Genomic DNA, 44,858 nt, shown 5'->3' with positions numbered 1-44,858 from the left:
GGCTGAATCGACTGATGTAGCCGTGAATGTAACGCGCCTCGCCGGTTGCCAATTCAATCTCGAGTGACGCCGGTTGGCCGATCAAGGTCTTGAGTTCCAGTCGCGCATCCTGACTGATCAGCGACAACTCGAAACTGAATAGTGTCGACAAGCCCTCGACGCCGGAAAAATGCTCGAGCAGCAGCTCCTGCGGGTTCGCAATCGGGGAGGTGAACCTGATCAGACGCCGGTTCTGTGGCGAGGATATTTTTGTCAGTTCCATTAACAAGCTTCCTGCGGCATAAGCAACCCGAGGTCGCCCCAGGACCTGCACGTCCATGCTCCTGGCGAAACCCAAAGGCGGCAATTAAGTCGCTTGTGAAATAGCTTGTATGTAGGACGCTTCCTTTTTTAGATGCGGATTTGTCGGCGCGATCGCGATCGACGCAGTGGCCCTGTACGTTTTTTTGTTTTGGGCGGCGGTAGATACGTGGGTACCGGGGGCTTGTCCTGAAGCAGGCGTGAACCTGTTTCAGGACTGGACATCACTGCTTGGGCGCTTCAGCCGGTTTGGCTGGTTCACCCGGTTTCGGCGCCGGATCATCGAACAGGTTCAACCGTTCGCGCAGTTCGTGAGCCGGCAACGGCTCCTTGTCCGCCGGCAACGCATTTGGATCGACCGGTGTGGCCGGCGCGCCGTCCGGAGCAGTCGAACCTTGCGGCGCATCGGGAGCTGGCTCCGCGCCTTGCGAACCTTCGATGGCCCGCTGGGCTTTCTTGGTCAGCACCACGATGTCGATACGGCGGTTGACCGGGTTGAACGGATGCTCGCGATCGAACAACGCCGACGAGGCATAACCGACCACGCGCGCCACCTGTGCATCCGGATAGCTGCCCGCCACCAGCGCACGCCGTGCGGCGTTGGCACGGTTGGCCGAGAGCTCCCAGTTACCGAAATCACCAGTGCCGGTGTATGGCTTGGCATCGGTGTGGCCGCTGATGCTGATCTTGTTCGGCACCGCCTTGATGGTGTCGGCCATGGCCAGCAGGATGTCTTCGAAATACGGTTTCAAGCGTGCTGAGCCCGAGTCGAACATCGGGCGATTTTCCGCGTCCATGATCTGGATGCGCAGGCCGTCCTGAGTGATCTCGAACAGGATCTGATCCTTGAACTTCTGCATCTGCGGGTTTTCTTCGACCTTGTTCTGCAGTTCCTGCAGCAGCAGCTCGAGGCGCTCCTTTTCGACCTGCTCGGCCATGCCTTCGACCTGGTCGGTATCGATGGTGATCTTGTCCGGCTGCGGCTGGGACTTGACCTCGGGGTTGAGGGTGTTTTCCGGCGCCATGGTCGGCGTGCCGCCCAGATCGATGATGTACGGCGTACCGCTTTCGGAAAAGCCGATCGGGTCCTTGAAGTAACCGGCGATGGCGATCTTCTGTTCCGGCGTGGCGGTGGACAGCAGCCACAACACCAGGAAGAACGCCATCATCGCCGTGGCGAAGTCCGCGAAGGCGATCTTCCAGGAGCCCCCGTGATGCCCGCCCCCGTACTTTTTGACGCGCTTGATGATTATCGGCTGGTTATTTTCCATAACTTAACGACCGCGAACCGCTTGTTCCAGCTCGGCGAAGCTTGGACGGTGAGCCGGGTACAGAACCTTGCGACCGAACTCCACAGCCAGCGATGGCGGCATGCCGGAGGCCGAGGCGACCAGCGAGGCTTTGATGGCTTCGTAGACGTTCAATTCTTCCTTGGCATCGTGACCCAGGGCATGCGCCAGGGGACCGAAGAAACCGTAGGCGGCGAGAATACCGAAGAAGGTACCGACCAGTGCCGCACCGACGTGCAGGCCGATGGACTTCTGGTCGCCATCACCCAGCGAAGCCATGGTGACCACGATACCCAGTACCGCCGCGACGATACCGAAGCCCGGCATGGCGTCAGCAACGCCGTTCACTGCGTGGGACGGGTGGTCCAGGTCTTCCTTGAGGCTGGCCAGTTCCATGTCGAACAGATTTTCAAGTTCGTGGGGAGCCATGTTGCCGGAGGACATGATGCGCAGGTAATCACAGACGAACGCGGTCATGCGCTCGTCCTTGAGTACCGTTGGATACTTGGCGAAGATCGGACTCGCGGCGGCGTCTTCGATATCACCTTCAATCGCCATCATGCCTTCGCGGCGACTCTTGTTGAGGATCTCGTAGATCAGCCCCAGCACTTCCAGATAAAACGCGTGGTTGAAACGCGAACTGAACATTCCCAAGGCTTTCTTGAGAACGTGCATCGTCATATGACCAGGGTTGGCCTGAAGGAATGCGCCGAGCGCCGCACCGCCGATGATCATCACCTCGAAAGGCTGGATCAGGGCGGCAATCTTGCCGTGGGAAAGCACGTATCCGCCAAGCACGCTCGCGAATACGACGATGATGCCGATAATTTTAGCCATAGGTTAGGAGAGCACTTACTGAGTCGGGTTCAAGGTCATATTCGGAAGTTAAAAAATCTCTTCTTCTACTTATCGGCAAAACTGCGCCAGACTATAGCCAGTTCAGGCGAAAAGCTAATTTGACCCCCTCCGGGCACAGGTATTGTTGACGATGATCGCCTCCCACCATGGTTAACGAAACGAACGTTCCAACACCAAAACCGACGACGCTCGAAGGCTGGGTCAAGCTGCTCGATGGCGTACGCCTGCCGGTTCCGCAAGCCAGCCACGACCGGGTCTGCAAGGCCATCCGCGACAATCGCAGCTCGCTGCGCGATATCGCCGACCTCATGCAAGGCAGCCCCGCCCTGGCCTTGAGCGTGATTCGCGAAGCCAACCGGCACACCCACGGCGGCATGACCGAGCCTGCGGAAAACCTTGAGGTTGCGATCAATCGCCTCGGCCTCAAACGCACCGAAGAACTGCTCGCGCGGCTGCCCGCCAAACCCCAGTCCGAGATCCCCAAAGCCTTGCGTCAGCTGCAGATGATCAGCCAGCACGCCACGCAACAGGCCAACGGTTTTTTTGCCAGTCGCCTGGCTCGCCTGTGGCAGGACATCCACTGGGGCAGCCTGCTGTTTCTTTCGCCCCTGTGGCCTTTGGCGCTGACCCATCCAGAACTGCTCGAAGACTGGGAACTGCGGGTCATCCATAAAGGTAAGTCGGCACGTAAAGTCGAAAAGCAATTGTTTGGCGTACGCCTGCTGGACATCGGCCAGGCGCTGGTGGAGGTCTGGCGCTTGCCGATCTGGGTGCAACAGGGCTATCGCCTGTTGCTCACCGAGCAGCGGGAGCTGGTGAAAGTCCTGCGCATCGCCCGTGACAGCGAGCACCCGTTGCGCCAGCAGAACCGTCTCGATGACGATCCGACCCTGCGCCGCTGGCTCAATCAACCGGCCAATACCGTGCTGCTGGCCAACGGGCTGGCGCTGTCGGCACAACACGCCTGGGACAGCCCGCACAGTGAACGCTGGCAGTACCTGACCAGCCTCTACCTGCAAATGCCGATGGATGAGGTGCAACAACAACTGCACCAGCAAGCCGCCAACAGCGCGCGCCATCATGCCATGCCCGACCTCTGGCACCCCGCCGAATCGCTGATCTGGCCGTGGGGCATGAATCGTGTCCACTCAGGTTTGCTACCGGCCGCGGCACCCACCGCCGAAGATCTGGCGAAATGGCGCAAGCAATGCGCCGAATTGCTGGCCGAGCCGAGTCGGTTCACCAACGCCATGCACCTGACCATTGCCGCCCGTGATGCTCTGGTGGCCTGCGGCATGCGTCGGGTGATGATCCTGATGGCCGACCGTACCCACGCCAACCTGCGTGTGCACCAGACGGCCGGCCTGGCGAAAGAAGCAGCCGGGCTGAACTACGTGGTGAGCCAGAGCAACGTATTGCAACGCCTGCTCGCGCAACAGGCCCAGGTCCGCCTGACGCCGGCCAACAACGCGCAATTCTCGGCCCTGCTGCCCAACAGCCTGCGCTCACAGTTCAGCGGCGAACACCTGCTGCTGCGCTCGCTGGCCAACAATGGCCGGGTGATCATGATCGTCGTGGCGGATCAGGGCGGCGGGCCGTTTTCGGAAATTTCCGTACAGGCCTTCGGCAAAACCGCGCAGTGCATCGAGAAAGCCCTGCACAGCTTTAGCCACCGTGGCCAATAAGGCTGCGCTACAATCCTCCCTTTTGTGCTCTGGAGACCTCACATGTCTGACTTCTCTGGCTTGCCGCTGGTGATCGAGCCGAGCGACTTGCTCCCTCGCCTCGACGCCCGCGAACTGATTCTGGTGGACTTGACCAGTCCCGCCCGCTACGCCGAGGGGCACATTCCCGGCGCGCGCTTTGTCGATCCGAAACGCACGCAGCTGGGGCAGGCACCCGCCCCGGGCCTGATGCCCCCGCAGGCAGCACTCGAAACACTGTTTGGCGAGCTGGGACACAATCCCGATGCGGTCTATGTCGTGTATGACGATGAAGGCGGCGGTTGGGCCGGGCGCTTTATCTGGCTGCTGGACGTCATCGGCCACAGCAAGTACCACTATGTCGACGGTGGTCTGACGGCCTGGCTGGCGGAAGGCTTGCCCATGTCGATCCAGATCCCGCCAGCCGTGGGCGCCCCAGTTTCTCTGACCTTGCACGACGAACCCACCGCCACCCGCGAGTACCTGCAAAGCCGCCTCGGCGCCGCCGACCTGGCGATCTGGGACGCACGCGGGCCACTGGAGTATTCCGGCGAGAAAGTCCTGGCAGCCAAGGGCGGGCACATTCCCGGTGCGGTCAATTTCGAATGGACCGCCGGCATGGATCAGTCGCGCCAGCTGCGCATCCGCACCGACATGCCGCAGATCCTCGAACAACTCGGGATCAGCAAAGACAAAGAAGTGATTACCCACTGCCAGACCCACCACCGCTCTGGCTTCACCTATCTGGTGGCCAAGGCTCTCGGTTATCCGCGGGTCAAGGGCTACGCCGGCTCCTGGGGCGAATGGGGCAACCATCCCGATACCCCGGTAGAAATTCAAGATTTTTAAGGACTGTTAATGAACAAGCGTCTGTTTCTCCTCGGCCAGTACCTGCTGCCCCACAACTTGCTCTCGCGACTGGCCGGCTGCATCGCCGAATGCCGCGTGCGCTGGTTCAAGAATGCCTTTACCGCCTGGTTCGCCAAGCGCTATCAGGTGGACATGTCCCAGGCGCTGGTCGAAGACCTGACTGCCTACGAGCACTTCAACGCGTTCTTCACCCGCGCACTGAAAGACGGTGCCCGTCCGCTGGACGAAACGCCGGGTGCGGTCCTCAGCCCGGCCGACGGCGCGATCAGCCAGCTCGGCCCGATCGAACACGGTCGTATTTTCCAGGCCAAGGGCCACAGCTTCAGCGTGCTGGAACTGTTGGGTGGCGATGCGGCGAATGCTGCGCCGTTCATGGGCGGTGACTTCGCGACCATCTACCTGTCGCCGAAGGACTACCACCGCGTGCACATGCCGCTGGCCGGCACCCTGCGCGAGATGGTCTACATCCCGGGTCGTCTGTTCTCGGTCAACCAGACCACCGCTGAAAACGTTCCGGAACTGTTCGCCCGCAACGAGCGCGTGGCGTGCATTTTCGACACCGAGCGCGGCCCGATGGCCGTGGTGCTGGTGGGCGCGATGATCGTGGCCTCGATTGAAACCGTCTGGGCCGGCCTGGTCACGCCGCCGAAACGCGAGCTGAAAACCTTCCGCTACAACGAAGCCGCTCGCGCGCCGATCCATCTGGAAAAAGGTGCGGAACTGGGCCGCTTCAAGCTGGGTTCGACCGCCGTCGTGCTGTTCGGGCCGGATCAGGTGAAGTGGGCTGAGGAGATGACTGCGGGCACAGCGGTGCAGATGGGCCAGGGCATGGGCTCACCAAAAGCCTGATAGACACCGCCATTCACTGTAGGAGCGAGCCTGCTCGCGATGGACGTTAACGATGACGCGGGCATTCTGAATGCCCGCGTCGCTCTCAGGTTCATCGCGAGCAGGCTCGCTCCTACAGTGGGTTTGCGTGTTACAGCTGGCCGTCGCGATCGCGGAAGCCCAGCAGGTACAGCACGCCATCCAGGCCCAGCGTCGAAATCGCCTGCTTAGCCGACTGTTTGACCAGCGGCTTGGCGCGGAACGCCACGCCCAACCCGGCAATCGCCAGCATCGGCAAGTCATTGGCACCGTCGCCGACCGCAATGGTCTGCTCCAGGCGCAAGCCTTCCTTGTGTGCCAGTTCCTTCAGCAAATCCGCCTTGCGCTGCGCATCGACAATCGGCTCGACCGCCACGCCGGTGACCTTGCCGTCGACCACTTCCAGTTCGTTGGCGAACACATAGTCGATTCCCAACTTGGCCTGCAGTTGCTTGGCGAAGTAGGTGAAGCCGCCCGACAGGATCGCAGTCTTGTAACCCAGGCGCTTGAGTTCGGCGAACAGGGTTTCCGCCCCTTCGGTCAGGCGCAACGAAGCACCGATGGAGTCCAGCACGCCAACGTCCAGACCTTTGAGCAGGGCCAGGCGCTCCTTGAAGCTGGCGCGGAAGTCCAGTTCGCCGGCCATTGCCCGCTCGGTGATTTCCGAAACCTTGTCACCCACGCCAGCCGCCTTGGCCAGTTCATCGATCACTTCGGCTTCGATCAGGGTCGAGTCCATGTCGAACACCGCCAGGCGACGATTGCGACGGAACAGCGAGTCTTCCTGGAAGGCGATGTCGACGTTCAGTTCCTGGGCGACGCTGAGGAATTCGGCCCGCAGCGCCTGCGGATCAGCCGCCTCGCCACGCACGGAAAACTCGATGCAGCCCTTGCCCTTGTCGGCCGGGGTGTCCAGCGGCATGCGCCCGGACAGACGATCGATGTGGTCGATGTTCAGGCCATATTTGGCAGTGATCGAACTCACGGCCTGCAACTGCCCGGCTGTCACCTTGCGGGTCAACAGGGTCACGATGTGGCGCTTTTTGCCCTGGTTGCCGACCCACTGCTGGTAATCCTGTTCGGACACCGGCGTGAAACGCACCTGTTGATCGAGCTCGTAGCCCTTGAACAGGATGTCCTTGAGCACGGACTTGCCTTGCTCGGTGTCGGGAATTTCAACCAGGATGCCGAACGACAAGGTGTCGTGGATCACCGCCTGACCGATGTCGAGAATGTTCACACCACCCTGGGCCAGAACGCCGGTAATGGCCGCAGTCAGACCCGGACGGTCGACTCCCGTGATGTTTATCAGGACGATTTCGCGCAAGGCGCACCCCCGCAGGTGGAAAAAAACCGCATTCTACCCACTTTCAGTGACCATCGGGCACCGTGAGCGCTTTGACGGTCTAGGGCCTGTCGCTATACTGCGCGTCAACTTCACGGACAAAAGAGCCGAGCTCAAGTGAACCGGCCCACGCCAGTAAAAACCGATAACTTCTTCCTGCTGATCTTCCGGGCACTGCGCCACCGCCGTGTACCGATTGCATTGCGCATCGCCAGCCATAACGTGATCCTGGTCGCCCTGGCCCTGGTCATCTATGCCGGTGTGATGGGCCTGCAGTTCAAGCAGGCCATGCACGAGCAGGCGGATGCGCTGGGCGAAAGCCTGACGACGCAGACGGCCACTTCGGCCACGGAGCTGTTGGTGTCCAACGACATCCTCAGCCTCAATGTGCTGCTCAATAACCTGACCAAGAACAAGCTGGTGGCCCACGCCGCCATCTACAGCCCGGACAACCGCATCCTTGCCGAATCCGGCCAGCGCCCCAAGCATGGCCTGCTGGGCGAGGCCGAAGGCATGTACCAGAGCAAGATCACCTTCCAGGACGTGACCGCCGGGCAGTTGCGCATCAGCCTGGACATGGATCAGTTCCAGCAGCCGATGACCATCAGCCTGCAAAGCATGGGCATCCTCAGCGCCATCCTGTTGGCCCTGTCCCTGGCCCTGAGCCTGCGCATGGGGCGTTATCTCTCGACGCCCCTGCTGCAATTGCGGGTGTGGCTGCGCAATATCGATGAATACACCCCGGCCACCGACCGCCAGGACGAAATCGGCGACCTGGCGCGTCAGCTGCACGCCAACTTCGCCCCGGAGCCCGCCCCTGTGCCGGAACCGAAGCCGGAATTCGACGACGCCGATGACGAGGCCGACCCGGCCTTCGAAGTCCGCAACCTGCGCGATCCGAGTTTCGACGAGAGCCGCCCGGTCGCGGCGCTCAAGCCAGCGCCACGGCAGATCGTCAGCACCGTCGAAGACGACGATGACGAGGACCCGTTCGCCGACCTGCGCGACGAGTCGCTGGACAGCACCCCGCAACCGGTGATTCGCAAGGCCACGCCGAGCGTGCCGCAACACAGCGCGGTACTGGCGGTGCAGCTGGGCTCCCAGGAGCAACTGCGACGCTTGCCGCGGGCGCGCCTTGAAGAACTGCTGGAGCGCTATCGCGATTGCCTCGACCAGGCCGCATCGCTGTATCAAGGCGAAGTGGAGACCTTGAACGATGGCAGCACGCTGATGTTGTTCCACACCGAAGACAGTGGCGACGATTACCTGACCAACGCCATTTGCTGTGGCGAGTTGCTACGGGCCTTGGGCCACCAGCTGCAGATCGAAGTCGCGGACAGCGGCATCACCCTGCAATTGCAGCTGGGCCTGACCCTGGGCGACGAACTGTTCGGCCTGAGCCAGATCGACCTGTTGCTGACCGACTCCGCCCAGGACGCCCTGGCCCTGTCGCAGCACAGCCGCAACCTGCTGCTGGTGGAGCGCAGGATCAGCGACGACGCCTTGATCCGCCAGCGCGCACGGATCCGCCCGATTGCCAGCCCTGAAGGTGCATGCTGCGTGGAGCGGTTGATGGAGCCGTATCCATCGATGCTGGAGCGGCAATTGGCGCGGATGCACGAGCGCCGGGCTTAAACCTTAGGCCCGGCCACAATGAAGCCCGCAGATGAGTGATCGTCTGCGGGCTTTTTTGTTGTCTGTACCTACGCCTTCGCGAGCAAGCCCGCTCCCACAGGTTCAGGGGTGTTCACATAATTTGTGTACGACACGGACACTGTGGGAGCGGGCTTGCCCGCGAAGAGGCCGGAACTGACGCCAGATATCCCCAGCCGGCAGAAACAATAAAGCCCGCACAAGGCGGGCTTTATTGGGGGAACAGCTTCAGTCCAGACTTAGAAGCGAAACACTTCCATATCCGTACGAATAGGCGCAGCCATCGGGATCTTCGGCTGCTTCTCCTGTTCTACCGCAGGTGCAGCCGCCTTGGCTGGCGCTTTACGCGGGGCTTCGGCGATCGGCGGCTGATTGGCCAGCGGCTTGAGCGCCACCGACAATTGCTCTGCCAGGCGTTGCAGCAACACGCCCTGCGCCTGAACCTGAGCCGCCGTACTACCGGCATGCTGTTCCTGCAAATGGATGATGCGATTATCACGGACCTGTCCGCGACGGTCGATCAGGCGCCATTGCGCATCGAGGATCGCCGGTTGCTTTGCACCCGAATCCAGGCGAGTGATGGTCAGCAGCACCTGAACGTCCGGGGTGAACCCCAATGTTGCCGGGGCCAACACTACGCGCTGGCTGTCCAGGTGACCTGCGACCTGACGCAGCAGCAACTGATCGATATCCGACGAAAGGCTGCCAGCCCAACGACCGTCGGTCGCTGCTTGCAAGCTGCCATCCGGCTGACGCTGCAACAGGGTTTCGCGCTGCAGGTAGTCGGCCACGGTGACCGGGCCCAACAATACCGCCATGCCCGCGTTCTGTGCAGGCTGAACCGGGTTTCCAGCGTCCAGCTGATACAGCGACACCGGTTGGTGAACGCTGCAACCCGCCAGGCCAAGAATGCCGGCGAGCATAAGAATAAAAGGAAGGCGCAGAGCAGTCATCGTCCCATCCAGGTGATCAATAAAAGGCTGATCACAGTGAAAATACTCAATAAATATGAAGAACGCGCGGCAGTGCCGGCGCTTGAAAGGCCATATCATCCGTGAATATGCGTTCCGACTCCAGCGCAAAGCGCCGAACTACGGGTTAAATCGTAGTTCGGCGCTTCTAAGTCGCCTAATTCAGGTTTTCGACGAGCAGCGCATCTACCCGCTGGAAGCCACGCGGCAACTTGTTGCCACGACGGCCACGTTCACCTTTGTAGTGTTCGAGGTCGTCCGTTTTCAGTGACAAGGTACGTTTCCCGGCCTGCAACACCAATGTTGCACCGTCCGGCAATACGGCGATGTCCGTCACATACTCTTCGCGACTGGCCACTCGCTCACCGGGAATCCCGATGATCTTGTTGCCTTTGCCTTTCCCTAATTGTGGCAGGTCGCTGATCTTGAAGATCAACAGGCGACCTTCGGTCGTCACCGACGCCAGCCAGTTCTGCTCACGATCGGCCACAGGGCGCGGCAGCATGACCTTGGCGTTGTTCGGCAGGCTCAACAGGGCCTTGCCCGCCTTGTTCTTGGCTTGCAGGTCCTCGCCCTTGACCACGAAACCGTAGCCGGCGTCGGAGGCAATCACGTACAACGCGTCATCTTCGGGCATCAGCACGCATTCGAAACTCGCACCTGGCGGCGGCGTCAGGCGACCGGTCAGCGGTTCGCCCTGGCCACGGGCCGACGGCAAGGTGTGGGCGGCCACCGAGTAACTGCGGCCGGTGGAGTCGATAAACACGGCAAACTGGTTGGAGCGCCCGGCGGCCAGCGCCTTGAAACCGTCTCCGGCCTTGTAGGAAAGCCCGGTGGCATCGATCTCGTGGCCTTTGGCGGAGCGAATCCAGCCTTTTTCCGACAGTACGACCGTCACTTTCTCGTTCGGCAGCAGATCGTGCTCGGTCAGGGCCTTGGCCTCGGCGCGCTCGACAATCGGCGAACGACGGTCGTCGCCGTAGGTTTCGGCGTCCTTGATCAGCTCGGTGCGCACCAGCTTTTTCAGCTTGGCTTCGCTGCTCAGCAGGGCTTGCAGCTTGGCTTGTTCCTTGAGCAGTTCATCCTGCTCGGCACGCAGCTTCATCTCTTCCAGTCGCGCCAACTGACGCAAACGGGTGTCGAGGATGTAGTCGGCCTGGATCTCGCTCAGGGCGAAGCGTTCGATCAGTTTGGCCCGTGGCTGTTCCTCGGTACGGATGATGTGGATCACTTCATCCAGATTGAGGTAGGCAATCAGCAAACCGTCCAACAGGTGCAGGCGACGCTCGACCTTGTCGAGGCGGAATTGCAGGCGACGACGCACGGTCTGCACCCGGAACTCCAGCCATTCGACCAGCAACGCGCGCAGGTTTTTCAGCTGCGGCTTGCCGTCCAGGCCGATGATGTTGATGTTGACCCGGTAGCTCGACTCCAGCTCGGTGCTGGCGAACAGGTGTTGCATCAAGGCATCGTGGTCGAAGTTCTTGCGCGCCCCCGGAATGATCACGATCCGGCACGGGTTTTCGTGGTCGGATTCGTCGCGCAGGTCGGCGATTTGCGGGGCCTTGGACGGCTTGGCCTGCATCATCGCGGCGATCTGTTCCAGCACCTTGGCGCCCGAGACCTGATGTGGCAACGCGGTGACGATGATGTCGCCGTCTTCGATGTGATACACGGCACGCATGCGCACCGAACCGCGACCGGTTTCGTAGATTTTCAGCAGGTCGGCGCGCGGGGTGATGATTTCAGCTTCGGTCGGGTAGTCCGGGCCCTGGATGTGTTCACAGAGCTGTTCGACCGTGGCCTTGGGCTCATCGAGCAAACGCACGCACGCCGTGGCGACTTCGCGCAGGTTGTGCGGCGGCACGTCGGTGGCCATGCCCACGGCGATGCCGGTGGTGCCGTTGAGCAGAATGTTCGGCAAACGGGCCGGCAGGACCAGCGGCTCGTCCAGCGTGCCGTCGAAGTTCGGCCCCCAGTCCGCCGTGCCTTGGCCCAGCTCGCTGAGCAGCACTTCGGAATAACGCGACAGCCGCGCTTCAGTGTAACGCATGGCGGCGAAGGATTTGGGATCATCCGGCGCACCCCAGTTGCCCTGGCCGTCGACCAGCGTGTAGCGATAGCTGAACGGCTGGGCCATCAGGACCATGGCTTCGTAGCAGGCCGAGTCGCCGTGGGGGTGGAATTTACCGAGCACGTCACCGACGGTACGCGCCGATTTCTTGTGCTTGGAATCGGCGTCCAGCCCCAGCTCGCTCATGGCGTAGACGATACGCCGCTGTACCGGTTTCAGACCGTCGCCGATATGCGGCAGGGCACGGTCCATGATCACGTACATGGAGTAGTTGAGGTAGGCATTTTCGGTGAAGTCAGCCAATGACCGGCGTTCTACACCGTCCAGGCTGAGATCAAGGGAGTCGCTCATGCGGGCCTCATCGGTTCGTTGTCTGGCGCAGCAGCATGGTGCCACCGCGCTGGGTAAATTCAAGTTTGTTCAGTGCGCTCATGCCGAGCAACACCTGATCGCCGTGCAGCCCCGGGGCCACCAGCGCGCGCACATCCCGCAGCACGATGTCGCCCAGTTGCAGGCGTTCAATACGGGTGCGGTAGCCCTGGCTCAGGCCATTGGCCGTACTCAGGGTCACGCCGAATCCTTCTTCGAGCTTCAAACGCTTGGCCAGGTCCGCCGGAATCGACACATCGGTCGCCCCGGTATCGAGCATGAAGTCCACCGGCTGGCCGTTGATCTGACCGCTGGCAACGAAATGCCCCTGCACATTGCTAACCAGTTTCACCTCGATGAAACCTTCGCCCTGCTCCGAGCTGACCACCACGTTCGGGTTTTGCTGCCGTGCTTCCCACTGGCCGAAAAACCGCGTGGCCAGAAACAGCGCTGCGCACCAGGCCAGCACCATGAACACCCGGCCGATGCGCTGCCCCGGCGTTTGTCGGCTCATGGCTTGGCACTCCAGCCACCTTCCGGCGCAGCGAAACGCCAGACCACCGGACGCACTTCGCCATCGACACGGGCGCCAAAATTGTTGTCAACGCCAATCCAGGCGCCATCGGCATCCACGACCAACGCTTCTTCCAGCCCGTAGTTCTGTGGATAACGCCGGTTTTCCTGCAATAACTCGGCGGCGTACGACCAGCAGCGCTCGACCCTGGCCGTCTGCGGATCCCGGCGACAAATCTGATAGGCGTTGCGTTCAAGGGTGAACAGCTTGCCGTTGAACAGCGACAGGTCAGAGAAATCCTGCGAGACAGCTTTGGCGTGGGGAAACTGCTCGGGTTGCATTTCCATGCCCGCCTCGCTCAGCAGCACGCAGCCACCGTCGCAATCCCACAACGTCTGTTTGCGCTTGACCATCAGCAGCCCGCGACCTTGGCGCTCGGCGGCGAGCCACATCTGATCGCCCGCCGGATTGACCGCCAGCCCTTCGAACAGCGCATTGAATTGCAGTAACAGACCTCTGGCCCGTGCCTCGCGAACCATCATCGGCGAAATTTTCAACCAGGTAGCAGGCCCCGTTGGCGGCACTTGCAAGACAGCGGCATGGCCTTCGCTGACGATGTAGCGATTGCCGGCGCGGTCGCAAGTGATGCCTTCGAAGTCCAGATCGCCGCCACGCACGAACGAAGCCCCCCAGACACTAGACTTCAACCCCCAGGGCAAGCCGCTGTCGGGCACCGGCGGCACGTCAATGTGCACCGCTTCGGCCTGCCAGGCAGGTCCGCGGGTATCGAGGCGATAGATCTGGTCATCGTCGCGGTCGGAAACTGCCCACAGGTCTTTGCCGCACTGCGCCAGCCCGGACAGGTTGCCGCCGCGCATGCTGTCGACGACATGCCCGGACAACAGACGCAGCTGTGGCGCCGGCTCGGCAGATACCGAAATCGACGTCAGCAGCAACGCACAGGTCAGGGCAAAGCCCAGACGCATCAGCCCAGTACCTCGGCCAGGTTGCCCTTGGACTCCAGCCAGGTCTTGCGATCACCGGCGCGTTTCTTCGCCAGCAGCATGTCCATCATTTCCGAGGTAGCCTCGAAATCTTCCAGGGTCAACTGCACCAGACGCCGAGTGTTCGGGTCCATAGTGGTCTCGCGAAGCTGCGGCGGGTTCATTTCACCCAGCCCTTTGAATCGGGTGACCTGCGGCTTGCCGCGCTTCTTCTCGGCCACCAGACGATCGAGGATGCCGTCGCGTTCGGCTTCATCCAGGGCGTAGTAGATTTCCTTGCCCAGGTCGATGCGGTACAGCGGCGGCATGGCCACGTAGACGTGACCGGCATCTACCAGCGGGCGGAAGTGCTGGACGAACAAGGCGCACAGCAAAGTCGCGATGTGCAGACCGTCGGAGTCGGCGTCGGCGAGGATGCAGATTTTGCCGTAACGCAGCTGGCTCATGTCGGCAGCGCCCGGATCGACACCGATCGCCACGGCGATATTGTGCACTTCCTGGCTGGCCAGCACTTCGCTGCCGTCGACTTCCCAGGTGTTGAGGATCTTGCCGCGCAGCGGCAGGATCGCCTGGAACTCTTTGTCCCGCGCCTGCTTGGCCGAGCCGCCGGCGGAATCACCTTCCACCAGGAACAGCTCGGAACGCATCGGGTCCTGCCCGGCACAGTCGGCCAGCTTGCCCGGCAGCGCAGGGCCCTGGGTAATGCGTTTGCGCTCGACCTTCTTGCTGGCCTTGAGGCGACGGCCGGCGTTGTTGATCGCCAGTTCCGCCAGCAGCATGCCGGTTTCCGGGTGAGCGTTGAGCCACAGGCTGAACGCATCCTTGACCACACCGGAGACGAACGCCGCCGCTTCACGGGACGACAGGCGCTCCTTGGTCTGGCCGGAGAATTGCGGCTCCTGCATCTTCATCGACAGTACGAAGGCAATGCGTTCCCAGACGTCTTCCGGCGCCAGCTTCACGCCGCGCGGCAACAGGCTGCGGAATTCGCAGAACTCGCGCATGGCGTCGAGCAGACCTTGGCGCAAGCCGTTGACGTGGGTACCGCCCTGGGCGGTCGGGATCAGGTTGACGTAGCTTTCCTGTACCGCGTCGCCACCTTCGGGCAGCCACAGCAGCGCCCAATCCACCGCTTCCTTATTACCGGCCAGGCTGCCGCAGAACGGCTCGTCCGGCAGGCGCTCGAATTCGCTGACCGCGTCTACCAGGTAGGAACGCAGGCCGTCTTCGTAATGCCATTCGACTTTTTCGCCGGTGGCCTTGTCTTCAAAGCTGACCAGCAACCCCGGGCACAACACGGCCTTGGCCTTGAGCACGTGCTTGAGGCGGCTGATGGAGAATTTCGGGGAGTCGAAGTATTTCGGATCCGGTGCGAAGAACACACTGGTGCCGGTGTTGCGTTTGCCGACAGTGCCGACGATCTCCAGTTCGGTAGCCTTGTAGCCATCCTTGAAGGTCATCTGGTACTCGTTGCCGTCACGCTTGACCCGCACCCGCACTTCGGTGGACAAGGCGTTGACCACGGAAATACCCACCCCGTGCAAACCGCCGGAGAACTGGTAGTTCTTGTTGGAGAACTTGCCACCGGCATGAAGCTTGGTGAGGATCAACTCGACGCCCGAAACACCTTCCTCGGGGTGAATGTCCACCGGCATGCCACGGCCGTCATCGCTGACTTCCAGGGAATGGTCAGCATGCAGGATCACCTGTACCGATGAGGCATGCCCGGCCAGGGCTTCGTCGACACTGTTGTCGATGACTTCCTGGGCAAGGTGGTTCGGCCGACTGGTGTCGGTGTACATGCCGGGGCGTTTGCGCACCGGGTCGAGGCCCGAGAGGACTTCGATGGCGTCGGCGTTATAAGAGCTAGCGCTGGGAGTGGCCATGGGGTCTCGTCGTCAGTGTTCGGTGAAAAAAGAATTCATGGGGCTATCGCTCACAATGCGCTGAAATCGATTGCCTGATACAAATCGGCGCCGATGCCGGCAAAACTCAACATGGCCGGCAGTCGCGTGGCAAAACCCTGGAAACTGTGGTCGCCACCGGCCTGGATACGCAAGGCGCATGCCCGGTAATACTGCTGGGCGAGACGATAGTCCAACGTTTCGTCAGCTGTCTGCAACCATACCTGATAACGCTGCGGATCCCGGGGTGCCGGCACTTCCAGCTCGGCCAGGGCCGTCACGTGGTCGTGGGTCAATTCCCAGGCCTCCTCGGTATACAGGTTTTTCTGCGTCCCCAGATAGCCGTCGAACATCCGGTGCGGGCTGACGGCAGGGTTGATCAACAGGGCTTTCAAGCCATGGCGCTCGGCCAGGTGAGTGGCATAGTAGCCGCCGAGGGAGCTGCCGACCAGCAGTGGCCGCCCCAGTTCGGCGATCGCCTGCTCCAGCTGCTCGATAGCCTGGCGCGGGTGGTGGTGCAATGCCGGAACGCGCAACTGTTCACTCAGGCCCAGACGTTCCATCACCTCGACCAACTGGCAGGCCTTCTTCGACAACGGCGAGCTGTTGAAGCCGTGGATATAAAGGATCGAACCGGACATTTGAGTTCCCTGTGCGTCGGCTAAAGAGGCGGAGTTTACAGGGACTCTGGGGAATCGGGGATATCCGCGAAATTCGAGGTATCTTTGAAGACGTCATCGCGAGCAAGCTCGCTCCCACAGGGGATTTGTGAATGACGCAGATCCAATGTGGGAGCGGGCTTGCTCGCGAAGGGCGCGCCCCGGTTTTCCAGAAAAATGAAAAATCAGTAGCCGTTGGAACCGTAATCTACGGTGAAATCGAACCCGGTGACCCGCTCCACACCGGTTTCCAGCCCCCCATCGGGCAGCAGTCGCAACCAGCGATACCCCGGCGCCTGTTCCCCGACCTTGAAATCCTCGCTGCCCGGCTCGAACTGGATGCAGGTCGAGGGCGAGGCAATCAATCGCACGCCATTGCGCCTCTGATCGATTTCCTGGTGCACATGCCCCCACAACACCGCGCGAACCTGTTCGAAACGGTCCAGCACGGCGAACAACGCCTCAGGATTGCGCAGGCCAATCGGTTCCATCCAGGCACAACCAATGGACACCGGGTGATGGTGGAAGCACACCAGATGATGGCGTTCCGGCGCTTCGCTCAGCGAGCGGGCGAGCAACTGCAGCTGTTCATCCTGCAAATATCCCGGCACCGAGCCCGGCACCGCCGAATCGAGCATCGTGACCCGCCAGTTGCCGATATCCACCACAGGTTCGAGCAAAGCGCTCTGCACCGCCGCCTCGGCCATGATCTGCGGCTCATCGTGATTGCCGGGAATCCAGCGTGCCGGCGCATCGAGCTGGCGCGTCATCTCGCGAAATTGCCGATAGGACGCCAGCGTCCCGTCCTGGGACAGATCACCGGTGGCCAGGATCAAATCGATCTGCGGCTGTTGCGCGCGCACCAGTTCGATGACCTTTTGCAGGCTGTCACGGGTGTTCATGCCCAGCAACGCAGCGTCCGCTTCGGCAAACAGATGGCTGTCGGAGAGTTGCACCAGCAACGCCGGATCGGCGGTGGTCAATGTGGATACGCTCGGCAAGGCGTTCTCCCAGGGCGTGATCACGGGGATGGGTAAGTGCCGCAATTATGCTGGGGGACGATCGAAAGGGGAAATCCGTGAACCTGACGCAGTTCACAACTGCGCTTCACGGTTAACGTACGACTTCGTACTCATGCCCCAGCGCCAGGCAATGGCTCAGCCATTCGCCCAGAAACATGTTCAGCTGGGCTTTTTCGTCCGGCTGGTGCATCGAGGCGTTCGGGTAAGGATAGATGCCGCGAAAGCGTCGTGCATGTTCGGCGCTGACCACTTCGGCCATGCGCGCGTCGTGATAGACCTGCACTTCCAGTTGCGGCACCGGCAGCCATGGCAGGCTGTGTTCCTGGCGCACTTGCAGAGTCGTGGTGTAAGGACAGGTCAGCAATACCTCCAGGGCCAGCACGCCGAGCATCTGGTCGCCATGGGTCACGGCGATGCGCCGCGCGGCAGGCTCGCTGCGCATGTCCGGCAGCAGTCGCATCAGGCGCGCGTAGTTCGCCTCGCAGGACGCTTGCAGCCCCACCAGGTCTACCCGATAGCGATCGCGCAGCTTGTTTACGACCATAACCCCCTCACTTCAACGCGGTTCAAAGCCAGCCATTGCAAGGCAATGATGCTCGCCGCGTTGGCAATACGCCCGTCGCGCACGGCTTGCAGGGCATCTTCGAAAGCCCAGACCGTGACGCGGATGTCTTCTGCCTCTTCCTCCAGCCCATGCAGGCCGCCAACCCCGGTAGTGTCACAACGCCCCAGGTACAAATGCACGAATTCGTTACTGCCGCCCGGCGATGGAAAATATTTGAGCATCGGCCAGAGCGCCCCGATTTCCAGCCCAGCTTCCTCCTGCGCTTCGCGGTGAGCAACTGCTTCCGGCACTTCATCCTTGTCGATCAGACCAGCGACCAGTTCGATCAGCCACGGGTTGTCGGCCTTGCCCATGGCGCCGACGCGAAACTGCTCGATCAGCACCACTTCATCGCGCTGCGGATCGTAAGGCAACATGCAGACCGCATCATGGCGAACGAACACTTCACGATTGATCTCACGGCTCATGCCACCGGCGAACAATTCGTGGCGCAAGTGCACGCGTTCGAGCTTGTAGAAACCCTCGTAGCATTTTTCGCGCCGCACGATATCAACGGCGGTCGGAATGGCGTTGGCAAAATCCGTCATGACAATCCTCGTGACTGCGAATCCTGAACGAGGCTCCTATCTTCCTGGGCCTCGACTTCGCGCCATCCTAACGCGCCCGCGATGTTTGATGCAGCCCCTTTCCCGTCAGCGGGATGGACGGTGAAGGCGAAACCCTCTCTAATTAGCTTAGTGGCGAACTGATTGCTTTGTTGAGAGTCGAAGCCGGTAACTTTTTGCCTTCCCCTGTTTCAGAAAGGACGCCCATGTCGCTTTTCAAAATCGCCTCCGTGGCCGCCATCGCCTTGACCCTGGGCGCTTGCGCGAGCCTGTTCCAGCCCACCTACCGGACGCCGCTGGAAACCACCCGCGACGCTTCCGAGCAACTCAAGCCCGGTTGCAGCAACCCGGAGTGCCCGCTGGTCAACATCGACACCCTGCACTTTCCGGACGAGCCTGCCCTGGACGGCATCATCGAAAAACGCCTGCTGCAAATGACCCGCACCTCGCCCGACGCGCCGGTCGCCCCGACCCTGGCAGCCTATCGCGAAGAGTTTTTGCGCACCGCCGGCCCGCGCAACAGCAGCTATCTGCAGGCAAAGGTACGTGAGCAGCATGACGGCTTGGTGATCATCGAATTGTCCAGCTACCTGGACACCGGCGGCGCCCATGGCACACCTGGGCGGGGTTTCATCAACTACTCGCGCCAGCAGCATAAAGTGCTGACGTTGTCTGACATGTTGGTGCCGGGACAGGAAGACGCGTTCTGGAAAGCCGCGCAAGTGGCGCACAACAGCTGGCTGATCAGCACCAAGCTCGATCAGGAACCGGAGTTCGTGAAGAGCTGGCCGTTCCAGAAAACCCAGAACGTGGCGCTGACCTACGGCGGGGTGATCCTCAAGTACGAAACCAGCACCATTGCGCCTTACGCGCTGGGCCATGTCGAACTGAAGATCCCCTACCCTCGCCTGAACGGCATCATCAAGCCCGAGCTGTTTCCCGGCCGTAACTGAAGGCCCGGCCCAGCACCAGCTGCAGCAACCCTGCCAGGACCAGCGCCGGCAGGGTCGCCCCCACGTCCGGATACAGGTTGGCGAGCAGATGGTAAGTGCTGATCCCACCCAGCCAGGCCAGCAGCGCCGGCCAGCGCAAAGCGGCTGAAGCCACCTGGCCACTGCGCTTGCGCAGGATGAAGTGGTCCACCAGCACCACGCCGAACAACGGCGCAAACACCGAACCGATCAGCAGCAGGAAGTTCTGGTACTGGGCCAATGGTGCCAGCAGGGCAATCAGCGTACAGATAACGCCGATGGCCAAGGCGAGATGCTCGACTTTGGCACGCAACAGAATCCCGCTGGACACCGCTGCCGAGTGAATATCGGCAAAGGCGTTTTCCGATTCATCCAGAAGAATCAGCAGCAGCGGAATCCCCAGGCCGGCACCGGCCAGCGCCAGCAGCAACGCATTGACTTCACCGCTCGGCGCGAATGCCAAGGTGTAGGCCACACCCAGGCTCATCAGCCAGAAGTTACCGATAAAGAATCCGATGGCCGTGCCACCGAAGACGTTTTTCGCCCGCTTGCCGAACCGCGAGTAGTCGGCGATCAGCGGCAGCCAGGACAGCGGCATGGCAATGGCGATGTCGAAACCCACGGCAAACGGCATCGAACCGTCACCGGCCTGGGCCCACAATGCAGCCAGGTCAGCCTTGGCGAACAGGTTCCAGGTCAGCCAGATGCACGCGGCCAGCAGCAGCCAGATACCCCACTTGCGCAGGATCTGCCGGACGAAAGTCAGCGGGCCACTGACCGCCAACAGGGTCGCCAGGGCGCCGAAGAACAGGGTCCAGAGCAGCGGATTGGACAGCAGGCTGCCTTCGCTGAAGGCCTTCGCGCCCAACAGGCTGGCGGCATCGCGCATGACAATGATTTCGAACGAACCCCAACCGATCAGTTGCAGCAGGTTCAGCACCGCCGGCAGGCTCGCCCCCTTGGCACCGAGGCTGAGCTTGAGCGCGGCCATCGACGACAAGCCGGTGTCACTGCCAATCACCCCGACCGCCGCCAGCAGCAGAACGCCGACCAGGGTGCCGAGGAAAATCGCCAGCAACGAACCGGACAGGCCCAGGCCCGGTGCGAGCAATGCGCCGGTCTGCAACACCATCAGGCCGATGCCGAGGGAGAACCACAGGGAAAACAGATCGCGACCGCCGAACACACGTTTGTCGGTTGGCACCGCGATGTCGGGGGAGTAAGTGCTGGGTTGAATGCTCAAAGGTGTTATCTCAGAGGGACATTTGTTGTTGTTAAGATCGCCATCGCGAGCAAGCTCGCTCCCACATTGGACCTGTGCCGTTCACAAATCCCCTGTGGGAGCGAGCTTGCTCGCGATGGCGGCAGTGCAAGCACCGCCGACCTCAGGTCAGATCAAACTTTCTTGTACAGCTGACTGCCTTCCTGCTTGAAGCGCTCGGCCTGTTCGGCCATGCCCTGGGCGACGTCCACGTCGACCGCTTCGATCCGTTGGTTGGCCGCATACTCGCGGACTTCCTGGGTGATTTTCATCGAGCAGAACTTCGGCCCGCACATCGAGCAGAAGTGCGCGACCTTGGCCGAATCCTTCGGCAGGGTTTCGTCGTGATACGAGCGCGCGGTGTCCGGATCGAGGCCCAGGTTGAACTGGTCTTCCCAGCGGAACTCGAAACGCGCCTTGCTCAAGGCATTGTCGCGGATCTGTGCGCCCGGGTGCCCCTTCGCCAGATCGGCGGCGTGCGCGGCGATCTTGTAGGTGATGATCCCGGTCTTCACGTCATCCTTGTTCGGCAGCCCCAAGTGCTCCTTCGGCGTCACGTAGCAGAGCATGGCGCAACCGAACCAGCCGATCATTGCCGCACCGATGCCCGAGGTGATGTGGTCGTAGCCCGGCGCGATGTCGGTGGTCAGCGGGCCGAGGGTGTAGAACGGCGCCTCGTCGCAGCACTCCAGCTGCTTGTCCATGTTCTCCTTGATCAACTGCATCGGCACGTGCCCCGGACCTTCGATCATGCACTGCACGTCGTGTTTCCAGGCAATCTTGGTCAGCTCGCCGAGGGTTTCCAGCTCGCCGAACTGCGCTTCGTCGTTGGCGTCGGCAATCGAGCCCGGACGCAGGCCGTCGCCCAGCGAGAAGCTGACGTCGTAGGCCTTCATGATTTCGCAGATTTCGTCGAAATGGGTGTAGAGGAAGTTCTCTTTGTGGTGCGCCAGGCACCATTTGGCCATGATCGAACCGCCACGGGACACGATGCCGGTCACACGCTTGGCGGTCATCGGTACGTAGCGCAGCAACACGCCGGCGTGGATGGTGAAGTAGTCGACGCCCTGCTCGGCCTGTTCGATCAGCGTGTCGCGGAACAGCTCCCAGGTCAGGTCTTCGGCCACACCGTTGACCTTCTCCAGCGCCTGGTAGATCGGCACTGTACCGATCGGCACCGGCGAGTTGCGGATGATCCACTCACGGGTTTCGTGAATGTGCTTGCCGGTGGACAGGTCCATGACCGTGTCCGAACCCCAGCGAATGCCCCAGGTCAGTTTCGCCACTTCTTCTTCGATGGACGAACCCAGGGCGCTGTTGCCGATGTTGCCGTTGATCTTCACCAGGAAGTTACGGCCGATGATCATCGGTTCCAGTTCGGTGTGGTTGATGTTGGCCGGGATGATCGCGCGGCCGCGGGCGATTTCTTCGCGGACGAATTCAGGGGTGATTTCTTTCGGGATGCTCGCGCCGAAGCTGTGGCCGGCGTGCTGTTGCTTCAACAGGCCGGCGGCGCGGGCCTCTTGCAGCTTCATGTTTTCGCGGATGGCGACGTATTCCATCTCGGCGGTGATGATGCCTTTGCGCGCGTAGTGCATCTGGCTGACGTTGGCCCCGGCCTTGGCGCGGCGCGGGTTGTTCACGTGGGCAAAGCGCAGTTTGGTCAGCTCTGGATCGGCAAGGCGCTCCTGACCGAAGTTCGAGCTCAGGCCACTCAGGCGTTCAGTGTCACCACGGTCGTCGATCCACGCCGAACGCACGTCGCCCAGGCCTTTACGCACGTCAATCACCACGTTGGGATCGGTGTAGGGACCCGAGGTATCGTAGACAGTCACCGGGGCGTTGATTTCGCCACCGAAGTCAGTCGGCGTCACGTCCAGGGTGATTTCGCGCATCGGCACGCGGATGTCCGGACGAGAGCCCTGGACGTAGACTTTTTGCGAACGGGTAAAAGGTTGAACCGACTGCTCATCGACCTTGGCCGATTCACTGAGGTTGATCGCGTTTTTTGCTTTTATGGTCATCACGGGCTCTCCAGACAGCATCCAGGCAGTGGATTGTCGGAGCAGAACCTGAAAGGCACGGACGCACCAGGACTGGTGCTGTGCGTCGTCACACAGGGAGCGTTCGATTGTCGAACAATTTCCCGGACGAAGCACAAGAGGACTCGCCGGGTGACGAGAAATCTTGTTCCCTACGCAGGCGCTAACCTGATCAGGTTCAACGGGATCCGAAATTATTCGATCTCAGCCTCATAGCAAGGCACCCCGACAAGAACCCGGCCAGTCTAGACACAACTGGCAAAGAACGCCAACCCCCCGGCAAATAGCATGATGAATGGCGTAATAACACGCAGTATCAGGATTGTTGCCCCCCCAATGCGCAACTACACTCGCTACGCTGAGCCGCGCATTGACGCTGTCGAAGCAGGGCCTTAGCCTTGGCGCTCAAATTACCTTTGTAATATCAATTCTAGGGATCGTCTATGCTGCGCAAACTCTCACTGGCCCTTGCCGTGTCTTGTGCGTCCAACGGATTGGCCTGGGCAGCAGATGCGCCCTTATCGAACAAGAACGACCTCGTCAGCGTTTATCAGGAAGCCGTCAACAACAACGCCGATCTGGCGGCGGCCATCGCCCAATACGGCGCGCAGAAGGAAGTCGTGCCCCAGGCCCGCGCCGGGCTGCTGCCGAACCTCTCGGGCGGTGCGAATGTTTCCGAGGTGCGTACGTCGCTCGATCAACCTTCGGGCACGTCCAACCGCGATGCTCATTCCTACCAGGCCACTTTGGCGCAGCCGCTGTTCCGGGCTGACCGCTGGTTCCAGTTCCAGGCCGCCAAGGAAGTCAATGAACAGGCCGCCCTGCAACTCTCGGCGACCGAGCAGAACCTGATCCTGCAAACCGCCGACAGCTATTTCAACGTGCTGCGCACCCAGGACAACCTGGCCTCGACCAAGGCCGAAGAAGCGGCGTTCAAGCGCCAGCTCGATCAATCCAACGAGCGTTTCGATGTCGGCCTCTCGGACAAGACCGACGTATTGAACTCACAGGCCAGCTACGATACCGCGCGCGCCAACCGCATCGTTGCGCAGCGCCAGGTGGACGACGCCTTTGAAGCATTGATCACCCTGACCAACCGTCAGTACAACTCGATCTGGGGCATCAGCCATAACCTGCCAATCCTGCCGCCGGTACCGAACGACGCCAAGGCCTGGGTCGAAACCGCGGGCAGGCAGAACCTCAATCTGCTGGCCAGCAACTATGCCGTCAGCGCCGCCGAGCAAACCCTCAAGCAACGCAAGTCCGGGCACTTGCCAACGGTTGATGCGATCGCCAAGTACGAGAAAGGCGACAACGATGCACTGGGCTTCAGCAACCCGAACAACCTTCCCCAGGCGTACGGCGGCGACGTCGATCAAACCACCGTCGGCCTGCAACTGAACATCCCGATCTACAGCGGAGGCCTGATCAACTCCCAGGTGCGTCAGTCGTATGCACAACTGGACCAGACCGAGCAGCAACGCGAAGCCCTGCGCCGCAGCATCGTGGAAAACACCCGCGACCTGCACCGCGCGGTGAACACCGATGTCGAGCAGGTACAGGCGCGCAAGCAATCGATCATCTCCAACCAGAGTGCGGTGGAAGCGACTGAAATCGGCTATCAGGTGGGTACGCGAAACATCGTCGACGTGCTGGATGCGCAGCGCTCGCTCTACAACTCGGTGCGCGACTACAACAACACCCGCTACGACTACATCCTCGACAACCTGCGCTTGAAGCAACAGGCCGGCACGTTGAATCCGGGGGACCTGCAAAACCTCGCACGCTGGCTCAATCCCAACTACAACCCGGACAAGGATTTCCTGCCACCGGATCTGGCCAAGGCGGCAGCAGAGCAGTTGAAAGCGCGGCCGGAGCAGTAAAAGCAAAAGCTTCGCGAGCAAGCCCGCTCCCACATTGAACTATTGTCGTACACAAAACCTGTGCTCACAGAAGATCCAATGTGGGAGCGGCGGTGCGACGATTCGACTTGCTCGCGAATGAAGGCAGCGCGGTCTACCGCTCGATCAACCGCCCCAATCCGTCCAGCAAGCGCTGCAACGCCCCCTGGTTGGCGCGCATCACCTTCAACCCGGCCACTGCCATGCGCTGTGCATCACGGGGCAGTTCGAACAGCCGCTGCACCGCAATCGCCAACCCTTCGGCATCGTCCACCTCCTGCAAAGCCCCGGCACTGCGCAACTGCGCAGCAATTTCGAGGAAGTTGAAAAGATGCGGCCCGCTCAGCACCGGTTTGGCCAGGGCCGCCGGCTCCAGCAGGTTATGCCCGCCGTTCGGCACCAGGCTGCCGCCGACGAAAGCACTGTCAGCCAGGGCGTAGAGAAACAGCAACTCGCCCATGGTGTCGCCCAGCAACACTGAAGTATCGGCACTGACCGCGTCGCCACTGGAGCGCCGGACGGTGGCAAACCCTTGTTGCTGGCACAGCCCGTACACCGAATTGAAGCGTTCCGGATGACGCGGTACCAGAATCAGCAACGCATCGGGGTGACTGGCCAGCAATTGACGATGAGCCGCCAGCACGACCTCGTCTTCGCCGTCATGGGTACTGGCCGCGATCCACACCGGTCGCTCCAGCGCCTGCCATTGCCCGCGCAACTGACTGGCGCGCTCGAGCAGTTGCGGGTCGATGGTCAGGTCGAACTTGATCGAACCGGTGACCTCGATGGTTTCCGGCCGCGCACCCAGATCACGCAAGCGTTGGGCTTCGGCCTCGGTCTGCACCGCGAACAGGCTCATCTCGGCCAGCATCGGTTGGGTCAATTTACGGAAGCGGCCATAGCCCCTGGCCGAACGCTCGGACAGTCGTGCATTGGCCAGCGCTACGGGAATCCCGCGTTTGGCACATTGATGGATATGGTTAGGCCACAGCTCGGTTTCCATGATCACCGCCAGTTTTGGCCGGACCCGATCGAGGAAGCGCCGGGCGGCGCACGGCAAATCGTAAGGCAGATAGCAGTGCTGGATGCGCGGCTCATTGGCAAACAGGGCCAGGATGCGTTCCGAACCGGTCGGCGTCATGCAGGTCACGGTGATCGGCAGAGTCGGGTAACGCGCCAGCAAGGCGCGGATCATCGGCGCGGCAGCAATGCTTTCGCCCACCGACACGGCATGCACCCAGATGCCGCCCGGCTTCATCGCCGGCATCCCATAGGAGAAGCGCTCGCCGATGCGCTTGGCATACGCTGGCGCCTTGCGCGCGCGCAGCCAAAGCCGAATCGCTACCAGTGGCAGCCCCAGATAAAACAGCGCGGTATAGAGAGTTCTATTCATGGCGGCGGAGTTTATCGGCTTTTTTCACCAATCGTCTGCAAGTGCACGGCAAAACGTTCGGCGAGCCAGCGTGCGGCCGGACCGAGGGGCTCGTCCCGGCGCCATACCAGCTCCACCACCAGGGCCGGCGGGGTCCATTCGCTGACCAGTTCGACCATCTGGTTCTGATAAGTCGGGTATTGCACCACGTGGCGCGGCAACCACGCCCAGCCGAGGCCGCGCACCAGCCATTCGGCCATCACATAGAAGCTGTCGGCGCGCCAGACTTGCGGGCTGGCGGGATCACTGCCCGGATAAATGCTCGACTCCGTGGACATCAGCAACTGCCGATGCTGCGCCAATTGCTGGCCGTCCACCGTGCCTTTGCCCGCCAACGGATGATCCTTGCCGCACACCGTGACCATTTCCACGCTGCCCAGCACGCGACGCTCAAGCGCCTCGGGAATCTGATCGTGAAAGAACAGCAACCCCAGATCGGCGCGCCGCTCCACCAGCTTGCGCGCGACATCGCCCTGGGCGGCACTGGTCAGTTGCACTTCAAGGCTGGGGAATTTTTCCGCCAGGGCCTCGAAGCTTTCGATGATCGGCTGATAAGGCATTGCCTCATCCTGCGCCACGCGCAGTCGTGCCTCCTGGCCGCGCATCATCGCCAATGCCCGGCCATTGAGTCGTTCACACTGACGCAACACTTCCCGCGCTTCGTCCAGCAAAGCGGTACCGGCTTCAGTGAGCTTCGGCTGACGGCCGCTGCTGCGGTCGAACAGGCTGACGCCCAGGTCATCCTCCAGCAACGCTATCGCACTGCTGACAGCCGACTGCGCCTTGCGCTGATCCCGCGCCACGGCCGAAAACGAACGCTGCTCCGCTACGCTGACAAACAACCGCAGTTGCTCCAGATTCCACTGCATGCTCATGGCTCAACCCATCTCTTTAACAGATAGGTAATGACTTTACCGCATCTGGCAAATCACTAGAATGCCGACCTCAGAGAGCAACACTTCATACGAGGATTGACCCATGACCGCTTACTACTACCTGGCCATTGCCATCTGCGCCGAAGTGATTGCCACTGTTTCGATGAAAGCCGTCAAAGGCCTCAGCACCCCGCTGCCACTGGTGCTGGTCATCCTCGGCTACGGCATTGCCTTCTGGATGCTGACCCTGGTGGTGCGCAGCGTTCCCGTGGGTGTGGCGTATGCCGTATGGGCCGGCATGGGGATCGTGATGGTCAGCGTCGCGGCGCTGTTTATCTACGGGCAGAAGCTGGATGTGCCGGCGATGCTGGGGATGGCGTTGATTGTGCTGGGGGTTGTGGTCATCCAGCTCTTCTCCAAGACTGCAGGGCATTAGAACTCGAAACGCGACCCCCTGTGGGAGCGAGCTTGCTCGCGATGACGGCATGGAATTCAACATCAATGTTGACTGACCCACCGCTATCGCGAGCAAGCTCGCTCCCACAGGGTTACTCGTTGGCTCGAGAGTACTGGCGTCAGCCCCTCCAATCTTCGAGTCTGTATACTGCGCCCTCGTCTTGAACACAGAGGTCGCTGCATGCCATCCGTTATTTCCACCGACGTTCTGATTGTCGGCGCTGGTGTCGCCGGCCTCTGGCTGAATGCGCGCCTGCGCCGCCAGGGTTTTTCGACCGTGCTGGTGGAAAGCGCCAGCCTCGGCGGCGGGCAGACCGTGAAGTCCCAGGGCATTATCCACGGTGGTGCCAAGTACGCATTGCACGGCGCCCTGACCGGCGCTTCGGAGGCCATCGCCGATATGCCGCGCCGCTGGCGCGAAGCCCTGGCCGGTGACGGCGAGCTGGACCTGTCGGGTGTGCGCCTGCTCTCCGAAGCCCATTACCTGTGGTCCCCCGGCACCCTCGCCGGCAACCTGACCAGTTTCTTCGCCAGCAAGGCCGTGCGCGGTCGCGTCGATCAGGTCAAGGGCGACCAGTTGCCGCCCGCGCTGCAGGACAAGCGCTTCAAGGGCAAGGTCTATCGCCTGGCGGAACTGGTGATCGATGTGCCGAGCCTGGTCCAGCGCCTCGCCGACCTCGCCGGTGACGGCTTGCTCGCCGGGCAGAAGATCGAACCGCTGCTGGAGGGTGGCAAGCTGGTCGGCCTGATCGTCGATGAGCGCGAGATCCGCGCCCAGCGCATCGTCTTGAGCGCCGGTGCAGGCACGGCGCAACTGCTCGAAGCATTGGGCCTCAGCGAGCCGGCGATGCAGCGTCGACCGCTGCACATGATCATCGCCAAGGGGCCGAGCCTCAAACCGCTGTACGCCCACTGCCTGGGCGGCGGCACCAAACCGCGCATTACCGTCACCACCCACCCGGCCGCCGACGGTCAATGGGTCTGGTACATGGGTGGCGACATCGCCGAAAGCGAAGGCGTGCTCCGTGAGCCTGCGGAGCAAATCGCCACCGCACAGAAAGAACTCGGCCAGTTGCTGCCGTGGATCGACTTGAGCACGGTGCAGTGGGCCACCCTGCGCGTTGATCGCGCCGAACCCCTGCAATCGGGCCTGACCCGCCCCGACAATGCGTTTCTCGCAGAAGAAGGCCGGCTGCTGGTGGGCTGGCCAACCAAACTCGCCCTGGCGCCGGACTTCGCTGACCGCGTGATCGCCAGCCTGACCCGCGACGGTATCCAGCCAGGCCACCCGGCAGCGCTGCCTGTACTGCCGAAGCCACCGATGGGCGTACCGGCCTGGGAGCAACTGTTGCCATGAGCCAACCGACCCTGCATGACTTGCATCGCCCGCTGGGCAGCAGCGGCCTGCTGGTTTCACCCCTGGGCCTGGGCACGGTGAAACTGGGCCGCGACCAAGGCGTGAAATACCCCAGCGGCTTCCGGATTCCCGATGACGATGAAGCGCGCATGCTGCTCAAGCTCGCCCGCGACCTGGGCATCAACCTGATCGACACTGCCCCGGCCTATGGCCGCAGCGAAGAACGCCTGGGCCCATTGCTGCGCGGCCAGCGTCAGGATTGGGTGATTGTCAGCAAGGTGGGTGAAGAGTTTGCCGACGGCCAGTCCCGTCATGATTTCAGCGCGGCACACACGCGAATGTCGGTAGAGCGCAGCCTGCAACGCCTGGAAACGGACTTCATCGATCTGGTGCTGGTGCACTCCGATGGCAACGATCTGGCGATCCTCAATGACTGCGAAGTCTACGAAACCCTCGCCGAACTCAAGGCCGAAGGCAAGATTGGCGGCTTCGGGTTTTCCGGCAAGACCGTCGAAGGCGGATTGAAGGCGCTGGAGCAAGGCGACTGCGCGATGGTCACCTACAATCTGAACGAACAAAACGAGAAGGCCGTCATTGACTATGCTGCTGCACACGGCAAAGCCATTCTGGTCAAGAAAGCCCTCGCCAGCGGTCACGTATGCCTGAGTCCGGGCGTGGACCCGGTGCGCGCCAGTTTCGAGTTGCTGTTTGAACATCCGGGCGTTGCCAGTGCTATTGTCGGGACCATCAACCCGCTGCACCTCGCCCACAATGTCGCGACCGTTGCCCAGGTCCTACGTAGCCACTGACGCCGCTCACGCGGCCTTAAGCAGGAGCCGACATGTCGCGCACGCTCATCAGAAAGAACCCGAGCAACTTCAAGACCCTGCCGTTATTCGTCGAAGCGACTCCTGAAGGCCTGAGCTACCAGAGCGTCGGCAGGCCGCTGAATTTCTCCCAGACCCTGCAACGTCGTCGGCCGGTCACGGTCGGCGACAGCGAACGATTTGCCCTGGAACTGGCCAATCTCGGGGTCTCGGTGCGCCTGACCCTGCATTGGCAGAATCGCGACTACTGGGTGCTGGTGCGTCAGCGTCGGCAGGACCGTGGCGACGTGGTGCTCAAGCTGATCTCCGGTTACGTGCCGGCCCACGAACTGAACCTCCCCCTGCACACGGCGATCCAGGAGATTGCCGAGGAATGCCTGCTGGAAACCCCGGAAGGCTGGCTCGGTGGCCGGTTCAATGACACCTGGCTGCCGGCGCCCTACTCGGCCGCCCTGCATTACCGCGAAGCCCTGCCGTTTCGCTTGTCGCCACTGTCCGGTTCGGCGCGGCCGGTGCGTTGCGCCAACCTGACGTTGATGGAGCGTCCGCGGGCTTATGTGCATTTGCCGACGGCGTCGCTGCAGTTGATTTATGACCTGCGCCTGGACGTTCCCAAGGAAGCCAAATCCCTGAGCCTGTTCCATGTCGATGAAAGGCTGGAAGGCGATCAACTCGTCGCCCGTCTCGATCGCAAGCGCCCCGACCTGTACTTGATGCCCTTGCAGGACGGCCACCCGATGGCTGAGCTCTACACCCTGAAAAAGGATCAGTTGCACCCGGCCAGCACGCGCGGCCTTTACCTGGCCGAGAGTTTTGCCCGACAGGAAGGCTGGCTGGTGCGCGATGAACGAATCCGCTGGAAAGACTGGGTGAGGCAGCAGGGTTTGACCCCGCCGGGGAAGGATTCGGGCTTGGCGCGGTTACGCGGGAAGGCCAAGCTGCTGCTGAAGAAAATTGTGCCGCGCAAGAAGGTCAGCTCTTAAAGCGAAAGATCGCCGCCCCTGTAGGAGCGAGCTTGCTCGCGATGGACGTTAACGATAATGCGTACTCGCTGAATAAACGCGTCGTACTTGAGTCCATCGCGAGCAAGCTCGCTCCTACAGAGGCTGCGATCTTTTACGGCTTCATTCGGACTTGCGGATCTTCTCGACAATCGCCGTGGTCGAGCTGTTTTCCACCAGGCCCAGCACTTTCACGGTACCGCCGTAGGCAGTCACGATGTCCGCGCCGACCACCTGGTCGATCCCGTAGTCGCCACCCTTGACCAGCACGTCCGGCTTGATCGCGCTCAGCAGGTTTTCCGGGGTTCCTTCCGGGAAACTGATGACCCAGTCCACCGCGCCCAACCCGGCCAGCACCGCCATGCGCCGGTCGACACTATTGATTGGACGGCCCGGCCCTTTCAGGCGGCTGACCGATGCATCGTCGTTGATCGCGACGATCAGACGATCGCCCTGGGCCCGCGCCTGTTCCAGATAGGTCACGTGGCCGGCATGCAGGATGTCGAAGCAACCGTTGGTGAACACGATCCGCTCGTTATGCGCGCGGGCATCATCGACCGCAAGCAGCAGTTGCTCAAGACCCAGCACTCCGCGCTCGGACCCCTCCGCGCGTTGAATCGCGCGACGCAATTCCGGTGCACTGATGGCCGCCGTACCGAGCTTGCCGACCACGATACCGGCCGCCAGGTTGGCCAGGGCCACAGCGTGAGGCAGTTCTTCACCCGCGGCAATCGCTGCTGCCAGGGTGGAAATCACTGTATCGCCGGCACCGGTCACGTCGAACACTTCGCGGGCACGGGCCGGCAAGTGCAGCGCTGGATGATCCGGACGCAGCAAGGTCATCCCGTGCTCGCCACGGGTCACCAGCAAGGCACCGAGGTCCAGGTCGTGCATCAGTTGCGCGCCCTTGTTGACCAACTCGTGTTCATCGGCGCACCCACCGACGATGGTTTCGAATTCGTTGAGGTTCGGCGTGATCAGGCTTGCACCACGGTAGATCGAAAAATCCTTGCCCTTTGGATCGGCCAGCACCGGAATGCCACGGGCCCGGGCGGCCTGGATCAGCGCCTGGTGATTTTTCAGTGCGCCTTTGCCGTAGTCGGACAGCACCAGCACCTTGATGCCTTCGAGCAACTCGTCGACCTGCGCGGCCAGCGCCAGCGCGTCGGTGGCGAAGGGTTCTTCGAAGTCGATACGCAGCAGTTGCTGGTGACGACTCATGACCCGCAGCTTGACGATGGTCGGCTGGTGCTCAATGCGCTGGAAAATGGCGCGCACGCCAGCGCCCTTGAGGCTGTTGACCAGGCTATTGGCAGCTTCATCGTCGCCGGTTACACCGACCAGCGAAGCCGGAGCCCCCAGGGCGGCAATGTTCAAGGCAACGTTGGCAGCGCCACCCGGACGGTCCTCGATGTGATCGACCTTGACCACCGGCACCGGCGCCTCAGGGGAAATCCGTGAGGTACCACCATGCCAGTAACGGTCGAGCATGACATCGCCGACCACCAAGACAGGGGCTTGATCGAATCGCGGCATGGACAACTTCATGGTGCAACCCACATACAGAATGAACAGGGGCGCGATATTAACACAGGGTTGGTGTCGGCTTGTGCGGTGGCTGCAACGGGATGATTTGCCGGGTGTTTTTGCTCGTTTTTTGAGCAAAAGAGCCGCCAGCCAACGACACCCGCGCGAAAGGGCGAGCCAGGCTCGCCCTTTCGGGGTCAGGCGATGTCTTCGGCCGGGGCGTCGAGGCCCATCGCGTTGAGGCGCGAGTAGTAGCCGTTTTGCGCCAGCAGTTGCTCGTGGGTGCCGCGCTCGACGATTTTCCCCTGATCCATGACCAGGATCAGGTCGGCCTTCTCGATGGTCGACAAGCGGTGAGCGATCACCAGCGTGGTGCGACCTTTCATGACCTGATCCAGAGCGGCCTGGATATGCCGCTCGGACTCGGTATCGAGTGCCGAAGTCGCCTCGTCGAGAATCAGCAGCGGGGCATTCTTCAACAGCGCCCGGGCAATCGCCAGGCGCTGACGCTGGCCACCGGACAACAGCACGCCGTTTTCCCCGACCTGGGTATCCAGGCCTTCGGGCAATTGAGCGATGAAGTCCATCGCGTAGGCATCTTTCGCCGCTTTTTCGATGTCTTCACGAGGTGCGCCGGCCAGGTCGCCATAGGCGATGTTGTTGGCCACGGTGTCGCTGAACAGGGTCACGTGCTGAGTCACCTGGGCGATATGCCGACGCAGGTTCAACAGCTTGTACTGTTCCACTTCGACGCCATCGATGAGGATTTCGCCCTTGTCGTGGTGATAGAAACGCGGAATCAGGTTGGCCAGGGTCGACTTGCCGCTGCCCGAACGTCCCACCAGCGCCACCATTTGCCCGGGTTCGACCGAGAAACTGATGTCATTGAGCACCTGGCGCTCGGTGTCAGGGTAGGTAAAGCTGAGGTTGCGCACGTCCAGGCGGCCGTTGACGACATCACGCTCGACGGTGCCGGTATCGACTTCAGGCTCGACATCCAGTTGTTCGAAGATACTTTCAGCACCGGCCACACCTTTCTGGATGGTCGAGCTCACCTCGGACAGCTGGCGAATCGGCTTGGGCAGCAGGCCGGCCAGGGTGATGTAGGCCACCATGTCGCCGGCGGACGCATCGCCACGCAGGAACAGCACCAGGAACATCAGCACGGCCATTGCGGTGTAGATCACCAGTTGCAGCAGCGGCGTATAAATGGCGCCGGTGCGGGTCATGCGTAATTGCTTGTCGGTATTGCCCTGGCTGGCGTCGAAGAAGCGTTTCTCTTCGTACTTTTCACCGCCGAAGCTGCGCACCACGCGATAGCCCTGGATCGTTTCGGACGCCACGTGCGTCACGTCTCCCATGGCCAGCTGGATTTTCTTGCTCTGCTTGCGGAATTTCTTGCTGGCCGTGCGCACCATGATGGCAATCAGCGGCAGGATGGCGACCATCACCAGCGTCAGGCGCCAGTTCATGAACAGCAGCGAGGCAAACAGGAAGATCACCGTCATGCCTTCACGAATTACGACCTTGATCGCATCTGTTGCCGCCCCCGTGACCATGGTCACGTTGAAGGTGATACGTGAAATCAGGTGCCCCGAGTTATGCTTGTCGAAATACCGGTTCGGCAACACCAGCAGGTTGTTGAACAGCTGGACCCGCAAGTCATGGACCAGGCCCAGGGAAACCTTGGCCAGGAAGTAGTTGCCCAGGTACGACCCCAGTCCCTGCCACGCGGCGATCAGGATGATCAGCAACGGCACCGCCTGCAGCAGTTGCAGGTCACGCAGGTAGGGCACGGTTGGAAACAGCGCCGCTTCAGGATTGGATAGACCGTCGACGAAGTACTTGAGGATGTAGCCCAGCATTGGCTGCGTCGAAGCGAAAATCAGAAAACCGACGATGCTGATCAGGAACAGGCTGATATACGGCCGGACATAGCCGAGCAGACGGAAGTAGATTTTCAAGCTTGATGGGCTTGCGGAGAGACTGGAGTCGGTCATATCACGCGAATGTCGATGAAAAGGACGCTGACTTTAGCACAGCTTCCCCAGGGTTCTGGCAATCGCATACAGTCTGTGTATTGTGGCGCGTCAAATAGCCACCCGCTGCCCCTGCCTTGGTATGGTCGCTCAATTCAGGAATAAGTTACTCAGCATGCAATTAAACGCTTTGAACAGCACGTCCAATAGAACCTTCGATTTCATTTGTTTGTGGATCCTTCCACTCGGTTACTTATTGCTGCTTTGCGCCCTGTTTTTCCTGCCCGGGCGCAGCGTGCTCCACAAGCTCTACTATGGCCTGTTCAGCATTCCGGCTCTGGTCGCACTGTGCCTGCGGCCGCGGCTCGCCAAGGACCTGCTGCACGAACCGATCGTCATTGCAGTCCTGCTGTTTGTGACATGGGCACTGCTCAGCCTGTCCTGGGGGCCGGGCGACGAAATCAACCTGGGTCAGTTCAAACCGCCATTGCATACCCTGATGCTGTTCGTTGGCTGCTACCTGCTGGTGCGCTATCGCAGCGAAATCATTCAGCCCCTGCTGTTCTGCGCCGCGACGCTGGCGCTGATCATCTCCGCCTACAACCTGTACAGGTTCGGCCTGATCTACGAGCCGGAAATGCGCCTGATCGGAGTCGGCGCGTTCGACAATCCATTGCTCAGCTCCCACGTCTTCGGCTTTTTCTGTACCTACTGGCTAAGCCTGAGCATGACCTGCAAGCGCCCCCGGATACTTTGGTTGAGCTTGCCAGCGATGGCGATCATGTTCGCCACCGTAATGGCCACCGGTTCCAGGACGCCACTGGTTGCACTGACAATCGCTGCGCTGTGGCTGTGTTTCATCTGCTGGAATCGACGCTCGGTCCTTTTGCTTGCCTCCATGATCATTGCCGGAACGACGACTTTCGCGCTATTTGCGGACAAGATCTTCGAAAGAGGCAGCTCCTTCCGCATCGAGCTCTGGCAATTGACCCTGGGCCGGATCGCGGAGCATCCGTGGATCGGACATGGCTACAACGCCGAGTTGACCCTGGACCCGGGCGTCGGCTACAGCCTGCAAGAGCCCCATAGCTTTGCCCTGGGCGTGCTCTACTACGTCGGCATTATCGGCCTGCTGCCATGGCTGTTCTTCCACGCATGGGGCTTCATCAGTAGCCGGCGCCATCGCGTGCAACCGCTGTTCATCATTGCCTCGGCCTGGCTGGCCTTCGGTATCGGCGCGGGCCTGACTGAAGGTGGCGGGATTATCTCGCGCCCCAAGGAGCACTGGTTCCTGCTGTGGATCCCCCTGGCGCTGGTTGCCGCATTGAGCATCAACCAACGTGCCAGACGCCTGTTGGACACACCGATCAAGGCCGCGACGCCAAGCGCCCTGCAGCAGCTGATTGCCGATGCCAGGGTCATCGAAGAAGACGGTTTGGGCCCCAAAGTCCTGCGCCTGACCGACGGCAGCTTTCTCAAGCTGTTTCGCCGTCGCCGATGGTATACCTCGGGCAGTTTCACGCCCTATTCCGATCGCTTTGCCGTCAACAGCGTGCAACTGCGCGGCATGGGCATCCCGACCCCGCAGATCCTCGATCTTTACCGGTTCGAAGACGGCAGCACTGCGGTGCACTACTCGCCGTTGCCGGGCAACACGCTGCGCCAGATCCTGCAAGGCATCACCGCCCCGGCGGTGCGCCAGGCACTGGTGGAGCGCTTCGGCAAATTCATGGCTCAACTGCATCACAAAGGGGTCTACTTCCGCTCCCTGCACCTGGGCAATGTGCTGGTGCTGGAGGACGGTGAGTTCGGCCTGATCGACCTGGCCGACCTGCGAATCTACCCTTCATCATTGAGCCCTTCCCTGCGTCGGCGTAATCTGCGCCATATGCAGCGCTACGCAGTAGATCGACGTTGGCTGTTCGAAGACCACTTCGAAGCGCTGCTGCAGGGATACGCCGCGGCGGCCTCAAAAGCCGACGTGGAAAATTTGCACAGGCAAGTGCTGGCGGGGAGTCCTCCGGCCCGGGCTCACTGATGATAGAAACCAACCCGCTTATCGCGATGACGGGCTACCTGCTTGCCATCGCGACCGCTGCGCTTGTGCTGCGCACGGTGCCAGGATTCGCCCGACAGCTGGAACATGGTGGTGAAAGCCGCTTTGCCAGCATTGACGGCTTGCGCGGGTACCTGGCTTTCGGCGTTTTCGTGCACCACTCGATCATCACCTGGATCTTTCTGCGCACCGGCGTGATCGATTTTCCGCCGAGCAATTTCTACTCGCAGCTCGGCCAGGGCAGCGTTGCCCTGTTCTTCATGATCACCGGATTTCTGTTCTGGGACCGCTTGCTCACCCACGGGCGGCAACACGACTGGCTGGCATTTGCGGTATCGCGGCTGTTTCGCCTCTACCCGCTCTATCTGCCGCTGATGTTGACCGTGTTTGTCTGCGTGTTCTATCTGCAGGACTGGGAACTCAAGGACTCCGGTATCCAGCTTATAGGCCAGGCGCTCGCCTGGCTGACCTTCGACCGGCCAGACGTCAACCAGTACCACCAGACGGGCATGCTGATCTCCAATGTCACCTGGACGCTGGGGTACGAGGTGTTTTTCTACCTGGCCCTGCCACTGGCCGCCATGGTGTTCATTTATCGCGGTGGCTGGATGCAGACGGTGCTGTGCCTGATCGGCATCTACGCCCTGTACCAGGTGCTCGGCTGGGAACACTCGCTGAAGAAGCACTTCCTGGCCAGCTTCCTCGGTGGCATCGCAGCGGCGTACTGGATTCGCCGACCACAATGGGTCGCCTGGAGCCTGACTCCACTGGCGGGCATCATCGCCCTGCTCGCCCTGGCCATCGCCTTTACGGTGTTCAGCCGTGCATTCAACCTGGGGGCGCTACTGCTGCTGTCACTGTTTTTTGTGATCGTGGCATCCGGCAATACCCTGTTCGGCGCCCTGAGGCCACGCAGCATTCGCTGGCTGGGGGAAATCAGCTACAGCACGTATTTGCTGCACGGTTTCGTGCTCTGGATTCTGCTGCAGCGACTGCCGCCGTTGTTGCATCTTGACGCCCGGCAAGCCTGGGTCTTCCTGCCGTTGCTGGCCGTGTGCAGTTGCCTGCTGATCATCATCAGCAGCCTGACTTACCAGTACATCGAAAGGCCCGGCATCAATGCCGGCAAGAAAACCCTGCACTGGTTGCGCCAGAACAGGAAGGCCGGGGAAGAACTGGAGAAGACGGCTCAACAACGCTGAGTATTCCCCCCTTCCCCCCTGCCTCAGCCTTTCTCCAGCCGTGAGAAATACATCCGCCCCAACCCACGCCAGGTTTTCTTGTTCCAGGCCTTGAAGGGAATCTGCGCCAGCAACTCACGCGCCAGCTTGCGATCACGGTTGGCGGTCTTGAGGAACATGGAATTGAGAAACTTGTAGCGCACCTCGTCATACAGCGGGTGATCGCTGAAGAGCGCGTAGGTGCGCAGGATGCTGTCGATCATGAATCGGTGGTTCTTGTAGGAGTTGGTGGCGTGCTTGCGATAGCGCGCCATCAACACGTTCAGACCATCAATGAAGTAACCGGCATGGGTCACCTTCAACTCGATCAGCAAATCTTCCAGGCGAATGGTCGGGTCGAAACCGCCCACCTTCTCCAGCGCTTCGCGCCGGATCATCAGGGTGGGTGCCGGAGGATAGGGCTTGCGCTCCAGGAACATGTCATCGAAGTCCAGGCGACGGAACGGCACATCCCGGCGCTGGCGCTTCTCCGGGTAGAGGTTGCCGTCGGCATCGATCAGCTCGATGTTGCCGGCGCAAATGCCGACCTCGGGCTTGCCGTCCATATGCGCGACCTGAATGGCGATTCGCTCCGGCAACATGATGTCATCCGAACCGAACGGCACGATCAGGCTGCCCTTTGCCCGGGCAATCGCACCATTGAGGGTGTTGGTCAGCCCCTGGTTTTCCTGGACCCGGAAGTCGAAATCATGGGTGGCCTGCAACGCCTTGATCCGCTCGACGCTGTCATCCTTCGAACCATCGTCGACCACCAGCAACTCAATGTTCCGATAGGTTTGGTTGAGGACGCTGAGAATGCTCTGCTCGATGTAGGGGCCGTGGTTGTACGACGCGATAATGACCGTGACGATGGGTTGCGCGTCGTTCATGGCTGTTCCTTGCGGGCCTGTTCCAGGCCGGAGTCGATCAGATTGAGGTATTCACGACGGAACGCCTCGATGTCATGGTGTTGTTGCAGATAACGGAAAGACTGCTCGCCCTTGGCCTTGAGTTCGTCATCCGACAGCCCGAGGTAAGTGTCCAACGCAGCCTGCAGCGTCGGCACATCCTTGGGCGTAATCGCCAGGCCACCGGCCCCCTCGATGAGCGGCAACATGGCCGGCACGTTCGAGGCAATCACCGGCAAATGCCCGCTCATGCCTTCCAGCAGCGCCAACCCGAGGCCCTCGGCCAGGGACGGCATGGTCCAGATGTCGAAAGCGCGAATGTACTGCAGGGCAATTTCCTTGAACCCCAGCAAATGGGCGCGACCGCCGAGGCCGAGACGGTCGATTTCCGCGGCCAGGCGCGACTCTTCGCGACCGGCACCGATGATCGCCAACTGGGTATTCGGGTATTTGTCCTTGAGCGCGGCAAAGGCCTGCAGCAAATAGATATGCCCCTTGACCGGCACCAGCCGCCCCAGTGCACCGATCAGCCGTACCGACGGATCGATGCCGAGCATTTCACGGGCTTTCTCGCGGCTGTGCTGCAAAGCCTCGGCCTGCTCGATGTCGATGGCGTTGGTGATAGCATAGGTATTCTGGTCGGTGAAGCCACAGTCGCAGTCCAGCAGATACTGCTTCACCGCTGGCGACACGCCGACGAAACGCCAGTGACGATCGATCAGGCGCTGGGTCTGGCGGCGCCGGTAAAAACGGTCGTACTCGCCAAAGCCGTGGGAAATACCAATGCACAACGGCACTTTCAACCAGCGGTTGAGCGCCAGCATCATGTTCACCGGCTTGAAGCGGTTGCAGATCACCACATCGAATTTTTCCCGGCGGCAGAACTTGTACAGCTGCCACATCGCCCGCAGGCGCATGCCCTTGAGGGACTTGTCGGAAAACTCGAAGTACACCGAACGATCGGCCCGGCTCACCGCTTCGCCCGGCCCGGGTTTACCCCGCAGAAACGCGGCGGTCACTTCATATCGATCGGTGGGCAGGGCCTTGACGATTTGCTCCGCAAGGTCGGCGAAATCATGGGCTTTGACGTTGTAGTCAGGCTGCAGCTGCAGGACCTTTGACCGCTGACTCATAACTCTCCCCGCTGAGAAACATTGCCTGGTGTGTGCTTGATGGACCACAAAAGCTCGTGGCGCCGGACGGCCTTGCGAAAGAATTCGTTCTCGCCATAAGTGGGCGGCACCCGGCCAGCCAACAACCGTTGGATCAAGCGACGCAAGCGGCGCTTGAACGGCATCGGCGGCTGCAGGTCGTGCATCATGCCCAATGCCATGGCCTTGTCCCGCTGTTGCTCCAGCGGCATCGGCAGGCAATAGGGCTGCATCGGCTGGACGGAATCGAAGGCCGGCGGCAAGGCGATGCCGTCACCGCTATCGCCCATCGGCCAGCGGTCGTTGTCGTGCAAGTGGTTGGCGTAGCCCAACAGCGTGGTCGGTTGCCAGTCCAGGCCTTGCAAGGCCTCGATAACTGCCGCCTGGGCGCAGATATGATCGGGATGCGGATCCAGGGTCGGATGCGGCAGCACGATGACCTCTGGCCGGGCCCGCAGCAGCAATTCGCGCAGATCGGCCAGCAGATTGTTCCAGGTCGGTGCGCCATCGGCATCGCCTGGCAGTGCGAAAGAATTCAGCTGGCGAAATAGTCGGGTGTCGCTCAGGTCCGCTTCCCGCGATCCCGCCGGCACACCGGGCGCGGCCTGCATGCTCGCCAGTTGCAGGCAGAAATAACCCAGCTGTACACAGCGAGCCTCGGGCACACCGGCCCAACGCGGTACGGCAATGCTGTCCCAGGTGCGCAGGCGGCCTTTCAAGCGGGCCGCATCGACCTTGTTCAGGCCCATCTGCCGGTAGTGTTCGGCTTCGATTTCACCGGCAGTCAGCGTGACGATCCAGGTTTCGTCGGCCTGGCTGTACAAACCGTAGGCTGCCAGCTCGGCGTCATCGGCGTGGGGCGCGATGACCATCACCCGCTGACGCCGGTAATCCGGATGTTCCAGTGCCCACAGCACCGGCTCACCGAACACCCGACAGAAACGCCCGCGCAAGCGCAGGTCACCACGGGACAGCGCCTGAGCCTGACCACTGAGATTGAGGTAACGCAGGCCGTTTACGCCCCGCTCGAAGGTTTGTCGGTCAGGGTTTTCGCCCCCCGCCAACTCGACCACCGGATCGAAAAAACGACCCAGCCAGGTGCTTTTTACCCGCAGGGCCAGCACCAGCGTCGCGTCGTCGACCAGCATCACACCCTCGTCCAGGCGCAAGTGTTCACCGCTCAGGTGCACCTTGGGCTGTGGCGTGTACGGGGGAAAGCTGTACTGATAATCGTCTTTCGGCGAGTAGAACAGATGGTCGGCAAACCAGGCTTCATGGGCCATCCAGCCCAGTACCGCCAGCACCAGCGGCAACCACCAGGCCACCAGCACACCGATGAAGATCAACAGCACCAGTGCAATCAACAGGCCGATGCGTTTAGTGCGCCGATGGCGCTTGAGCAGTTGCTGTTTGCGGCTCATGGCTTGGCTCATACGGTGAAGACCGGCACAGGGTTGCACCAGCGATCCTTGTATTCACGGTCGGCGCGACCGAAAGAAAAACGCAACGGCTTGTCCAGCGCCCTGGCATGCTCCCAGGCGCTTTGCGTATTGAGAAAACTCAGCACACTGCCGGGGCTGAACTCGCGAGTCTCGGGATCGACCCCGCCATTGATGTACTCGACGCTGATCCACTGCGGGGTTTCGACGCGGTACACCAATTGAATCGCAATCGGCGCATCGTTGAGAAAAATCACCGAACCGATCAGCAACTCGCGCAGCAACTCGATGACCTCGGCCATGCGTTCGGCCCCCGTCGCCGGGAAACCCCAGCGGCGCTGGAACAGGTCGCAATAAATCGCTGACAGATCAAAGCTGGAAAATTCGGACACCGGCCGCACCACGCCCCCGGCCTCTTCCAGCAGGCGCAATTCACGGCGCTGGTTGTAGCGAAATTTCTTCGACAGCTCCTCGGGGGTACGAGCCATGGCCAGTTGCTCGGCCTGCAACCTGATGCCGGTGAACCGCCCCTCGTTCAACGCCGACAGATAGCGCGCGCGATGACGCAAAGGCGCCTGGGCATCGGCCGCGGCCGGCAGGATGATCTCGGCGTTGCCCAGGTCGAACAGGCCTTTCTTGCCGCGACGCTTGAGCACGTCCTTGGACAAGGCCAGGTCGCGCCCCCAAGTCGGGATCGCCGCCTTGACCTCATCACCCTGCATCCAGGCCAGGTAACGCACCGGGATGTCTGCCAGTTGCGCCAGGCGCTCGACCACCATGGGATGAGTCGCGACGCTGCCGCCATAGCGCTGCCAGGTTTCGGCGTAAGTCGAGGCGTCGACTACCGCCCAGCCACGCTCGCGCCAGCCTTGAAATCGGTTGAGCATCAGCCCCTCTGTGCCAGTTCGGTAACGTGCGGCAAGTGCCAGAAAGCATCGCGCACTGCGCGGTCGGAAAAGCGTTCGCGCAAGCGCTCGAGCATCATCTCGGCACACTGTCGGCGTTGCTGATCATCCATGCCGGCCAGGTGTTGCAGGCCCTGGGCCAGATGTCCGGCATCACCCAAAGGGAACAGGATGCCCACGCCTTCGACCACTTCCTTCGCGCCGCCGCACGCCGTGGCGAGCAAGGGGACGCCGGCGGCCATGGCCTCCAGCAGCACCATGCCGAACGGTTCGTGATCGGAGCTCAGGGCGAACACATTGAAAGCGCGGAAATAGTTGCGCGCATCCGGCACCTGGCCGAGGAACAGCACCCGGTCGCCGATACCCAGCTCGCGGGCCTGAGCCTTGAGATCTTCCTCCAGGCGCCCCTTGCCGAGAATCACCAACTGGCTGTTGGCCGGCAACTGCGGCAATGCCTCGGCGAAACCATCGAGCAGCGTGGCCTGGTCCTTGTCCGGATGCAGGCGTCCGACGTTGCCGACAATCCAGGCATCCGCCGCCAGCCCGAGGGTTTCCCGGGCCTCGCGAGCCGATACCTGGGTGGCTTGCAAGGCATCGACGTTGATGCGGTTGTACAACGTCTGAATTCGCGAGGCCGGCCACTTCGGCAGGCAACTGCGCATGTCATCGCGTACCGCGTCGGACACACCGAGCAGGCTCAAACGCTTGCGGAATATATGGGCGAACAGTTTGCGGCTGCCGCGCTTGTAGTCTTCAAACCCGTGGTGCACGCCAATGACCGGCAACGACGTACCGAGCAGGGCGATATAGATAGGCTTGAAGCGATGAGCGATGCAGAAACTGAAGTTGCGCGACGCGGCGATCTTGCGCAGATCGCCGATGGCGCCCAGTTTCAGGCCACGAATGGCCTTGGAACTGTACTCCATGAACAGCACCTCGTCGGAGGCGCAGCCCGCGGCGACTTCGGCATCGGCAACCCCGGTGAGAAACACCGTGGTCACGCGATAGCCAGTCCCCGCGAACAGGCTGGCGTACTGCCGTGCGCAGTCCAGGAACGGCCCGTCATAGCCGTGGCAGAACTGCAGCACATGACGTTCAGCCGAACGTGTCATAGGCGTTTGCGCCCTCTTTGACCACCAGGATGTCTTCCATGATCAGATACTGTAGATCCGAACCGAAGAACATGTTCAGCGCATCGGTCGGCGAGCAGATCATCGGTTCGCCGCGACGGTTGAGCGAGGTGTTGAGCGACACGCCGTTGCCGGTGAGCACTTCCAGCGCTTTCATCATGTCGTAGTAGCGCGGGTTGTATTCGCGCTTGAGCACCTGGGCGCGGGACGTGCCGTCTTCGTGGACGACTTCCGGCACGCGGGTCTTCCATTCTTCCGCCACTTCGAAGGTGAAGGTCATGAACGGAGCCGGGTGATCGATCTTGATCATCTGCGGCGCCACGGTGTCGAGCATCGACGGGCAGAAAGGCCTCCAGCGCTCACGGAACTTGATCTGGTGGTTGATGCGATCGGCCACGCCGGGCACGCTCGGGCAACCGATGATCGAACGACCACCCAGTGCACGCGGACCGAACTCCATGCGGCCCTGGAACCAGGCCACCGGGTTGCCATCGACCATGATCTTGGCGATCTGCTCCGGCATGTTGTCGAGCTTGCGCCATGTCGGCTTGTTCTCGTGACGGGCGCAGGCCGCGATCACGTCTTCGTTGCTGTACGACGGGCCGAGGTAGACGTGTTCCATCTTCTCGACCGGTACGCCACGGGCGTGGGACACGTAGGCTGCGGCGCCCACTGCGGTACCGGCATCGCCGGACGCCGGCTGTACGAACAGCTCCTTGACGTCGTCGCGTGCGATGATTTTCTGGTTGAGCTTGACGTTCAACGCACAGCCACCGGCGTAGGCCAGCTTACCGGTTTCCTTAAGCACGTCGCCCAGGTAGTAGTCGATCATCTGCAGCGCAATTTTCTCGAACAGCGCTTGAATGCTGGCGGCGTAGTGGATGTAAGGCTCGTCGGCGATGTCGCCTTCGCGCTTGGGACCCAGCCACTCGATCAGCTTCGGCGAGAAGTAGTAACCCTTGCCCTTCTCTTTATAGCGACGCAGGCCGATGACGTTGGCGTAGTCGGTGTTGATCACCAGTTCGCCGTTTTCGAACGAAGCCAGGCGCGAGAAATCGTATTTGCTGGCGTCGCCGTACGGCGCCATGCCCATGACCTTGAACTCACCGTCGAGCATGTCGAAACCGAGGAACTCGGTGATCGCGCCGTACAGGCCGCCGAGGGAGTCCGGATCGAAGAATTCCTTGATCTTGTGGATCTTGCCGTTTACGCCATAGCCGAAGAAGGTCGTGGCGTACTCGCCCTTGCCGTCGATGCCCAGGATCGCGGTTTTTTCCTTGAAGCCGGAGCAGTGGTAGGCGCTGGAGGCGTGGGCCAGGTGGTGTTCGACCGGCTCGATCTTGATCTTCTTCGGATCAAAGCCCAGTTGCTCCAGGCACCAGACGATCTTGTTGCGATAGCGCTTGTAGCGACGGTTGCCCATCAGGATCGCGTCGAGTGCACGGTCCGGGGCGTACCAGTAACGCTTGGCGTACTGCCAGCGGGCCTTGCCGAACAGGCTGATCGGGGCGAACGGGATCGCGACCACGTCAACGTCGGACGGCTTGATACCGGCCTGTTCCAGGCAGAATTTCGCCGATTCGTAGGGCATGCGGTTCTTTGCATGTTTATCGCGTACGAAGCGTTCCTCTTCAGCCGCCGCGACCAGCTTGCCGTCGATGTACAGGGCTGCGGAAGGATCATGGCTAAGGGCGCCGGACAGGCCAAGAATCGTCAATGCCACAGGGGTCTAGCCTCTTTAGTCTGCATGCAGGCGCAAGCGCCTCAAAAATTAATGTGCCCTCGCAAGGGGCGAGAGACAGCTAAAGGGCGGGATTATAGCGTAAAAGCGGCGGCTAGCCTCTAGCC

Annotated in this window: 37 protein-coding genes and 1 riboswitch; of the genes, 12 read left to right on the top strand and 25 right to left on the bottom strand. The window is 61.3% G+C overall.

The window, feature by feature from the left end; genetic code table 11:
* The 3 genes from PMI26_RS07520 to motA form a co-directional block, all read right to left on the bottom strand.
* Positions 1–262 (bottom strand): contractile injection system protein, VgrG/Pvc8 family (locus PMI26_RS07520; RefSeq protein ID WP_007977491.1); only part of this gene is annotated, 262 nt, incomplete at its 3' end.
* Positions 263–524: 262 nt separating this feature from the next.
* Positions 525–1,571 (bottom strand): flagellar motor protein MotB, encoded by a 1,047-nt coding sequence (gene motB / locus PMI26_RS07525; RefSeq protein ID WP_007977490.1) that lies wholly within the window; start codon positions 1,569–1,571, stop codon positions 525–527.
* Positions 1,572–1,574: 3 nt separating this feature from the next.
* On the bottom strand, positions 1,575–2,426 hold the full coding sequence (motA, locus tag PMI26_RS07530) for a flagellar motor stator protein MotA (protein WP_007977489.1): 852 nt from the start codon (positions 2,424–2,426) through the stop codon (positions 1,575–1,577).
* A 167-nt stretch (positions 2,427–2,593) separates the two neighbouring features.
* Here motA and PMI26_RS07535 point away from each other — a divergent pair, with 167 nt between their 5' ends.
* From PMI26_RS07535 to asd, 3 genes are read left to right on the top strand one after another with little or no spacing between them, the layout of a single operon-like run.
* Positions 2,594–4,132, top strand: coding sequence for an HDOD domain-containing protein (locus PMI26_RS07535; RefSeq protein ID WP_007977487.1), 1,539 nt, complete (start codon positions 2,594–2,596; stop codon positions 4,130–4,132).
* A gap of 42 nt (positions 4,133–4,174) precedes the next feature.
* Positions 4,175–4,999 (top strand): rhodanese-like domain-containing protein, encoded by an 825-nt coding sequence (locus PMI26_RS07540; RefSeq protein WP_007977485.1) that lies wholly within the window; start codon positions 4,175–4,177, stop codon positions 4,997–4,999.
* 9 nt (positions 5,000–5,008) lie between these two features.
* Positions 5,009–5,869 carry an archaetidylserine decarboxylase gene (gene asd / locus PMI26_RS07545; RefSeq protein ID WP_007977483.1) on the top strand — a complete coding sequence of 287 codons (861 nt, stop codon included), beginning with the start codon at positions 5,009–5,011 and terminating at the stop codon, positions 5,867–5,869.
* A 130-nt stretch (positions 5,870–5,999) separates the two neighbouring features.
* On the opposite strand, the gene serB is transcribed toward asd, so the two are convergent.
* Entirely contained in the window at positions 6,000–7,214 is a 1,215-nt protein-coding gene (gene serB / locus PMI26_RS07550; protein ID WP_007977477.1) for a phosphoserine phosphatase SerB, read from the bottom strand.
* Between the two features lie 135 nt (positions 7,215–7,349).
* Here serB and PMI26_RS07555 point away from each other — a divergent pair, with 135 nt between their 5' ends.
* The gene (locus PMI26_RS07555) at positions 7,350–8,867 is read left to right on the top strand and encodes an AhpA/YtjB family protein (RefSeq protein WP_007977475.1); all 1,518 of its coding nucleotides are present in this window, start codon (positions 7,350–7,352) and stop codon (positions 8,865–8,867) included.
* A 257-nt stretch (positions 8,868–9,124) separates the two neighbouring features.
* Here PMI26_RS07555 and PMI26_RS07560 read toward each other — a convergent pair whose 3' ends face one another.
* The 9 genes from PMI26_RS07560 to PMI26_RS07600 all read right to left on the bottom strand — a co-directional run bounded on the left by PMI26_RS07560 (position 9,125) and on the right by PMI26_RS07600 (position 18,554).
* Positions 9,125–9,838: a PqiC family protein gene (locus PMI26_RS07560; RefSeq protein WP_007977473.1), complete on the bottom strand. Its 714-nt coding sequence runs from the start codon at positions 9,836–9,838 to the stop codon at positions 9,125–9,127.
* Between the two features lie 175 nt (positions 9,839–10,013).
* A complete protein-coding gene (parC, locus tag PMI26_RS07565) occupies positions 10,014–12,281 on the bottom strand; it encodes a DNA topoisomerase IV subunit A (RefSeq protein WP_007977471.1) in 2,268 nt (755 codons plus the stop codon).
* 7 nt (positions 12,282–12,288) lie between these two features.
* Entirely contained in the window at positions 12,289–12,813 is a 525-nt protein-coding gene (locus tag PMI26_RS07570; protein WP_007977469.1) for a retropepsin-like aspartic protease family protein, read from the bottom strand.
* Positions 12,810–13,799 (bottom strand): esterase-like activity of phytase family protein, encoded by a 990-nt coding sequence (locus tag PMI26_RS07575; RefSeq protein WP_007977467.1) that lies wholly within the window; start codon positions 13,797–13,799, stop codon positions 12,810–12,812. Before PMI26_RS07575 ends, PMI26_RS07570 begins: the two co-directional genes overlap by 4 nt.
* Complete coding sequence (parE, locus tag PMI26_RS07580) at positions 13,799–15,703, bottom strand: DNA topoisomerase IV subunit B (RefSeq protein ID WP_007977465.1); 1,905 nt, start codon at positions 15,701–15,703, stop codon at positions 13,799–13,801. Before parE ends, PMI26_RS07575 begins: the two co-directional genes overlap by 1 nt.
* A gap of 50 nt (positions 15,704–15,753) precedes the next feature.
* A complete protein-coding gene (locus PMI26_RS07585) occupies positions 15,754–16,362 on the bottom strand; it encodes a YqiA/YcfP family alpha/beta fold hydrolase (protein ID WP_007977463.1) in 609 nt (202 codons plus the stop codon).
* 203 nt (positions 16,363–16,565) lie between these two features.
* Positions 16,566–17,381, bottom strand: coding sequence for a 3',5'-cyclic-AMP phosphodiesterase (cpdA, locus tag PMI26_RS07590; RefSeq protein ID WP_007977462.1), 816 nt, complete (start codon positions 17,379–17,381; stop codon positions 16,566–16,568).
* Between the two features lie 112 nt (positions 17,382–17,493).
* Entirely contained in the window at positions 17,494–17,946 is a 453-nt protein-coding gene (locus tag PMI26_RS07595) for a DUF1249 domain-containing protein (RefSeq protein WP_007977461.1), read from the bottom strand.
* A complete protein-coding gene (locus PMI26_RS07600; RefSeq protein ID WP_007977460.1) occupies positions 17,937–18,554 on the bottom strand; it encodes an NUDIX domain-containing protein in 618 nt (205 codons plus the stop codon). Before PMI26_RS07600 ends, PMI26_RS07595 begins: the two co-directional genes overlap by 10 nt.
* 224 nt (positions 18,555–18,778) lie before the next feature.
* Between PMI26_RS07600 and PMI26_RS07605 the strand changes: the two genes are divergently transcribed.
* Positions 18,779–19,525: an RsiV family protein gene (locus tag PMI26_RS07605; protein WP_007977458.1), complete on the top strand. Its 747-nt coding sequence runs from the start codon at positions 18,779–18,781 to the stop codon at positions 19,523–19,525.
* Here the strand turns inward: PMI26_RS07605 and cytX are convergent.
* Together cytX and thiC are read right to left on the bottom strand one after the other, a co-directional pair.
* Positions 19,494–20,786, bottom strand: coding sequence for a putative hydroxymethylpyrimidine transporter CytX (gene cytX, locus PMI26_RS07610; RefSeq protein WP_007977456.1), 1,293 nt, complete (start codon positions 20,784–20,786; stop codon positions 19,494–19,496). The genes PMI26_RS07605 and cytX overlap by 32 nt on opposite strands.
* 152 nt (positions 20,787–20,938) lie before the next feature.
* The gene (thiC, locus tag PMI26_RS07615) at positions 20,939–22,828 is read right to left on the bottom strand and encodes a phosphomethylpyrimidine synthase ThiC (protein WP_007977453.1); all 1,890 of its coding nucleotides are present in this window, start codon (positions 22,826–22,828) and stop codon (positions 20,939–20,941) included.
* A 150-nt stretch (positions 22,829–22,978) separates the two neighbouring features.
* Positions 22,979–23,084, bottom strand: a riboswitch (TPP riboswitch).
* A gap of 205 nt (positions 23,085–23,289) precedes the next feature.
* Here thiC and PMI26_RS07620 point away from each other — a divergent pair.
* Positions 23,290–24,729, top strand: coding sequence for a TolC family outer membrane protein (locus PMI26_RS07620; protein WP_007977451.1), 1,440 nt, complete (start codon positions 23,290–23,292; stop codon positions 24,727–24,729).
* 133 nt (positions 24,730–24,862) lie between these two features.
* On the opposite strand, the gene waaA is transcribed toward PMI26_RS07620, so the two are convergent.
* Together waaA and PMI26_RS07630 are read right to left on the bottom strand one after the other, a co-directional pair.
* Positions 24,863–26,140, bottom strand: a complete 1,278-nt coding sequence (waaA, locus tag PMI26_RS07625; RefSeq protein ID WP_007977449.1) for a lipid IV(A) 3-deoxy-D-manno-octulosonic acid transferase — start codon at positions 26,138–26,140, stop codon at positions 24,863–24,865.
* A gap of 11 nt (positions 26,141–26,151) precedes the next feature.
* Positions 26,152–27,054 (bottom strand): LysR family transcriptional regulator, encoded by a 903-nt coding sequence (locus tag PMI26_RS07630; protein ID WP_015093203.1) that lies wholly within the window; start codon positions 27,052–27,054, stop codon positions 26,152–26,154.
* A gap of 103 nt (positions 27,055–27,157) precedes the next feature.
* On the opposite strand from PMI26_RS07630, the gene PMI26_RS07635 reads away from it, so the two are divergent.
* From PMI26_RS07635 to PMI26_RS07650, 4 genes are all read left to right on the top strand, one after another.
* Positions 27,158–27,490 carry a DMT family transporter gene (locus PMI26_RS07635; RefSeq protein WP_007977444.1) on the top strand — a complete coding sequence of 111 codons (333 nt, stop codon included), beginning with the start codon at positions 27,158–27,160 and terminating at the stop codon, positions 27,488–27,490.
* A gap of 201 nt (positions 27,491–27,691) precedes the next feature.
* Positions 27,692–28,867, top strand: a complete 1,176-nt coding sequence (locus tag PMI26_RS07640; protein ID WP_007977443.1) for an NAD(P)/FAD-dependent oxidoreductase — start codon at positions 27,692–27,694, stop codon at positions 28,865–28,867.
* Positions 28,864–29,676, top strand: coding sequence for an aldo/keto reductase (locus tag PMI26_RS07645; RefSeq protein ID WP_007977442.1), 813 nt, complete (start codon positions 28,864–28,866; stop codon positions 29,674–29,676). Before PMI26_RS07640 ends, PMI26_RS07645 begins: the two co-directional genes overlap by 4 nt.
* A 32-nt stretch (positions 29,677–29,708) precedes the next feature.
* Entirely contained in the window at positions 29,709–30,677 is a 969-nt protein-coding gene (locus tag PMI26_RS07650) for a hypothetical protein (RefSeq protein WP_007977441.1), read from the top strand.
* A 141-nt stretch (positions 30,678–30,818) separates the two neighbouring features.
* On the opposite strand, the gene hldE is transcribed toward PMI26_RS07650, so the two are convergent.
* Together hldE and msbA are read right to left on the bottom strand one after the other, a co-directional pair.
* Entirely contained in the window at positions 30,819–32,243 is a 1,425-nt protein-coding gene (gene hldE, locus PMI26_RS07655) for a bifunctional D-glycero-beta-D-manno-heptose-7-phosphate kinase/D-glycero-beta-D-manno-heptose 1-phosphate adenylyltransferase HldE (RefSeq protein WP_007977440.1), read from the bottom strand.
* 176 nt (positions 32,244–32,419) lie between these two features.
* Positions 32,420–34,222, bottom strand: a complete 1,803-nt coding sequence (gene msbA, locus PMI26_RS07660; RefSeq protein WP_007977438.1) for a lipid A export permease/ATP-binding protein MsbA — start codon at positions 34,220–34,222, stop codon at positions 32,420–32,422.
* Between the two features lie 154 nt (positions 34,223–34,376).
* Between msbA and PMI26_RS07665 the strand changes: the two genes are divergently transcribed.
* The gene (locus PMI26_RS07665) at positions 34,377–36,239 is read left to right on the top strand and encodes a bifunctional O-antigen ligase/aminoglycoside phosphotransferase family protein (protein ID WP_007977436.1); all 1,863 of its coding nucleotides are present in this window, start codon (positions 34,377–34,379) and stop codon (positions 36,237–36,239) included.
* The gene (locus PMI26_RS07670) at positions 36,239–37,459 is read left to right on the top strand and encodes an acyltransferase family protein (protein ID WP_007977434.1); all 1,221 of its coding nucleotides are present in this window, start codon (positions 36,239–36,241) and stop codon (positions 37,457–37,459) included. Before PMI26_RS07665 ends, PMI26_RS07670 begins: the two co-directional genes overlap by 1 nt.
* A gap of 23 nt (positions 37,460–37,482) precedes the next feature.
* On the opposite strand, the gene PMI26_RS07675 is transcribed toward PMI26_RS07670, so the two are convergent.
* Genes PMI26_RS07675 through PMI26_RS07700 form a run of 6 tightly spaced genes read right to left on the bottom strand, consistent with a single transcriptional unit; the run spans position 37,483 to position 44,733 of the window.
* Complete coding sequence (locus tag PMI26_RS07675) at positions 37,483–38,367, bottom strand: glycosyltransferase (RefSeq protein ID WP_007977432.1); 885 nt, start codon at positions 38,365–38,367, stop codon at positions 37,483–37,485.
* Entirely contained in the window at positions 38,364–39,518 is a 1,155-nt protein-coding gene (locus PMI26_RS07680) for a glycosyltransferase family 4 protein (RefSeq protein ID WP_007977430.1), read from the bottom strand. Before PMI26_RS07680 ends, PMI26_RS07675 begins: the two co-directional genes overlap by 4 nt.
* Positions 39,515–40,957: a PIG-L deacetylase family protein gene (locus tag PMI26_RS07685; RefSeq protein WP_007977428.1), complete on the bottom strand. Its 1,443-nt coding sequence runs from the start codon at positions 40,955–40,957 to the stop codon at positions 39,515–39,517. Before PMI26_RS07685 ends, PMI26_RS07680 begins: the two co-directional genes overlap by 4 nt.
* Before the next feature lie 8 nt (positions 40,958–40,965).
* Positions 40,966–41,862, bottom strand: coding sequence for an antimicrobial resistance protein Mig-14 (locus PMI26_RS07690; RefSeq protein WP_007977425.1), 897 nt, complete (start codon positions 41,860–41,862; stop codon positions 40,966–40,968).
* On the bottom strand, positions 41,862–42,992 hold the full coding sequence (locus PMI26_RS07695) for a glycosyltransferase (protein WP_007977423.1): 1,131 nt from the start codon (positions 42,990–42,992) through the stop codon (positions 41,862–41,864). The genes PMI26_RS07690 and PMI26_RS07695 overlap by 1 nt, the downstream gene beginning before the upstream one ends.
* The gene (locus PMI26_RS07700; RefSeq protein ID WP_007977421.1) at positions 42,976–44,733 is read right to left on the bottom strand and encodes a carbamoyltransferase family protein; all 1,758 of its coding nucleotides are present in this window, start codon (positions 44,731–44,733) and stop codon (positions 42,976–42,978) included. Before PMI26_RS07700 ends, PMI26_RS07695 begins: the two co-directional genes overlap by 17 nt.
* Positions 44,734–44,858 lie beyond the last annotated feature (125 nt).

Source organism: Pseudomonas sp. GM33 (genome assembly GCF_000282295.1).
Taxonomy (GTDB): Bacteria; Pseudomonadota; Gammaproteobacteria; order Pseudomonadales; family Pseudomonadaceae; genus Aquipseudomonas; species Aquipseudomonas laurylsulfatiphila.
Note: the sequence above shows the minus strand (reverse complement) of the source record. Positions and strands in the feature narration are given on the sequence as shown.

What these genes read in the sequence shown, in the direction of transcription:
- motB (WP_007977490.1), bottom strand. Translation starts at nt 1,571, where the DNA reads ATGGAAAATAACCAGCCGATAATCATCAAGCGCGTCAAAAAGTACGGG.
- motA (WP_007977489.1), bottom strand. Translation starts at nt 2,426, where the DNA reads ATGGCTAAAATTATCGGCATCATCGTCGTATTCGCGAGCGTGCTTGGC.
- PMI26_RS07535 (WP_007977487.1), top strand. Translation starts at nt 2,594, where the DNA reads ATGGTTAACGAAACGAACGTTCCAACACCAAAACCGACGACGCTCGAA.
- PMI26_RS07540 (WP_007977485.1), top strand. Translation starts at nt 4,175, where the DNA reads ATGTCTGACTTCTCTGGCTTGCCGCTGGTGATCGAGCCGAGCGACTTG.
- asd (WP_007977483.1), top strand. Translation starts at nt 5,009, where the DNA reads ATGAACAAGCGTCTGTTTCTCCTCGGCCAGTACCTGCTGCCCCACAAC.
- PMI26_RS07560 (WP_007977473.1), bottom strand. Translation starts at nt 9,838, where the DNA reads ATGACTGCTCTGCGCCTTCCTTTTATTCTTATGCTCGCCGGCATTCTT.
- parC (WP_007977471.1), bottom strand. Translation starts at nt 12,281, where the DNA reads ATGAGCGACTCCCTTGATCTCAGCCTGGACGGTGTAGAACGCCGGTCA.
- PMI26_RS07570 (WP_007977469.1), bottom strand. Translation starts at nt 12,813, where the DNA reads ATGAGCCGACAAACGCCGGGGCAGCGCATCGGCCGGGTGTTCATGGTG.
- PMI26_RS07575 (WP_007977467.1), bottom strand. Translation starts at nt 13,799, where the DNA reads ATGCGTCTGGGCTTTGCCCTGACCTGTGCGTTGCTGCTGACGTCGATT.
- parE (WP_007977465.1), bottom strand. Translation starts at nt 15,703, where the DNA reads ATGGCCACTCCCAGCGCTAGCTCTTATAACGCCGACGCCATCGAAGTC.
- PMI26_RS07585 (WP_007977463.1), bottom strand. Translation starts at nt 16,362, where the DNA reads ATGTCCGGTTCGATCCTTTATATCCACGGCTTCAACAGCTCGCCGTTG.
- PMI26_RS07595 (WP_007977461.1), bottom strand. Translation starts at nt 17,946, where the DNA reads ATGGTCGTAAACAAGCTGCGCGATCGCTATCGGGTAGACCTGGTGGGG.
- PMI26_RS07600 (WP_007977460.1), bottom strand. Translation starts at nt 18,554, where the DNA reads ATGACGGATTTTGCCAACGCCATTCCGACCGCCGTTGATATCGTGCGG.
- PMI26_RS07605 (WP_007977458.1), top strand. Translation starts at nt 18,779, where the DNA reads ATGTCGCTTTTCAAAATCGCCTCCGTGGCCGCCATCGCCTTGACCCTG.
- thiC (WP_007977453.1), bottom strand. Translation starts at nt 22,828, where the DNA reads ATGACCATAAAAGCAAAAAACGCGATCAACCTCAGTGAATCGGCCAAG.
- PMI26_RS07620 (WP_007977451.1), top strand. Translation starts at nt 23,290, where the DNA reads ATGCTGCGCAAACTCTCACTGGCCCTTGCCGTGTCTTGTGCGTCCAAC.
- waaA (WP_007977449.1), bottom strand. Translation starts at nt 26,140, where the DNA reads ATGAATAGAACTCTCTATACCGCGCTGTTTTATCTGGGGCTGCCACTG.
- PMI26_RS07630 (WP_015093203.1), bottom strand. Translation starts at nt 27,054, where the DNA reads ATGAGCATGCAGTGGAATCTGGAGCAACTGCGGTTGTTTGTCAGCGTA.
- PMI26_RS07635 (WP_007977444.1), top strand. Translation starts at nt 27,158, where the DNA reads ATGACCGCTTACTACTACCTGGCCATTGCCATCTGCGCCGAAGTGATT.
- PMI26_RS07640 (WP_007977443.1), top strand. Translation starts at nt 27,692, where the DNA reads ATGCCATCCGTTATTTCCACCGACGTTCTGATTGTCGGCGCTGGTGTC.
- PMI26_RS07645 (WP_007977442.1), top strand. Translation starts at nt 28,864, where the DNA reads ATGAGCCAACCGACCCTGCATGACTTGCATCGCCCGCTGGGCAGCAGC.
- PMI26_RS07650 (WP_007977441.1), top strand. Translation starts at nt 29,709, where the DNA reads ATGTCGCGCACGCTCATCAGAAAGAACCCGAGCAACTTCAAGACCCTG.
- hldE (WP_007977440.1), bottom strand. Translation starts at nt 32,243, where the DNA reads ATGAAGTTGTCCATGCCGCGATTCGATCAAGCCCCTGTCTTGGTGGTC.
- msbA (WP_007977438.1), bottom strand. Translation starts at nt 34,222, where the DNA reads ATGACCGACTCCAGTCTCTCCGCAAGCCCATCAAGCTTGAAAATCTAC.
- PMI26_RS07665 (WP_007977436.1), top strand. Translation starts at nt 34,377, where the DNA reads ATGCAATTAAACGCTTTGAACAGCACGTCCAATAGAACCTTCGATTTC.
- PMI26_RS07670 (WP_007977434.1), top strand. Translation starts at nt 36,239, where the DNA reads ATGATAGAAACCAACCCGCTTATCGCGATGACGGGCTACCTGCTTGCC.
- PMI26_RS07675 (WP_007977432.1), bottom strand. Translation starts at nt 38,367, where the DNA reads ATGAACGACGCGCAACCCATCGTCACGGTCATTATCGCGTCGTACAAC.
- PMI26_RS07680 (WP_007977430.1), bottom strand. Translation starts at nt 39,518, where the DNA reads ATGAGTCAGCGGTCAAAGGTCCTGCAGCTGCAGCCTGACTACAACGTC.
- PMI26_RS07685 (WP_007977428.1), bottom strand. Translation starts at nt 40,957, where the DNA reads ATGAGCCGCAAACAGCAACTGCTCAAGCGCCATCGGCGCACTAAACGC.
- PMI26_RS07690 (WP_007977425.1), bottom strand. Translation starts at nt 41,862, where the DNA reads ATGCTCAACCGATTTCAAGGCTGGCGCGAGCGTGGCTGGGCGGTAGTC.
- PMI26_RS07695 (WP_007977423.1), bottom strand. Translation starts at nt 42,992, where the DNA reads ATGACACGTTCGGCTGAACGTCATGTGCTGCAGTTCTGCCACGGCTAT.